Annotated in this window: 50 protein-coding genes (1 of these 50 cut by a window edge); 18 read left to right on the forward strand and 32 right to left on the reverse strand. The window is 72.7% G+C overall.

Going from position 1 to position 43,796, the window contains the following annotated elements:
* Nucleotides 1-644, reverse strand: the 5' portion of a protein-coding gene (locus tag B7P34_RS08575; protein ID WP_189382591.1) for an amidase. 988 nt of this gene lie to the left of the window's left edge; 644 of the gene's 1,632 nt are visible here — the first part of the coding sequence; the start codon lies at nt 642-644; its stop codon lies beyond the left edge, outside the window.
* A 251-nt stretch (nt 645-895) separates the two neighbouring features.
* Between B7P34_RS08575 and B7P34_RS08580 the strand changes: the two genes are divergently transcribed.
* A complete protein-coding gene (locus tag B7P34_RS08580; protein WP_106675206.1) occupies nt 896-1,219 on the forward strand; it encodes an antibiotic biosynthesis monooxygenase family protein in 324 nt (107 codons plus the stop codon).
* Nucleotides 1,220-1,355: 136 nt separating this feature from the next.
* Here the strand turns inward: B7P34_RS08580 and B7P34_RS08585 are convergent, their stop codons facing one another.
* The 11 genes from B7P34_RS08585 to B7P34_RS08635 form a co-directional block, all read right to left on the reverse strand.
* Nucleotides 1,356-2,222, reverse strand: a complete 867-nt coding sequence (locus B7P34_RS08585; RefSeq protein WP_106675207.1) for a hypothetical protein — start codon at nt 2,220-2,222, stop codon at nt 1,356-1,358.
* Complete coding sequence (locus B7P34_RS08590; protein WP_106675208.1) at nt 2,219-3,217, reverse strand: fatty acid desaturase family protein; 999 nt, start codon at nt 3,215-3,217, stop codon at nt 2,219-2,221. Before B7P34_RS08590 ends, B7P34_RS08585 begins: the two co-directional genes overlap by 4 nt.
* On the reverse strand, nt 3,217-4,335 hold the full coding sequence (locus B7P34_RS08595; protein ID WP_223267639.1) for a hypothetical protein: 1,119 nt from the start codon (nt 4,333-4,335) through the stop codon (nt 3,217-3,219). Before B7P34_RS08595 ends, B7P34_RS08590 begins: the two co-directional genes overlap by 1 nt.
* A gap of 198 nt (nt 4,336-4,533) precedes the next feature.
* Nucleotides 4,534-5,115 carry an HAD family acid phosphatase gene (locus B7P34_RS08600; protein ID WP_106675210.1) on the reverse strand — a complete coding sequence of 194 codons (582 nt, stop codon included), beginning with the start codon at nt 5,113-5,115 and terminating at the stop codon, nt 4,534-4,536.
* Nucleotides 5,116-5,229: 114 nt separating this feature from the next.
* Nucleotides 5,230-6,444 (reverse strand): serine hydrolase domain-containing protein, encoded by a 1,215-nt coding sequence (locus B7P34_RS08605; RefSeq protein ID WP_106675211.1) that lies wholly within the window; start codon nt 6,442-6,444, stop codon nt 5,230-5,232.
* Nucleotides 6,445-6,601: 157 nt separating this feature from the next.
* Nucleotides 6,602-7,087 carry a nuclear transport factor 2 family protein gene (locus B7P34_RS08610; RefSeq protein ID WP_106675212.1) on the reverse strand — a complete coding sequence of 162 codons (486 nt, stop codon included), beginning with the start codon at nt 7,085-7,087 and terminating at the stop codon, nt 6,602-6,604.
* 185 nt (nt 7,088-7,272) lie between these two features.
* Nucleotides 7,273-8,286: a DMT family transporter gene (locus B7P34_RS08615; protein ID WP_223267640.1), complete on the reverse strand. Its 1,014-nt coding sequence runs from the start codon at nt 8,284-8,286 to the stop codon at nt 7,273-7,275.
* A 243-nt stretch (nt 8,287-8,529) separates the two neighbouring features.
* Nucleotides 8,530-9,966 (reverse strand): sensor histidine kinase, encoded by a 1,437-nt coding sequence (locus B7P34_RS08620; protein WP_223267641.1) that lies wholly within the window; start codon nt 9,964-9,966, stop codon nt 8,530-8,532.
* Nucleotides 9,963-10,181 carry a hypothetical protein gene (locus B7P34_RS08625; protein ID WP_146166770.1) on the reverse strand — a complete coding sequence of 73 codons (219 nt, stop codon included), beginning with the start codon at nt 10,179-10,181 and terminating at the stop codon, nt 9,963-9,965. Before B7P34_RS08625 ends, B7P34_RS08620 begins: the two co-directional genes overlap by 4 nt.
* Nucleotides 10,182-10,305: 124 nt before the next feature.
* Nucleotides 10,306-11,283, reverse strand: coding sequence for an asparaginase (locus B7P34_RS08630; protein ID WP_106675214.1), 978 nt, complete (start codon nt 11,281-11,283; stop codon nt 10,306-10,308).
* 35 nt (nt 11,284-11,318) lie between these two features.
* The gene (locus B7P34_RS08635; RefSeq protein ID WP_106675215.1) at nt 11,319-12,893 is read right to left on the reverse strand and encodes a GMC family oxidoreductase; all 1,575 of its coding nucleotides are present in this window, start codon (nt 12,891-12,893) and stop codon (nt 11,319-11,321) included.
* 258 nt (nt 12,894-13,151) lie between these two features.
* Between B7P34_RS08635 and B7P34_RS08640 the strand changes: the two genes are divergently transcribed.
* The 3 genes from B7P34_RS08640 to B7P34_RS08650 all read left to right on the forward strand — a co-directional run bounded on the left by B7P34_RS08640 (nt 13,152) and on the right by B7P34_RS08650 (nt 15,986).
* The gene (locus B7P34_RS08640) at nt 13,152-13,880 is read left to right on the forward strand and encodes a DUF4097 family beta strand repeat-containing protein (RefSeq protein ID WP_106675255.1); all 729 of its coding nucleotides are present in this window, start codon (nt 13,152-13,154) and stop codon (nt 13,878-13,880) included.
* Between the two features lie 217 nt (nt 13,881-14,097).
* Complete coding sequence (locus B7P34_RS08645; RefSeq protein WP_106675216.1) at nt 14,098-15,060, forward strand: pseudouridine-5'-phosphate glycosidase; 963 nt, start codon at nt 14,098-14,100, stop codon at nt 15,058-15,060.
* Complete coding sequence (locus B7P34_RS08650; RefSeq protein ID WP_106675217.1) at nt 15,057-15,986, forward strand: carbohydrate kinase family protein; 930 nt, start codon at nt 15,057-15,059, stop codon at nt 15,984-15,986. The genes B7P34_RS08645 and B7P34_RS08650 overlap by 4 nt, the downstream gene beginning before the upstream one ends.
* Nucleotides 15,987-16,046: 60 nt before the next feature.
* Here the strand turns inward: B7P34_RS08650 and B7P34_RS08655 are convergent, their stop codons facing one another.
* From B7P34_RS08655 to B7P34_RS08665, 3 genes are all read right to left on the reverse strand, one after another.
* On the reverse strand, nt 16,047-16,571 hold the full coding sequence (locus tag B7P34_RS08655; RefSeq protein ID WP_223267642.1) for a hypothetical protein: 525 nt from the start codon (nt 16,569-16,571) through the stop codon (nt 16,047-16,049).
* Between the two features lie 66 nt (nt 16,572-16,637).
* A complete protein-coding gene (locus B7P34_RS08660) occupies nt 16,638-17,645 on the reverse strand; it encodes an aldo/keto reductase (protein ID WP_223267643.1) in 1,008 nt (335 codons plus the stop codon).
* Between the two features lie 13 nt (nt 17,646-17,658).
* Nucleotides 17,659-18,738 carry a mechanosensitive ion channel family protein gene (locus B7P34_RS08665; protein WP_106675219.1) on the reverse strand — a complete coding sequence of 360 codons (1,080 nt, stop codon included), beginning with the start codon at nt 18,736-18,738 and terminating at the stop codon, nt 17,659-17,661.
* 373 nt (nt 18,739-19,111) lie between these two features.
* Between B7P34_RS08665 and B7P34_RS08670 the strand changes: the two genes are divergently transcribed.
* Nucleotides 19,112-19,651, forward strand: a complete 540-nt coding sequence (locus B7P34_RS08670; protein ID WP_106675220.1) for a hypothetical protein — start codon at nt 19,112-19,114, stop codon at nt 19,649-19,651.
* Nucleotides 19,652-19,673: 22 nt separating this feature from the next.
* Here B7P34_RS08670 and B7P34_RS08675 read toward each other — a convergent pair whose 3' ends face one another.
* The 8 genes from B7P34_RS08675 to B7P34_RS08705 all read right to left on the reverse strand — a co-directional run bounded on the left by B7P34_RS08675 (nt 19,674) and on the right by B7P34_RS08705 (nt 25,644).
* Complete coding sequence (locus B7P34_RS08675) at nt 19,674-20,342, reverse strand: hypothetical protein (protein ID WP_146166771.1); 669 nt, start codon at nt 20,340-20,342, stop codon at nt 19,674-19,676.
* Nucleotides 20,343-20,480: 138 nt separating this feature from the next.
* Nucleotides 20,481-21,020 carry a flagellar hook-length control protein gene (locus tag B7P34_RS08680; RefSeq protein WP_106675222.1) on the reverse strand — a complete coding sequence of 180 codons (540 nt, stop codon included), beginning with the start codon at nt 21,018-21,020 and terminating at the stop codon, nt 20,481-20,483.
* A gap of 185 nt (nt 21,021-21,205) precedes the next feature.
* Nucleotides 21,206-22,192 carry a hypothetical protein gene (locus tag B7P34_RS08685; protein WP_223267644.1) on the reverse strand — a complete coding sequence of 329 codons (987 nt, stop codon included), beginning with the start codon at nt 22,190-22,192 and terminating at the stop codon, nt 21,206-21,208.
* A gap of 75 nt (nt 22,193-22,267) precedes the next feature.
* A complete protein-coding gene (locus tag B7P34_RS08690; RefSeq protein WP_106675224.1) occupies nt 22,268-22,840 on the reverse strand; it encodes a PadR family transcriptional regulator in 573 nt (190 codons plus the stop codon).
* Nucleotides 22,841-22,989: 149 nt separating this feature from the next.
* Nucleotides 22,990-23,709 carry a transglycosylase SLT domain-containing protein gene (locus tag B7P34_RS08695; protein ID WP_106675225.1) on the reverse strand — a complete coding sequence of 240 codons (720 nt, stop codon included), beginning with the start codon at nt 23,707-23,709 and terminating at the stop codon, nt 22,990-22,992.
* Nucleotides 23,710-23,998: 289 nt separating this feature from the next.
* A complete protein-coding gene (locus B7P34_RS38360) occupies nt 23,999-24,268 on the reverse strand; it encodes a hypothetical protein (protein ID WP_223267645.1) in 270 nt (89 codons plus the stop codon).
* On the reverse strand, nt 24,259-25,041 hold the full coding sequence (locus tag B7P34_RS08700) for an ABC transporter permease (protein WP_223267646.1): 783 nt from the start codon (nt 25,039-25,041) through the stop codon (nt 24,259-24,261). The genes B7P34_RS38360 and B7P34_RS08700 overlap by 10 nt, the downstream gene beginning before the upstream one ends.
* Before the next feature lie 123 nt (nt 25,042-25,164).
* Nucleotides 25,165-25,644: a MarR family winged helix-turn-helix transcriptional regulator gene (locus tag B7P34_RS08705; protein ID WP_106675226.1), complete on the reverse strand. Its 480-nt coding sequence runs from the start codon at nt 25,642-25,644 to the stop codon at nt 25,165-25,167.
* Nucleotides 25,645-25,771: 127 nt separating this feature from the next.
* On the opposite strand from B7P34_RS08705, the gene B7P34_RS08710 reads away from it, so the two are divergent.
* From B7P34_RS08710 to B7P34_RS38370, 3 genes are all read left to right on the forward strand, one after another.
* Nucleotides 25,772-26,182 (forward strand): organic hydroperoxide resistance protein, encoded by a 411-nt coding sequence (locus tag B7P34_RS08710; RefSeq protein WP_106675227.1) that lies wholly within the window; start codon nt 25,772-25,774, stop codon nt 26,180-26,182.
* A gap of 166 nt (nt 26,183-26,348) precedes the next feature.
* Nucleotides 26,349-26,774, forward strand: coding sequence for a hypothetical protein (locus B7P34_RS38365; protein ID WP_223267647.1), 426 nt, complete (start codon nt 26,349-26,351; stop codon nt 26,772-26,774).
* A gap of 14 nt (nt 26,775-26,788) precedes the next feature.
* Nucleotides 26,789-27,172 carry a hypothetical protein gene (locus B7P34_RS38370; RefSeq protein ID WP_223267648.1) on the forward strand — a complete coding sequence of 128 codons (384 nt, stop codon included), beginning with the start codon at nt 26,789-26,791 and terminating at the stop codon, nt 27,170-27,172.
* A gap of 95 nt (nt 27,173-27,267) precedes the next feature.
* Here the strand turns inward: B7P34_RS38370 and B7P34_RS08720 are convergent, their stop codons facing one another.
* The gene (locus B7P34_RS08720) at nt 27,268-28,806 is read right to left on the reverse strand and encodes an alpha/beta fold hydrolase (protein ID WP_106675228.1); all 1,539 of its coding nucleotides are present in this window, start codon (nt 28,804-28,806) and stop codon (nt 27,268-27,270) included.
* Nucleotides 28,807-28,987: 181 nt separating this feature from the next.
* Between B7P34_RS08720 and B7P34_RS08725 the strand changes: the two genes are divergently transcribed.
* Both B7P34_RS08725 and B7P34_RS08730 read left to right on the forward strand, forming a co-directional pair.
* Nucleotides 28,988-29,926 (forward strand): MerR family transcriptional regulator, encoded by a 939-nt coding sequence (locus B7P34_RS08725; protein ID WP_223267649.1) that lies wholly within the window; start codon nt 28,988-28,990, stop codon nt 29,924-29,926.
* A 149-nt stretch (nt 29,927-30,075) separates the two neighbouring features.
* The gene (locus B7P34_RS08730; RefSeq protein ID WP_106675230.1) at nt 30,076-30,309 is read left to right on the forward strand and encodes a hypothetical protein; all 234 of its coding nucleotides are present in this window, start codon (nt 30,076-30,078) and stop codon (nt 30,307-30,309) included.
* Nucleotides 30,310-30,354: 45 nt separating this feature from the next.
* Here B7P34_RS08730 and B7P34_RS08735 read toward each other — a convergent pair whose 3' ends face one another.
* Nucleotides 30,355-30,909, reverse strand: a complete 555-nt coding sequence (locus tag B7P34_RS08735) for an NADPH-dependent FMN reductase (RefSeq protein WP_106675231.1) — start codon at nt 30,907-30,909, stop codon at nt 30,355-30,357.
* A 117-nt stretch (nt 30,910-31,026) separates the two neighbouring features.
* Here B7P34_RS08735 and B7P34_RS08740 point away from each other — a divergent pair, with 117 nt between their 5' ends.
* Nucleotides 31,027-31,725, forward strand: coding sequence for a TetR/AcrR family transcriptional regulator (locus B7P34_RS08740; protein WP_106675232.1), 699 nt, complete (start codon nt 31,027-31,029; stop codon nt 31,723-31,725).
* Between the two features lie 68 nt (nt 31,726-31,793).
* Here the strand turns inward: B7P34_RS08740 and B7P34_RS08745 are convergent, their stop codons facing one another.
* The 3 genes from B7P34_RS08745 to B7P34_RS08755 all read right to left on the reverse strand — a co-directional run bounded on the left by B7P34_RS08745 (nt 31,794) and on the right by B7P34_RS08755 (nt 34,052).
* Complete coding sequence (locus tag B7P34_RS08745; protein ID WP_106675233.1) at nt 31,794-32,864, reverse strand: questin oxidase family protein; 1,071 nt, start codon at nt 32,862-32,864, stop codon at nt 31,794-31,796.
* Between the two features lie 190 nt (nt 32,865-33,054).
* On the reverse strand, nt 33,055-33,660 hold the full coding sequence (locus B7P34_RS08750; protein WP_106675234.1) for a GOLPH3/VPS74 family protein: 606 nt from the start codon (nt 33,658-33,660) through the stop codon (nt 33,055-33,057).
* Between the two features lie 155 nt (nt 33,661-33,815).
* Nucleotides 33,816-34,052: a hypothetical protein gene (locus B7P34_RS08755; RefSeq protein WP_106675235.1), complete on the reverse strand. Its 237-nt coding sequence runs from the start codon at nt 34,050-34,052 to the stop codon at nt 33,816-33,818.
* 201 nt (nt 34,053-34,253) lie between these two features.
* Between B7P34_RS08755 and B7P34_RS08760 the strand changes: the two genes are divergently transcribed.
* The 4 genes from B7P34_RS08760 (at nt 34,254) to B7P34_RS08775 (ending at nt 36,453) form a co-directional block, all read left to right on the forward strand.
* A complete protein-coding gene (locus B7P34_RS08760; protein WP_106675236.1) occupies nt 34,254-34,505 on the forward strand; it encodes a hypothetical protein in 252 nt (83 codons plus the stop codon).
* Nucleotides 34,506-34,561: 56 nt separating this feature from the next.
* Entirely contained in the window at nt 34,562-35,482 is a 921-nt protein-coding gene (locus tag B7P34_RS08765) for a DUF5995 family protein (RefSeq protein WP_146166772.1), read from the forward strand.
* Between the two features lie 62 nt (nt 35,483-35,544).
* Complete coding sequence (locus B7P34_RS08770) at nt 35,545-36,018, forward strand: hypothetical protein (protein WP_146166773.1); 474 nt, start codon at nt 35,545-35,547, stop codon at nt 36,016-36,018.
* Nucleotides 36,019-36,108: 90 nt separating this feature from the next.
* Nucleotides 36,109-36,453 carry a hypothetical protein gene (locus B7P34_RS08775; RefSeq protein ID WP_106675239.1) on the forward strand — a complete coding sequence of 115 codons (345 nt, stop codon included), beginning with the start codon at nt 36,109-36,111 and terminating at the stop codon, nt 36,451-36,453.
* 16 nt (nt 36,454-36,469) lie between these two features.
* Here the strand turns inward: B7P34_RS08775 and B7P34_RS08780 are convergent, their stop codons facing one another.
* From B7P34_RS08780 to B7P34_RS08790, 3 genes are all read right to left on the reverse strand, one after another.
* A complete protein-coding gene (locus B7P34_RS08780; protein WP_106675257.1) occupies nt 36,470-36,886 on the reverse strand; it encodes a VOC family protein in 417 nt (138 codons plus the stop codon).
* A 10-nt stretch (nt 36,887-36,896) separates the two neighbouring features.
* Nucleotides 36,897-37,307, reverse strand: a complete 411-nt coding sequence (locus B7P34_RS08785) for a helix-turn-helix transcriptional regulator (RefSeq protein WP_106675258.1) — start codon at nt 37,305-37,307, stop codon at nt 36,897-36,899.
* Between the two features lie 104 nt (nt 37,308-37,411).
* On the reverse strand, nt 37,412-37,918 hold the full coding sequence (locus B7P34_RS08790) for a hypothetical protein (protein ID WP_106675240.1): 507 nt from the start codon (nt 37,916-37,918) through the stop codon (nt 37,412-37,414).
* Nucleotides 37,919-38,096: 178 nt separating this feature from the next.
* Here B7P34_RS08790 and B7P34_RS08795 point away from each other — a divergent pair, with 178 nt between their 5' ends.
* The gene (locus tag B7P34_RS08795; RefSeq protein ID WP_106675241.1) at nt 38,097-39,533 is read left to right on the forward strand and encodes a Gfo/Idh/MocA family protein; all 1,437 of its coding nucleotides are present in this window, start codon (nt 38,097-38,099) and stop codon (nt 39,531-39,533) included.
* A gap of 122 nt (nt 39,534-39,655) precedes the next feature.
* Here the strand turns inward: B7P34_RS08795 and B7P34_RS08800 are convergent, their stop codons facing one another.
* Entirely contained in the window at nt 39,656-41,143 is a 1,488-nt protein-coding gene (locus B7P34_RS08800; RefSeq protein ID WP_106675242.1) for an amino acid permease, read from the reverse strand.
* An 844-nt stretch (nt 41,144-41,987) separates the two neighbouring features.
* On the opposite strand from B7P34_RS08800, the gene B7P34_RS08805 reads away from it, so the two are divergent.
* A complete protein-coding gene (locus B7P34_RS08805) occupies nt 41,988-42,236 on the forward strand; it encodes a dsRBD fold-containing protein (RefSeq protein WP_030365751.1) in 249 nt (82 codons plus the stop codon).
* 422 nt (nt 42,237-42,658) lie between these two features.
* Nucleotides 42,659-43,528 (forward strand): isocitrate lyase/PEP mutase family protein, encoded by an 870-nt coding sequence (locus tag B7P34_RS08810; protein WP_106675243.1) that lies wholly within the window; start codon nt 42,659-42,661, stop codon nt 43,526-43,528.
* The last annotated feature ends 268 nt before the right edge of the window (nt 43,529-43,796 follow it).

The following is a 43,796-nucleotide window of genomic DNA, read 5'->3' on the forward strand; positions in this document are numbered from 1 at the left end:
GATCCGCACGGGTTGCGGTCCAGCACGTAGGGGTTCCTGGTCTGCCCGCCCACCGCCGACCATCCCGACGTCGGCTTCGCCGCGCGGAAGTTGGCCCACTCGGACAGGTTGGTCTTGCCGAGGATCACCGCTCCCGCGTCCCGCAGCCGGGTGACGAGGGCCGCGTCGGTGCGCGGCGGGCTGCCGGCCAGCGCCAGCGATCCGGCCGTCGTGGGCATGCCGCGGGTGTCGATGTTGTCCTTGAGCAGGACGGGAATGCCGTCGAGCGGTCCGCGGGCGCTGCCGCGCCGGTGCCGGGCGTCGCTGGCGGCCGCCTGGCGCATGGCGGTGGGATCGGTGCGCAGCACCGCGTTGATCCTGGGATCGACGGTGGCGATCCGCCGCAGGTAGGCGGCGGTCAGCGCCGACGAGGTGAGCGATCCGTCCGCCATGCGGGCCTGCAGCTCCGGGATCGTCACCCTGTCGAGGTCGACGCCCGGCGCCGGCGGAGGACCGTCCGGCAGCGGCGGCGCGCCGCCGGCATCGCGTTCGGCGGCGTGCGCGCGACCGCCCGGCGCACCGGGCACACCCGGCACTCCTGTCACGAGAGACCCCAGCCCCACCGCCACTGCGGCCATCAGTACGAGAGCACTCTGCTTCCCCATGCGTGCCAGCGCACTACATCACCGCGCCCGGCACAAGGGGTGACGCCGGCCGTGGCCCGAAGAAGGCGGCCCGGCGCCCCGGCCTACGCTCTACCTGCCCCTGGTGACCTGAGCGGCCATGCCGCCACCGCCGTCGCACCACCACACCACCACGCCGTCACACCACCACGCCGTCACACCACCGCGCCGCCACGCCCGCGAACCGGCACCCCCGCCACACCCGCAACGGGGACATCGGGCACCATTGGGGCATGAGCGTAGTCAAGATCAACGTCCTGACCGTCCCCGCCGAGCAGCGCGCCGTCCTGGAGGAGCGCTTCTCCGCACGTGCCGGGCTCGTGGAGTCCAGCGACGGCTTCGAGTGGTTCGAGCTCCTGCGGCCCGTGGAGGGCACGGACGACTACTTCGTCTACACCCGCTGGCGCAGCGAGGAGGACTACCAGAACTGGCTGAACGGCCCGATGCGGCAGGGCCACCAGGGCGGCGGCGACGGCGCCCGCCCCAAGCCTGCGGCGACGGGCTCCAGCCTGCTGTCCTTCGAGGTCGTCCAGCAGGCGTCGGCCAAGAACGCCTGACGAGAACGCCTGGAACGGGCGCGGGGGCGCGGGGATGTTCCCCGCGCCCCCGGCCCTCACCGCTTCCGCGTGACCGGATCCACCGTCGGACCCGACGACGTCAGGCCCGGAATCAGGCCCGCCGCCGCGTCCGCCGTCACGTCCACCAGACGAGTTCGTTCTCGTCGTTCAGGGCCGTGAAGCAGGTCAGCAGCAGCCGCTTGGCGTCGCCGGCGGGCGTCTCCCCGCCCAGGACCGCGTGGGCGAGGTTGCCGTTGATCACGCACAGGTCCCCGCTCTCGACCGGAACGACCACGCTGGGGTGGCCCTCCAGCTGCTCCGGCGGGTAGGGGAAGCCGCTGTAGGTCAGGCCGAGCCGCTCCCGGGAGAAGTCGTCGGGCTCGACGTTCCACAGCTTGATCTGCCCCGTTCCCCCGGGCACCTGCGGGTAGACGTTGACCGCCATTACCCGCCGCAGCTCCTGGATCTCGAAGCCCGCCTGCAGCGGGTCGCGGAGCTGGGCGAGGTCGTCGTGCGGCATGAGCAGGAACGCGCCGGTGTTGTTCCAGAGCACGGCCTTCGAGTCGCCGGCGGCACGCCCTTCGTGCACCGCGGGGCGGACCCCCGCCAGGCTGCCGTGCCCGGCCAGCCGGTCGCGCAGTGCGGCCACCGGGTCGGTCGTGCCCTCGTACAGGGCGCGTACGGCGTCGGCGGAACGTTCCACCTCGGTCAGGTACGCGTCCGTCGTCTTCTCGATGTGCGAGGCGCCGACGATGTAGCCCTCGACGCCGTCCTCCCCCTCGCCGTAGCGGGGAGTGCGGTGCGTGGAGGCCCAGAAGTTCTCCACGATCCGCCGGCGGTCCGCCTCGGGGACGAAGCCGGTCACCCGGTAGGCGGCCAGTTCCCCGCGCAGCACCCGGAGGACGGCTTCGGTGTCGAGGCTGCCGTGCGTCTCGTGCACCCGGAACTGGTCCGGCGGCAGGGCGCTGCCGGTGATCCGCGGTGCCGTGGTGCCGGTGGTCATGCGCTCCTCCGACGGGTCTCGGTCACGGTGGACGGTGCGCCGCCGGTCGCGGTGCCGTGGTGGAGGAGGGGGCGCCTGCGGTCGAGGAAGCCGAGCATGGCCGGGACCGGGCTGATGATGCGCGGCCGGCTGTCCAGCTCGCCCCGGCGCCGCTCCCGGACGACCGGCATCTGTGACCAGTGCGTCGCCGGGCTGAGGTGGTGCTCCTGGTGGTAGCCGTCGTTGAAGGTGAGCGCGTTGTACAGGCGGCCGTAGTGGCTCACCGAGTCCGTCGCCCGGGAGGACGGGTCGGCCCCGTAGTGCCGGTAGTAGTTCTGCACGTTCACCATCGCCAGGGCGATGAAGAACGAGGGCAGGTAGCAGAACAGCGTCCACTGCCAGGAGATCGCCGCGAACAGCACGAGCGACAGGCAGTGCGCGGCACGGTCGGCCTGCACCTGGCGCAGTTCCTTGCTGCGGCGCGGTTCTCTGCGGGCGGCCAGCGACAGCAGGTTGGCGTCACCGGCCCCCACGCGCCACAGCCGCACCACGTAGAGGATCTCCCGGCCCCGGCCGATCAACGAGTCCAGCGCGCCCGTCACCACGTAGGGGAGCAGCGGCGCGTGCTCACCGTCCTTTCCGTCGCGGTAGGTGGACGAGGTGTCCCGCGTCGTGCCGTCCGTTCCCTTGAGGTCGTTGTTGAACCGGTGGTGGTTGCGTACGTGGGTGAGGTGGTACGCCTGCACCGACTGGCCGATGTTGACCGAGTTCAGGAGCGACACCAGTCCGTTGAGCCGGGACGAGGTGAACCACGGCACGTGCGTGAACAGGTGTGAGATGACGATGATGTTGTAGGCCATCATCACCGCCAGGAGGGCGTAGCCGCCGGCCCGCCAGGGGACCGAGGCCCCCTCCCAGGCGGTGGCGAGCCAGATCGTGACGGCGAACTGCGCCACGCTGAACACCAGCAGGAGCGCGTCCCGCGGCGTGTGTTTCCATATCCCCCCGGTCGTCATTAGAAGTACGACTCCAGGGTGCCGCGGCGGCGGACGTCGAGCGTGGCGCAGTGGAACGAGCCGCCGAAGCTGTTGAAGTTGCGGAAGTTGACCGGGATCGGCTTGAAGCCGAACTTCTTCATCGCGTCGATCATCGGCTGGTCCTGCCGCTCCACGATGACCCGCTCCTCGTCCAGCATGAGGATGTTCATGTTGATCCACTTGCTGGTCATGTACAGCGGGTGCGAGTCGGGGATGACCGGCGCGGGCGCGGTCATGACGTCCCAGCCCTTGAACAGGGCGGGCACCTCGGGGACGCGCTCGGGGTGGATGAGCAGCTTGCCCGGAGCCATCGGGACCAGCGTCGCGTCGATGTGCATCGGGTGCGAGTCGTTGAACTCGAAGACGTGGATGCGATATTCGTCGCCGAGGTGGCGGCGCAGCCACTCGATGCCGAAGTCGTTGGTGACGTTGCTCTTCTGGGCGATGATGTCGCGACCGCAGCGCGTGAAGTCGGCGGCGTCGAAGGTCGGCTCGAATTCGGTGACCACGAGCCGCTGCGGGCCGTCCTCGCCCGGGTCGGTCCAGCTCTGGTCGAACTGCTCGTCCGTCAGCTCGGGCTTGGGGCCGGAGCTCCACTTGGCGCCGCCGCGGAAGTACTCCTTGAGCAGCGGGCGGTAGGCGAGGGTCTCGTAGTAGCGCGAGCGCCAGGCCATCGGGCACTCGATGATGTCGTCGCCGACCACGAGGAGCGCGTCGCGGGGCATCGCCGCGTACATGCCCGTGCTCTTCCAGTCGAGCGTGCTGTATTCGGTGCGCTGGGGGATCGGCTCGGGGCGGCGGACCTTGACGCCCTCGCTCGTGAGGATGTGGGCGAACTCCTCCAGCTCCTTGTGCGCCGCGGCGACCTGCTCGGCGGGGAAGGGCTGTCCGGCGTTGCGGCGGAAGGTCTCGTGCTGGTTGCCGGGCAGGACAGGCGGCAGGGCCATGTGCCAGGTCGGGAAGCTCGCTTCGTCGACGATGCCGACGATGACTTCCTCCAGCGGGTCCCACTCGGTGTAGGAACACACGGGGCCTTGGGGCTGTTCTGCCTGAGCAGTGTGGTCGTTCGCGCTGGTGTCCACCGCGTCAAGTGTCACGGGTTGTGCTCCTCTTGCTGTGCGACGTGCGGAGCCGCCGCCGGGAGACACGGGTGGTGCTGCGTGAGCGTGTCCTCACCGGCGGTGGCCTTCGATCGAGTGATCGAATTCAACGCGCGCGCCCGCCGGACGGGCAAGACTCCCGGCAATGTTGTCGCAAAAGGCGTTCTTGACAGGAACGACCGACCGAATTGGCTGTCAGGAAAGCCGGCCGTCGTAGTCGGGCAGCTTGAAGCCCTTTTCGTAGTAGCCGCCAATAAAATCGGTCGACCGGTTTCCTATGTTGGCCGTGATGACATAGCCGTCCCGGGTCAGCTCTTTCCTGCAGCGCGCCTTGCCCTCCTCCTTGCTCTCGCCGTGTTCCCGCGTACATATGGCGTCTACCGGATATCCGGCGTCCTGGAGCTCCTGCCGCGCGGACGACGAGGAGGTGCGGGCGGTGACGAACAGCACGGCCATGTGGTGCCGGTGCGCCCATTCGGCCACCTCCAGCACCGGCTTGTCGGCCTGCCCCGGGTGGTAGTACGTCTCCAGCGCGGTGTTGTCGATGTCCAGGACGATGGCCTGTTTCCCACCACGCTCGGCGGAACGGCCGCGCAGCCACGGGATGGCGGGGGCGACGGCCTCCTTCACATCGGCCTGCCAGGTGCGGTAGTCCGGCGCTCCCCGCCCCGAGGAGGCGGCGGTCTCCGCCGGGGCGGCGACGGCCGGCGTCGCGACCGGCAGCACGACTGCCGTCAGCACGGCGAGGGCGGCGATACGGAACTTCCTGACGGACATCAACCCGTTCCTTCCGGTGGTCCACTGATCAACCTGTCGGTCAGAAAGATCAGCAGCACGGAAGGACGTGCGGGCGACGGCGAGATGTCACCGTCATGAACACGCTCGGACCGGCTACTTCACGCACAGCGCCGCGCTGAACGCCTTCGCCGCGGCGTCCTCGGCCTTCTCCGGGATCGTGAGGCTGGTGTTGACGGCGAGGGTGATCTGCCGGTCGCCGTCGGCCGACGTGAAGCTGAAGGTGGTGTAGCCCGGAACGCTGCCGGTGTGGCCCCACACCGGCTGCTCGCCGGGGCAGTAGGCGGACCTGCTCTCCAGGCCCAGGCCGTACGTCCGCGACGAACCGGGCTCCGTCTCCTGGAACGTCCGCATCTCCCGCAGGAGACGGTCCGGCAGCAGCCTGCCGCTGTCCAGGGCGCGGTAGAAGCGGTTGAGGTCGGCGGTGGTGGAGACGATGTTGCCGGGGCCCCAGAAGGCGGTGGGGCTGAAGTCGGTGAAGTCGGCCGGCGCGGTCTCTCCGGGCAGCCGCTCGTAACCGTTCATGTGCCGGCCGGGCAGTTGCCGGGTGGTGGGGATGGTGGTGCCGGTGAGGTGGAGCGGGCGCACGATGCGGCGGTCGATCTCCTGGGCGAGCCCATGGCCGGTGGACTTCTCGATGAGCATGGCGAGGATGACGTAGTTGGTGTTGGAGTACGCCCACTTCCTCGGCTGACCGGGGGCACGCGACTCCTTCGCCCCGGGTGTCCCCTGCGTCTTCGCCATCTCCTTTGTCGCGAGCTCGACCAGCTCCCGGGGCGTGTAGTGGGAGTTCTGGAGCTTGCGTATCGGGTCGTCGCCGTCTCGCCGGAGCACATCGGTGTAGTTGGGGATCCCGCTGGTGTGGCCGAGCAGCCGGCGTACGGTGACGGGCGCGCCGTCCACCTCGTCGGGCACGAGGCCGGGCAGGTGGTGCCCGATGGGGTCGTCCAGGCCGATCCGGCCCTCGGCGACGAGCTGCAGCACGACCGTGGCGACGAAGCTCTTGGTCACGCTCCCGGCCCGGAACCGGTCCCCAGGCTGCGCCGGGCGCCCGCTCTGCAGGTCGGCGACACCGCTGCTCGTGCGCCGGACACGGTCCCCCTCCCGCACCTCGGCGATCGCACCGGGCACGCCGGCGGCGACGATGCCGTCCAGGGCCCGCTGGAGCGCGGCGTCCCTGCCGGCCGGGCTCGCGGTCTCCCGGCCCGCGCCGTGGGCGCCGGCGGGTGCCGCGGCGGCCGGGACGGCCGCGGGGACGAGGGCGGCTGCGGCAGCAAGCAGGGCTGAGGCGGCGGCGGTTCGGTGACGCATGGTTCGGATTCCCTTCGCGGTGTGCTGATGTCATCACCGTACGAAGTCCGGACCCCGCTCGTGATCATGAAAAGGGATGATCGTGACGTCGCGATCCCCTACAGGTTCCCTGACCTCCGAATCCGGGTCCGTGTCCGGGTCGGCAGAGGCGGCGGCCTCAGGCAGCAGGAGGCGCGGGCGCCGTCCACTCCTCCGGCACCCGCGGCGGCGTGCCCTGCGTCCACGCCACGTGCAGCGCCGAGGCGCTGATCCGCCAGCCGTCGGCCGTCCTGACCAGCCCGGTGAGAGTGCGGCCGCCGGAGACGAAGGGGGCCTCCGAACCGCCGGCGAGGACGTGCGTGCTCAGCTGGGCGCCGCGGACCGTGGCGCGGTCGCCGTCGATCTCGATGAGGAGACCGGCGCCGAGGTGCACGGTGCGGTCGAAGAGCGCCATGCCGCGCCGGGTGTGGGCCAGCACCGCCTCGCGGCCGCGGACCGTGCCGATGGGCATCTCCGCGGTGACGTCCTCGGTGTGGAACGCGCGGGCCCATGCTTCGTCGAAGACGCGCTCGTCCAGCGAGCGCAGGTAGCGGTCCAGCAGGTCGGTGATGTCCGCGCGGTCGGCCAGGTCCTGCAGCTGACGGTTCATCTGTGCGATCTCCATGAGGAAACCCTGTCACCTCAAGCCCGCTTGAGGTCCAGTGCTGGAACGGCGCCGGAGGAGTGACCCGGGCCACAGGGGGCGAACAGGGAAAAGGACCCGGCCGGGAGCGGTCGCCGCCGCCTTCGGCAGCGCGTGGACGCGAAGGCGGCGGCTGAGCAGTGCAGTTGCCCCGGGCCGGGTTCCGGTCAGGCGGTCGCCGGCTCCGGGAGCCGGGATTCGGCCACGGCGAGGCCGGCGACGGCGGTGAGCAGGAGGAGCGTGCCGGCGATGGTGGCCGCGGTGAGGTGTTCGCCGAGGAGCGTCACGGCGAGGACGGCGGCGCTGACCGGCTCGATCAGCATCACCACCGCCGCTGTCGTGGCGCGGACGGCCGCGACGCCGGCGAAGTAGAGCGGGTAGGCGAGCGCGGTGGTGACGGCGGCGACGTAGGCCATGAGCAGCAGGACGCGCCCGAGGTGGTCGGTGTGCGGGAGGATGCCCTCGGCCCAGGCGAGGGGCAGCAGGACCGCGGCGCCGATGCCGAAGGACCACATCGTCAGGCTGTACGGGTCCTCTCCCCCGCCGCCGCGGCGGCCCGTCCAGCGGGCCAGGAGCGTGGCCACGGCGTATCCGGCGGCGGACAGCAGGGCCAGGCCCACGCCGAGGGGGTCGACGGTGCCCGCCCGGTCGCCCAGGACGAGCACGGCCAGGCCGGCCAGGGCCCCGCCCACGGCGAGGACCCCGCCCCTGCCTATCCGCTCGTTCAGCAGCAGCCGTCCGCCGATCGCGGTGAAGACGGGACCGGCGCCGAGCGTGACGATGGTGCCCACGGCCAGCCCGGTCTCCTGCACCGCCCCGAAATAGGCGGTCTGGAAGACGGCCAGGCCGATGCCCGTGCCGATCAGGAGCAGCAGCCGCTGCCCCCGCAGCCGTGGCTGAGGGACGCGGGGGACGGTGGAGGGGGCGGGGCGGCGGGGGAGGAAGGCGCGGGCGGCGAGCAGCAGCGCCAGGCCGCTGACGTACCGCCAGAAGGACACGGCCATGGGGCCCAGGTCGCTGGACCGGTAGATGATGTCCACGGCGGCGCCGGTGGTTCCCCAGGTGGTGCCGGCCACGGCCAGGTAGACGAGACCGCGCCCCACGGAGCGCGACGCCTTGGCGCCGGGGTCGCCGGTCGGCGACGACGGCTCCGACGACGGCTTCAGGGAAGTTTCGGACACGGATTCGGACACAGTGCGTTCTCCAGACGGAGCGGATGGTCAGGGGACTCCCGTGCGCGGGCACAACCGCATGGCGCGCCGGCCTCGAAGGGCCCGGCGCGCTGGTGAGAGGTGGCGGCCCGCGTCAGGCGGCGGGAGGCGCAAGCACTGTCGAACGCATGGCGACCACCCTACGCCCTCCCCCGGGTCAAATGATCATGCTCCTGCCGCCGTTGGCGGAAACTGGCCGGTACAGCAGCGAGTTCAGGCCGGGTTACGGGAGTGCCCTGTGGTCTCCTCCCCCGCCGCCGTGGGGAGCACGGCGGCGAACCGCGCGCCCCGCGGGCTGTCGGCGATCTCCAGCGTGCCGTGGTGGGCGGAGGCGATCCGGTGGGCGATGGCCAGGCCCAGGCCGGCACCGCCGGTGTCACGCGCGCGGGCGTCGTCGAGGCGGGTGAAGCGGTCGAAGACGCGCTGCCGGTCGGCCGGCGCGATCCCGGGGCCGTCGTCCTGGACGTGCAGGACGGCCCGGCGGACGGCCGGGTCGTGGACGAGGCCGATCTCGACCGTACGGACGGCGTAGCGCCGGGCGTTGTCCAGCAGGTTGCCCAGGAGCCGGGTGAGGAGGGCGTACTGGCCGTGGACGGGGACCGGTTCCCCGGCCGTCTCCACCCGGAGGACGAGGTGCTGCGGGGCGCGGAAGCGCGCGGCCTCGTCGCGGACGAGGGCGGCGAGGTCGACGGGGCCGCCGCCGGGCAGGCGCACCGCGCCGGACACGTCGAGGCGGGCGAGCAGCAGCAGGTCCGTGGTGAGGTGTTGCAACCGCCGGGTGTCGCCGAGGGCGGCCTCGACGACGTCGCGCAGGTCGGTGCCCTCGGGGTGGGCGAGGGCGATCTCCAGCTCCGCGCGCAGCGCCGTGAGCGGGCTGCGCAGTTCGTGGGAGGCGTCGGCGACGAAGCGGCGCTGCTGGTCGACGTTGGCTTCCAGGCGGTCGAGGGTCGTGTTCATCGTGCGTGCGAGCCGGGCGACTTCGTCGTCGGTGCGCGGGACCGGGACGCGGCGGTCCAGGTGGTGCGCGGTGAGGTCGGCGAAGCGGCTGCGGATGTCCTCCACCGGGCGCAGGACGCGGCCGGCCACGTACCAGGCGACGGCCGCCATCAGGGCGGTCACCGTCACCACCGATCCGGCCACCGACCACACCACGGCGTTGAGGCCGGCCTGTTCCGCGCGCAGGGGGCTGAAGACGACGAGCACCGGGTAGTCGTCGTCGGTGCTGAGCCTCAGGACGGCCTCGGGCACGGGGGTCCGGCCGGCGGGGTCGGTCCAGGGCCGCAGGGACAGCCAGGACGGCGCCTCCTGGTCACGTCCGAGGGATATCCGGGTCGTTCCCGGCCGCTCGCGCTCCAGGGAATCGACCTCGGACCACGTGTAGGTGTGCACTTCCAGCCGCGGGTCGGCGATGAGGCTGTCCGGAACGGGGTACGGGTCGGGGCCCGCCTTCCGGGCCTTCGCCTCGACGGCGTTCGCGGCCTTCTTGGCGTACTCGTGCGCCTCCTTGAAGAGGTGGTCGCGCGTGGCCAGCACGGAGATCACCGCCGCGACGCTCAGGGAGAGCAGGGCCGAGACCGCGGTGAGGAGCGTCAGCCGGCCGCGCATGGAAGCCGGGCGGCGCAGCAGCGCCGGACGCCGGCGACGCGTCACGGCCGGACCTCTTCGGTGGCCGGCCGGTGGACCGGGCCGCGCCCGCACCGCCGGCGGCGGCCGACGGCGACGTGCGAGTCGCCGGCCCGCACCGTCGCCCGGTGGAGCCCCTCGCGCCCGCCGTACGCGAGGTCCACCGCGAATCCCCGGACGACCGTGCCCCTGCGCAGCAGCCGGGTCAGTCGCCGTTCGTCGTCCACCACAAGTAAGCGCATGTGCTCAGCGTGACCCGGCCGGGCCGCGAGCTGAAGATCGTTTCCGGTTGTTTCCGCCTCCTCCCGGGGCACCGCCGTTACTTCCGGCACCGCTATGACGGCCGCTGTCACAGTCCGTGCCGTTCTAGCCGTGCTCGGCGAACGCCGCGGCGATCTCGTCGCGTCCCGCGCCCGCCGCGAGCAGCAGCCGCAGCAGCACCCGCGCCTTGTACGGGTCGAGCAGCCCGCCGTTGATCAGTCCGCGCCGCTGCAGGTCGGTCTCCGAGCCGGGCGCGCCGTAGGTGTGCCGGAGCACCGGGCCGCTGCCGGTGCGGGAGGTGAGGACGACCGGGATGCGGTCCGCGAGGGCGCCCAGCACGGGTGCGAGAGAGGCGGGCACGTGCCCGACCCCGAAGCCGGCGACCACCAGGCCCCTGTACGCCGCGGCGAGTCCTTCGAGCCCGCCGGGGTCGTCGTCGAGGGTGACGCAGTGGAGGGCCACGCGGGCGGCGTCGAGCCGCGCTCCGCCGATGCCGGCGGGCAGGACCGCGCGGCGCGGCGGCGGTGCCAGGACCCGCACCTCTCCTTCGACGACGCGGCCCACCGGGCCGGCGTTCGGCGACACGAAGGCCGCCGTGCTCGTGCTGTGGGACTTGCGCACCCACCGCGCCGCGTGCACCTCGTCGTTGAAGGCGACGAGCGCCCCGAGCCCGCGCGCCGCGGGCGAAGCGGCGACGCGGGCGGCCGCGAGCACGTTGGCCGGGCCGTCGGCGCCGGCCATGCCCGGCTGCCGCATCGCCCCGGTCAGGACGAACGGTGCGTCGTGCGGCCACACGAGGTCGGCGAGGAACGCGGTCTCCTCCAGCGTGTCGGTGCCCTGCGTGACGACGACGCCGGCGGCCCCGTCCGTCACGGCCCGCGAGGCGGTGCCGACGACGTCGAGCACCTGCGCGAAGGTCAGGCTTCCGCTGGGGACGGCGTGCACGTCCCGTACGTCCAGGGGCACGCCGAGCTCGTCCAGGCCGGGGACGGCCGCGGTGATCTCGGCCCCGGTCAGCCGCTTCCCCTCGGCGCGCCCGGACACCGATATCGTGCCCCCGAGCGCGAACAGCGCGATGCTCACGTTTCCTCCCGCCATGGCCGCCCGGCCGCGCCGGGCTACACGCCCCGGAGCAGGTCCGCGGCCTTCTCCGCAATCATGATGGTGGGTGCGTTGGTGTTGCCGCGCACCAGGGTCGGCATGACCGAGGCGTCGGCCACCCGCAGACCCCTCACGCCGTGCACCCTCAGCTCGTTGTCGACGACCGGCCCCATGGCGCAGGTGCCCGCGGGGTGGTAGAGCGTGTGCAGTTCCCGCCGGGCGAAGTCGAGGAGGTCCCGGTCGCTGTCCGAGCGCGGCGCGAGGAAGTCGGAGCGCCGGTGCGCCCGCAGGGCGGGCCGGTCCGCGATGTCGAGCAGGACCCGCAGGGCGCGCACCGCGGCCGCGCGGTCCTCCTCCGTGGACAGGTAGTTGTGCACGATGCGCGGCTTGGCGCTGGGCAGCGCCGAGCGGAGGGAGACCTTTCCCCGGGCGGTCGCGTCCAGCAGCACCGCACCGTGGTGGAAGGCGTGGGCGGCCGGAGCGCCGAGGCCCTCTTCGTGGAACATGACCGGAAGCGCGTGGATCTGCACGTCCGGTGCGTCCAGCCCGGCCAGCGTCCGGACGAATCCGCCCGCCTCCCCCGCGTTCGAGGTGAGCGGCCCGCGGCCCTCCGCCTCCAGGAGCGCGAGGTTCTCCGGGGTCATCGCCGTCATCAGCGACTCGGTGTCGGTGAGGTGGATGAGGGGCAGGTGCGGGTGGTCCTGGAGGTTCTCGCCCACGGGGAGGTCGGCGCGCGGGGCGATGTCGAGCGCTTCGAGCTCCGCGGCGATGCCGATCCCCGAGAGCATCAGCAGCTGCGGAGAGTTGTACGCGCCCGCCGAGAGAACGACCTCCCGTTCGGCGCGCAGCTCCACCAGCTCCCCGTGGTGCTCGGCCTCGACGCCGGCGGCCCGTTCGCCGGAGAACAGCAGCCGGGTGCACTGGGCTCCGGAGAGCACCGTCAGGTTCGGCCGCGCCAGGGCGGGGCGCAGGTACGCGTCGGCCGTGCTGCACCGGAGGCCGTTGCGCTGGGTGAGGTCGTAGTAGCCGAAGCCGTCCTGCTCGGGGCCGTTGAAGTCCGGGGTGAACGGGTGGCCCGCCTCCTGCGCGGCCTCCACGTACGCCGTCATGAGCGGGTGGCGGGAACGGCCCCGGCTGACGGTGAGCGGGCCGCCGGCGGCGTGCCAGTCGGAGGCGCCGCCGTGGTGGTCCTCGGCCCGCAGGAAGTACGGGAAGACCTCGTCCCAGCTCCACCCCTTGGCGCCGGCGGCCGACCAGGCGTCGTAGTCCCTGCGGTTGCCGCGGATGTAGATCATCGCGTTCATGGACGACGAGCCGCCGAAGGTCTTGCCGCGCGGCAGGAAACAGCGGCGGCCGCCCAGGCCCGGCTCGGGCTCCGACGTGTAGTCCCAGTCGTACTTGGTCCGGAACAGCTTCGCGAACGCCGCCGGGACGTGGATCTCCGCGGCGTCGTCGGGCGGGCCCGCCTCCACCAGCAGCACGCGGACGCCGGGATCCTCGCTCAGCCTCGCGGCCAGTACGCAACCGGCCGACCCCGCCCCCACCACGATGTAGTCGTGGCTCCGGTGCTGCGCGTCCCTCGCGTCCTGCATGGGCGTTCCCCTCCCGGTGACCGGTGCGACGGCGGGCTCCCATGATGGCCTCCGGCGGTGGGCGCGACCAGATGACCGCTCCGGAGCGCGCGGCAGGCCGTGCCGCCGGCCGCTTGCTCCCCGGCCCGGGGGTTTTCCCCATGGTGGCGGTCCGGCCGGGCGCATAGCCTCGCCTCAGCAGGCACTTCTCTACGCGTCTCTACGCAGGAGGAGTGCCCTGCCCTCCCTGACGTCTCATCAAGAATGGTGGATACCTTCATGCGTGCGCGCCTCCGTCTGCTCACTGCCGTCACGACGGCCGCCCTCGCCGCGAGCGGCGTCAGCGCGTGCGGCATGCTGCGGAAGAGCTTCGACGACGACACCACCGTCGCGCAGAAGATCACCTCCGTACGGCTGGACACCGGCTCCGGCGGCGTCACCCTGCGCGGCAAGGAGGGCGCCACCAAGGTGAGCCTGCACCGCTACGTGGAGTACGGCGGAGACCGCCCGGAGGGCCCCACGCACCGCGTCGAGAACGGCGTCCTGGTGCTCGGCGGCTGCGACGACGACTGCTCGGTGTCCTACACCGTCGACCTGCCGGCGGGCATACCGGTGACCGGCCGGACGGCGAGCGGCGCGGTCAGCGTGTCGGAGTCGGGCGCGGTGAAGGTGCGGACCGGTTCCGGCGCCATCGACCTGGACGACGTCGACGGCCCGGTCGAGGTGCAGGCCGGCAGCGGCGCGATCACCGGGCAGGGGCTCAAGAGCGGCCCCGTCTCCGCCAAGACCAACAGCGGGGCCATCGACCTGACCATGTCCACGGCGCAGGACGTCCGGGCCGAGGCCGGGAGCGGGGCCGTCACGCTGACCACGCCCGACGGGCGGTACCGGGTGACCGCCGAGAGCGGCAGCGGCGGCAAGGACATCGCCGTCCGCGACGACGCGTCCGGCACGCACCGGCTCGACCTGCACACGGGCAGCGGCGCCATCACCGTCAAGCGGTCCTGAGGACCGGAGGCCCGTAGGCCCGGAGGCCCGGAGGGCGATGGGACCCGGAGCCGGGCGCACTGCCCTGCCCGGGACCGGGTGACCGTGCCGTCGGCGGAGGCTTGCGCGGCCATGGGCCGGGGAACGGCTCTGTGCATCAGGGTGCGTGGGGGTGCATCAGGGTGCATCAGGGATCCGGTGAACAGCGCCGTGTTCGGCGCGACGGGAGGGGCCTGCGATGTCAGAGGTGTCGGGCGAACAGCCGGAGCGGCCGGCGGTGCCGGGCGAACAGCCGCGGTGGCCGGTCGTATCGGACGAGGTGCGGGAGGCGCTGGAGGACCGCCGGCCGGTGGTCGCCCTGGAGTCGACGATCATCGCTCACGGCCTGCCCCGCCCGCGGAACCTGCAGGTGGCGGAGGAGCTGGAAGCGCTCGTACGGGAAGGCGGCGCCGTCCCCGCGACCATCGCGGTGCTGGACGGACGGCCGTGCGTGGGGCTGGACAAGGAGCAACTGGCGCGGGTCGCGGGTGAGGACGGCATCCGCAAGCTGGGGCACCGGGACCTGGCGCCCGCGGTCGCGGCGGGGGCGAGCGGGGCGACGACCGTGTCCGCGACGGCCTTCCTGGCGGCACGGGCCGGGATCCGGGTCTTCGCGACGGGCGGCCTGGGCGGCGTCCACCGCGAGTGGGCGCAGACCCAGGACGAGTCGGCGGACCTGCGGCTGCTGGCGCGGGTGCGGATCGCGGTGGTCTGCGCGGGGGTGAAGTCCGTCCTGGACGTGCCGGCGACCCTGCAGCGCCTGGAGACGCTGGGCGTCGGTGTGGTGGGGTTCCGGACGGCGGAGTTCCCCGGCTTCTACCTCAGCGGTTCCGGCGAGCCGGTCGACTGGACGGCCGGGTCCGCGGCGGAGGTGGCCGGCGTGCTGCGCACCCAGGACGCCCTCGGCGGCCCGGAGTCGGCCCTGATCGTCGCGAACCCGGTTCCCGTGGCGCAGCAGCTCGACCCGGCCCTGCACGACCGGGTGCTCGCCGAGGCGCTGGCGGCGTGTGCGCGGGAGGGCGTCACCGGGCAGGCCGTCACCCCCTTCCTCCTCGACCACCTCGTCCGGCACACCGGCGGCGCGTCCCTGGAGGCCAACGTGGCCGCGGTGCGGGGCAACGTGCGGCTGGCGGCCGAGATCGCCGTGGCGTACGCCTCATGACGGGCGCCGCCCCCGGGACGGGCGTCCGGGCCGGGGCGCTGCTCGTCGTCGGTGACGTGGTGACCGACGTCGTCGCCCGTCACCGCACGCCCCTCGCCCCCGCGACCGACACGGCGGCCGCCATCGCCGTCCTCCCCGGCGGCGCGGGCGCCAACGTGGCCTGCTGGGCGGCCCGTTCCGGCACCCGGGACGTCCGTCTCCTGGCCCGGGTGGGCGCGGACGCGGCGGACGGGCACGAGCGCGCGCTGCGTGCCGCCGGCGTCCGGCCGCATCTGGTCGTCGATCCCGAGGTCCCCACCGGTACGGTCGTCTGCCTGGTCGGCGCGGACGGCGAGCGGACGTTCCTCACCGACAGCGGAGCCGTCGTACGGCTGTCGCCCGCTGACTGGAGTGACGGCCTTCTCGCCGGAGCGGGTCACCTGCACCTCTCCGGCTACCTCTTCTTCGCCGAGCCGAGCCGCAGCGCCGCCCGGACCGCGATGGACGCCGCCCGCGCCCGCTCCGTGCCCGTCAGCGTCGACCCGGCCTCGGCCGGCTTCATCGCCCAGATGGGAGTGAACCGCTTCCTGGAGGCCGTCGCGGGAGCGGACGTCCTGCTGCCCAACCACGATGAAGCAGCGCTCCTCACCGGCCTGCCCGACCCGGCCGACGCGACGGCCAAGCTGAGCCGGCAGTTCCCGCTCGTGGTCGCCACACAGGGCGCGCGGGGCGCGCTGGTCGCCGCCTCCGGCGTCATCACCGCCCGGGTGCCGGGAGAGCCGGCCGCCGCCGTGGACACCACGGGCGCGGGCGACGCCTTCACCGGAGCCTTCCTCGCCGCCCGGCTGGAGGGCCACGACCCGGCGGCGGCGGCGCTGCGAGGCTGCCGGGCGGGCGCGGAAGCGGTCACACGTCCGGGCGCCCGCCCGGCAGGCGAGGGCGGCTGATGGCGGCGGCTGGTCGTGACGGCTCGGGCGCGTCCGGCGCGTCCCTCTCGGTCCTCCGGCTCAGTCCTCCGGTGACACGCCGAGGTCGCGGCGCATGGCGATCCTCATGGCCCGGAGCGCCTCCCAGGTCTCGTGCTGGGCCCGGGAGGCGCTCTCCATCGTCTCGCCCGGCCCGGGTACGCCTCGTTCGAGACGTTTGACCTGGCCGTACACCCGGTTCAGGGCCTGGTTGACGGCGCTCGCCCGTTCGAGCACGGTGGAAGGTGCGATCATCTGCGCCTCGGAATACCGGTCACGGTGAGCGCTCTTCGCCGCGTCGAGCGCGACCCTGTCGGCGTCCTCCACTCCTCGTTCCCGCATGAGGCGCAGGTGGTGGTTGAGCGCCGTGGTGAACTGCCGGGCGTCCCGGTTGAGCTCCACGTAACACGTACGCCGGAGGGCGCGGTTCTCGCGCGCGTCCTCATGGGCGCGGACGAGGTCTATCTCGCGGCGCTTCGCGCGTTCGGAGCCGCGCTGGGTGAGCAGCGCGGCGCCCAGGGTTCCCGCGACACCGGTCACCGCGATGACCACCGCACTGGGATCCAACCGTCCGTCCCTTCTTCTTCCGGGCTGCCAAGCTCCCCGGACTGCCGTACCGGCCGTGGCTGAAAGTCAGTTGCCGTCCGGGAGAGGCGTTCCTGCGGGGAGGAGCCCTTCCGCCAGCAGGTCCTGCCACAGCGCGCCGGGGACCGGCCGGTGGGACTGGTCGACCGCGTCGGCGACCTCGCGGGCGTTCCGCAGGCCTATCAGTACCCCGGCGACCGCCGGGTGCCCCAGCGGGAACCGGGCGGCCGCCGCCCGCAGGGGCACGCCGTGGCGTTCGCAGGTTTCCTGCAGGCGCAGGGCCCGTGCGAGCAGGCCGGGTGGCGCGGCGGCGTAGTCGTAGGTCGCGCCGGGGCCGGGGGCGGCCAGCAGGCCCGAGTTGAAGACCCCGGCGGCCACGACCGGGACGCCGCGCCGCGCCGCCTCGGGCAGCAGGTCGGACAGGGCGCTCTGGTCGAGGAGGGTGTAGCGGCCGGCGAGCAGGACGACGTCCACGTCCGTGTCCCGTACGAAGCGGGCCGGCATCGCCGACTGGTTCATGCCGATCCCGATGGCCTTGACCACGCCCTCGGCCCGCAGGCGTTCGAGGGCGGGGTAGGCGTGGCGGAGGGCGTCGTTCTCGTGTTCGTCCGGGTCGTGGAGGTGGACGACGTCCACGTGGTCCAGGCCGAGCCGCTCCAGGCTGGCGTCCAGGCTGCGCCGTACGCCGTCGGCGCTGAAGTCCCAGAGCCTGCGGTGGGTGGCGGGCACCGCGAACTCGCCGGCGGGGTCCCCCGCGGACGCGGCAGGCACGGGCTCCAGGAGCCGCCCGACCTTGGTGGAGACGGTGAACTGCCCGCGCGGCCGCCCCCGCAGTGCCGCGCCCAGGCGGCGTTCGGACAGCCCGAGCCCGTAGTGCGGTGCGGTGTCGAAGGAGCGGATGCCCGCCTCCCACGCCGCGCCGACCGCCTCGGCGGCGTCCTCGTCGGACACGGCGGTGAAGAGGTTCCCTATCGCGGCGGCCCCGAAGGCGAGCCGGGTGGTCCATGCCCGGCTGCGGCCCAGCGGCACCCGCTCGCCCAGCGGCGCCCGTTCCACGGCGGCGGCCCGCTCAGCCCGCGGCGTCGAGGGATTCGCGGGGGTGGGGGATCACGGCTTCCGCGCCCGCCTGCTGCAGGGAGACGGTCCGTGCGGGGGCGGGGATCCGGATGCCCTCCTCGCGGTACCGCTGGTGCAGGCGCTTTATAAATTCGTGCTTGATGCGGTATTTGTCGCTGTATTCACCGACTCCGAGGATCACCGTGAAGCCGATGCGGGAGTCGCCGAAGGTGTGGAAGCGGACGGCGGGCTCGTGGTCGGGGACGGCGCCGGTGATGTCCTTCATCACGTGCTCGACGACCTCGTTGGTGACCCGCTCGACGTGTTCCAGGTCGCTGTCGTAGGCGACGCCCACCTGCACCGTGACGGACAGCTTCTGCTCGGGCCGGCTGAAGTTGGTCATGTTCGTGCCGGCGAGCTTGGCGTTCGGGATGATGACGAGGTTGTTGTTGAGCTGCTCCACCACGGTGATCCGCCAGTTGATGTCGCGGACGTAGCCCTCCTCGCCGCTGCTGAGCCGTATGTAGTCACCGGGCTGGACCGTCTTCGAGACGAGGATGTGGACGCCCGCGAAGAGGTTGGCCAGCGTGTCCTTCAGGGCGAGGGCGATCGCGAGACCGCCCACGCCGAGGGCGGTGAGCAGCGGGGCGATGGATATGCCGAGGGTTTCCAGGATGATGAGGAAGCCCATCGCCAGGATCGCGATGCGGGTGATGTTGACGAATATCGTGGCCGACGCGGCCACGCCGGACCGCGACTGCGCGACGGACCGCACGAGGCCGCTGATCACCCGGGCCGCGGTGAACGACGCGGTCAGCATGACGAAGGCGATGAGCGTCTGGTTGACGACGTGTCCGACCTGGCTGGTCAGCGGGAGAGCCGCCGCCGCGGACGCCACGCCGCCCGCCACCGCGGCCCAGGGGGCGACGGTGCGCAGGACGTCGACGATGATGTCGTCGCCCTCCCACGCGGTCCGGGCCGCCTGCTTGCCGAGCCAGCGCAGGAGCACGCGCAGCAGGAGGGCGACGGCCACGCCGGCGGCCACCGCGATGCCGGCGACGATGGCGTCGTGCAGGGTGAGGTCGCGGTTCATCGGTGTCCCCCTGCCGTTGCGGAGAACGGAGCGACGGCGTCGCAGGCTGCCGGCGGCCCGGCGTAGTGGTTCGTCACCTTGTACCTGTCTGTCCTGACGGATCGTGAGTGCGGGCGAGGGCCACGGAAGTGGATCATCGCGAGACGACATCCTGCACCACGTCCGTTTCAGCCCTGCACGCCCGGGTGGCGATCGACCGCCGCCGGCCGGACACGCGGTGACCACCTTGCCGGACGGCCGGCCTCTGTCAATGACACCTCATCATCCGGGGGCTCACGGGGGCCTTATAGTGACGCGCGACGGAATGACGTGATCATGATGCGTAACGGGGCACGATGACTTGGTCCGCGATCGGCCGCGACGGAGACGCCCGGTGAAGGGGTCGCGGCGGTGGGAGCGGTGCGCCGCTCTGGCCGGTGGCGCGGCCGTGCTGGCGGGGCTGGTGGCGGGGTGCGGCGGGGCGGGGGCGCAGGACGGCACGCGGGACGCGCCCAGGTCTCCGGGCCGGCAGATGCCGCCGTACTGGCTCGACGATGCCGCACCGCCGGCGGTCGCCCGGCAGTTGCATGTGACGGTTCCGGCCACGGCGACCGAGGTCAAGGCCGCGCACCAGAAGGGGTTCCAGGACGACGGGCTGCTCCTGGCCTTCGTCCTGCCCAGCAGTGAGGTCGCCGGCTTCGTCGCGCGGCTGGCCCCGGAACGGCCCCTGCGGACGCGACAGGAGCCGGTCGCCGGCGCGGTGAAGCCGGCGACGCCGTTCGCGCATCTGGGGCTGCCGGAGCCGGAGTCCCTGCCCGGCGTCCGCGAGGGCCAGGTGTGCGCCCCGTGCCGGGGCGACCTGAACTTCCTCCAGGTTGGGGTGGCGCGGGCCGGCGAGGGCACCGCACGCGTCTACCTCCGCGGCAGCGACTGAGGATCCGGCGAGGCGCCGCCCGTTACGTCGCCGGCGCGGCGCTCTCCATCACCTTGTCCAGTTCCCGGCTCTCCGCCGTACCGCCCGGCTGTGCCACGCCGAGGAGGAACGCCGAGCGGCTGTCGTCCACGGCGATCAGGGTCAGGCGGAGGTGTCCCGGGGTGCCCGTGCCGGGCTTGCCGGGGCTCACCTTCAGCGCCACCGTGTGCGCGGGGCGGCCGCCGACCGTCGTCGGCCGGGACTCCTCCGGTTCGGAACTCCCGTCCGGATAGAAGAACTCCGCGTTCGAGCGAGCCGCCCGCTCCGCCTGCCGTTGCAGGCCGGACTGCGGGACCGCGCCGGCGCGGCCGGCGAGGACGGTGCTGCCGCCGCCCTCGCCGTCGGCGTGCCGCTTGGTGACCGAAGAGGTGAAGGCGTTGATCAGCTTCAGCTGCGCATCGTGCTCCCATCCCTCGGGTATCGCGTAGGAGAGCCCGGCGGCGGTGTCCGTGACACGGGGCCGGCCGGCGAACGGCGCCGTGTCCTCGTCGCGCGTCAGCCACCACCCGGCGGCGACCCCGGCCACCGCCAGGACCAGGGCCGCCACGGCACCCACGAGCACCGTCCGGCGGCGCCCCGGCCGCCCGGACGGGGAAGAGGGCGGGACCGGGGGCACGGGCGGAACGGCGAGGGGAGGGTGAGGCGTCGTCATGGCCCCGAGTATCCGCGATGCGCGTGGGACCTGACTGAGCACACGTACTCAGTCACGTACTCACGTACGTACACGCGTTCGCGTACGTGTGGGCGTACGCGTGGCGTACGTGCAGGTGCACGTGACCGCCGGCCGGGGTCAGTTGTTCCAGGGGTTGGCCGGCTGGTCGTTGATGGCCGTCCAGAAGCGGGTGCCGGCGGGGACGTCGCCGTAGGCCCAGAAGCTCCAGCCTCCCGAGCTCTCCAGGTCGGGACCGTATCTGCCGTCGTGGAACTCGGCCATGCGCCAGCCCGTGCCGAAGGTGTTCGCGCAGACGCCGTCGGCGGCCGCGCGGCTGGTCAGGCGGGTGCCGCGGAGCGGGTTGGTGGCCGCGACCTCACCTCGGGCCCAGCCCGCGTAGAAGCCGGGGGTGATGCCGGCGGGGGCGAGCCTGCCGTCGATCCTGAGGCAGAGCACGGGCAGGGCCGTGGTCGTGGCGGTGTCGCCCTGGTACGGGTTGCTCAGGGGGCCGCCGCCGACCTGGACGGTTCCACTGGGGCCGTCCGCCATCAGGGTCCAGGTCATGGCCTTGCCGCCGGAGTCGGCGGCGGGCGCGGCGGCCGCGGCGGGAGTCACGAGGCCTCCCGCCGCGGCCAGCGCCGCAGCACCGAGAGCGAGGACCGTCTTCACCGAACGCATGGCTTCTCCTCACAGGTGTGACATGAGATGCAAGGCGTGACGGTGCGGATTCTCCACGCTCTTCACAGGACCTCCAAGGCGGAAAACCGGTCACCCAACACCGACTGCGGCCACCGCCACCGCCACCACCACCGGAATCGGGAACCGGCGTCCGCCCTCCGGCAGCGGCACGGTTCCGGCCCGTATCAGCCGAAGCGTTCGACGAGCTTCGCGAAGGAGTCGAGGGCGGGCTTGGGCGCGTAGTCGTCGGTCATGAGCCCGAACCGGTGGAACAGCCCGGGGTTCGCGCTGTCGGCGTCGCGCAGGGCGAAGTGCGTGTAGCCGCTCAGCCGGAGCGGGCCGGCGTGGGCAGCGACGGCACCGACCACGGTCTCCACGACCTCGGCCTGCCGGTCGACAGACCTGCCGGGGCCCGTGGGCCAGCCGTGCTCGGTGATGTGCAAGGGCAGGTGACCGAGTCCGGCGGGGTCCAGAACGGTGTGGCGGTGGTGGTGCAGCAGTCCCTCGACGGCGCCCGGCAGGTCGGGCGCGGCGACGGGCTGGAAGACGTCGGGGAAGAAGTCCAGGCCCACGTAGTCCAGGTCGGCGAGGAAGGCGTCCCCTGCCCGGCCGGTCAGGTCGGCGACGAAGGATGCGGCCGGACCGAAGAGCGGCGTGGTGTTGAAGCCGACCCGCAGATGGGTGTGCCCGAGTGCGCGTGCGTGCTCCTTGGCCGCGGTCACGCCCCGGACGATCGCCTCGCACACGTCCGGGTAGGCGCCGTCCAGGGTGGGCATCGACGTGACGTTCGGCTCCTCCGTCACTTGCAGCGTGCTCGTGACGTGCCCGTACTGCTCGACCAGTTCGCGGAGGAACGCGCAGTAGCCCTCGACGTCGCCGGAGGCGGACTGGTACTGGGCGACGAGATCCAGGCTGCGGCCCCGCACCGCGTACTGGGCAGCGGCGGCGGGCGTGGACGTGGCGTGGGGCAGGCCGCGCGCGGTGGTGTCGTCGAAGCCGGCGTAGGCGCGTACGAGGAAGGGGCGGCCGGGCCTCCCCTGGAGCACGTCGAGTGCGGCCGTGATGCGGGACGGGTCGTCGGGCGGGCCGGCGGCCAGGCCTCCGGCGTCGTCGCCGGCGACGCTTCCCGGGTATATCCCGAAGAGCATGGCGTCATGAGCTGTCGGCGTCATGGGGGCGGTTCCTCTCAGCTGTCAGGTCAGGCGGAGGGACGAATCGGGGGCGGGCGAGTCAGGGAGTGGGCCGGGTCAGGGAGTGGGCCAGGTGAGTGCGCCGGTACGGATGTCGTCGACGACCGAGTCGATCCATGCCGTTTCGGCGCGCGCGAGGCACAGCGCGTACTCGGCTTCGATGACGAACAGGCGGGGCGCACCGGCCGCCCGTGCGGAGGCCAGGCGCTCCTCGTCGGCCGCCGTGCGCTCCCGCAGCCGCTGCGCCCGCTCGGTGAGGGCTTCGACGGCGCCGTCCGGTCCGAGAGCGCCGAGGTAGGTGACGGCGCCGAAGAACCGGGTGAACTCCCGCTCGGGATTGCGGATCTCGGAGTCCAGCCGCCGTACGAGCTCTTCGCGTCCCGCGTCCGTGAGCGCGTAGACGGTCCTCTCGGGTCGGTTTCCCGCACGTTGCTGCCCCTGAACGGCGACCCAGCCCGCCTCGTTGAGTGCGGCGACGGTGTTGTAGAGCGTGCCCCGGGTGATGGCGGCCGCGTGGCTGTCGCTGCGTTGCCGCAGCTCGGCGAGCATCTGGTACGGGTGCGAGGCCTGTTCCAGCAGGAGGCCGAGCACCGCCGGCACGAGGGGGTTGTCCAGAGTGCGTCGTGGCATGGTCGAACCCTAACAGTCTAAATAGACTATATGGCGTACACGAAGGGCGGTGGCGCCCCGGAGGTCCGGGGTGCCACCGCCCTGGCGATGGTGGTGCGTGACGTCTATGCGTGACGTCTATCCGTGACGCCTGCCGCGGGTGCTGCGGATCAGTACGCGGAGTTGACGTTGTCCATCGAGCCGTACTTGTCGGCGGCGTAGTTGCAGGACGCGGTGATGTTGGCGACCGGGTCGTAGATGTCCCAGGACGTGCCCTCGACGTGATACGCCTTGAACGTCGGGTCGATGATCTGCAGCAGACCCTTCGACGGCACACCATTGACGGCGTTGACGTCCCAGTCGTTGATCGCACGCGGGTTGCCCGTCGACTCACGCATGATGTTGCGCTTGATGCCGTCGTAGGAGGCCGGGATGCCCTTGGCACGCAGGATGTCCAGGGACTCCTGGATCCAGCCGTCCAGATTGTCCGCGTAGGCCTTCTTCGCCGGGGCAGCCGGCTTGGCCGGGGCGGCGGGCTTGGCGGGGGCGGGCTTGGCCTCCAGGGCCTTGCGCTCGGTGGAACGGTTGGCGGCCTGCTTCTCCGCACGCTCCTTCTCCGCCTTCGCCTTCACCACGACGGCACCGGCATCAGCCTTGGCGGCCGTGACAGCGGCGGCACTCTGCTGCTCCAGCGCGTCCTGCTGCGTCTCACCGAAAGCCTCAGCACTCCACGCCACCGGCTTCACGGACGAAGCCGAAGCGGTGTCAGCGGCAAAAGCGTGCGGAGCGACAGCCACCGCAACCACAGCGGCACCGGTCGCGGCAATGCCGGCAACAGAGAACTTGTGAATCTTCGGAAGACGGGTATAGCCGGAGATGGTGGAGCGCATAAGAGAGCTGAACCTTCCCAATCGCGGATGTCGCCCGGCCCTGAATCGGCGCAATAACGAAGCGCCGTTCCTCGGTCGACGGCGCCCAGCGACCCCGTAATTGTTAGCGGCGGCGAAAACCCCTGACAAGGCCTGTGACCTACTACCCGCATTCATAGGCCCCGGAAATCCGCCCGCCTTTCCCCTCTATTCCGCCACCGCGCCCACTAACGCATTTCGTAAGTGACGCGCGCCTCATGGGCGGCCTCACACCGCAGGGCTCCTCGCGTCACTCCGTGCGAGCGGGCGTTCACCCGGAAACGGCGGCGTTCGCCTCGCGTCCGCCGGGGTGGCGGTGGCGCCAGATCCAGAAGACGGCGCAGGAGACGGCGGCCCAGGCGCCGAGGACGGCGAACGGGAAGAAGTGCTGGTTGTGCCGGAAGTAGACGGCCGTGTGCTGGGCGTTCACGGAGGCACCCGGCGGCAGCCAGCGGCCGATCTCGCCGAGGAGGGAGGGCAGCAGGGGCCAGGAGACGGCGCCGCCGGAGGAGGGGTTGCCCAGCAGGACCATCAATCGCACATCGAGAAGACCATTCCCGACGTGAACATGGTCAGCGCGAGAATGAGCCAGGATTCCGCGAACGGCAGCCGCAGGGCACCCAGCACCCAGTCCACGACGGCGGCGATGGCGAAGCCGCCCAGCAAGGAGTATCCGGCGGTGAAGGCGATGCGCTCGGCGGGATTGAGCGCGGAGGCGTGCACACCCAGCTGAATTGCGCCGACGAATCCGACGATGACCGCGGCGAGGGTGATGTAGAAGAGCGCGAGCCCGCGCGGGTCGCCTTTTTGCAGGGGATTGATGTCCTTGACGATGACAGGCACGCCGACGGTCCTGCCGACCTGCGGCGCGGTCTCGGCCAGGAGCTGGGCGACGGTGGCTCCGGAGGCTCCGGAGACGTCCAGCCCGGCGGCGCCGGGACGGTCCTGGAGGATGGCGTAGACCTGCTGGTCGTCGACGGCGTTCCGGGCGGCCTCGTAGGTGGCGAAGTGGCGCAGCCGGAGCTCGGCCCCGAGCGCCTTCTCCATGCCCTGGACGAACTCGGCCCGCTTGATCTCGGAGGCGGGGACGCCTGTCACCGCGGTGGGGATGTTGTGCGGGGTCGGATTGGCCATGGCGTACGTGTACGAGCCGGCGAAGAGCCCGGCGGCCGCGGCCACGATCAGCAGGAGCACGGTGGCGGGGAAGAACGGCGAGTGGCGGAACGCATGCCGGCGGGTGCGGGCGCGCCGCCGGGCGGGGACAGGGGCGCGGGGCGCGCCGGGGCCGCTCTCTTCACCCGTGGGATCACCCATGAGGTCACGATAAGCGGATGATCCTCACAATTCGGGTACGGCACGGTCGGGCGCCGCGCGTTGCGGGCGAGCGGACGAGCGGACGAGCGGACGAGCGGACGAGCGATCAGCACTCCCCTGCCGTCAGCGCTCCCCCGCCTGTGACGCGTCGAGGTTCTCGGTGAGGCGTTCCAGGAGCCCGCGCAGCGTGAGGGCGTCCTGCAGGGACAGGCCCGACGCGGCGACGATGCGCCGGGGCACCGGCAGGGCGCGCTCGCGCAGCTCCTCGCCGGCCTCCGTCACGCGGACGACGACCGAGCGCTCGTCCTCCGCACTGCGCTCGCGCACCACGAGGCCGGCCGCTTCGAGCCGCTTGAGCAGCGGGGAGAGGGTGCCGGAGTCGAGCCGCAACCGCTCGCCGATGGCCTTGACCGGCTGGGGGTCGGGCTCCTCCCACAGGACGAGCATGGCCAGGTACTGCGGGTAGGTGAGGCCGAGGTCCTTGAGGGCGTCGCGGTAGACGCCGCCGAAGGCGCGGGCCGCCGCGTGCAGCGAGAAGCAGATCTGGTGGTCGAGGCGGAGCAGCTCCGCGTCGTCCGGGAGGGGAGGGGGCGGAGCGGTCATGCCCCAAGGGTAACGCGCACCCCATTAAATTGTGCACAACTGAATTGTGTGCAATGCTCTTGGTTGTACGGAGGCGCCGCCTCCCTACAGGAACCGCACAGGAACCGCCGAACCGAAGGAGCCCCCCATGGATGCGCTGTACACCGCTGTCGCCACCGCCAACGGCCGCGAAGGCCGCACCGTGAGCTCGGACGGGCAGCTCGACCTCGCCCTGGCCATGCCTCCCGCGCTCGGCGGCAATGGCCGGGGCACCAACCCGGAGCAGCTCTTCGCCGCCGGTTACGCGGCCTGCTTCGCGAGCGCGCTGGGGCTGGTCGGCCGGGAGGCGAAGGTCGACACGAAGGACGTCTCCGTCGCCGCCGAGGTCTCCATCGGCAAGGACGACACCGGCTTCGGCCTCGCCGTCACCCTCCGCGTGGAACTCCCCGACACCCTCTCCGGCGAGACGGGCACCCGCCTCGTGGAGCAGGCCCACCAGGTCTGCCCGTACTCGAAGGCCACCCGGGGCAACATCGCCGTCGAGCTCGTCGTCGAGTAAACCGGCCGACGTCCGGCGATCCGGCAACCAATCCGGCAATCCGGCAATCCGGCAGGACGAACGGCGTGGCCCCCACCCCTTGCGGCGGGGGCCACGCCGTTCCCGCCCCGCCCGCCGACGTGGGCGGCGGGGACGGCGAAGACGGCAAAGGTGGGACGATGACCGCATGCCGCCTCACCCGTTACTGGGCATCTCCCGCACCTCGTCCGCATCCATCGAGGCTCATCTCGACCGGGTCGGAAGCGTCTTCGCGGCCTTCCGGGAACAGGACTCGGGCTGCGTGTCCTACGGCGTCCGTCTCGCCGGCGGAGAGCGGTGGTTCGTCAAGGAAGCCGTCACCAGCGACGCGCGGCGGTCCCTCGACCGGGCCTGGGCCTTCCACCGGGCCGTGCGGCATCCGGCGATCGTCCCGCAGGTGCACCGCATCGCCCTGCGGGGTGGCTGGGCGGTGGTCATGCCGTGGCACGACGGCGAGGTCCTCTACCACCCCGCCGTCCGCGAAACCGCGGACCGCATCGGCCCAGACAGCGCCATGGCGCGCTTCCGTGCGCGCCCCTCCCCCTCGTCCTGCGCGCCTACGAGCGGATCCTGAGCGCGCACCTCGCGGTGGAGGACGCGGGGCACGTCGCCGTGGACCTCTACGACGGCTCCCTGCTGTACGACTTCGCCGGCGGCACCATGCGCCTCGTCGACCTCGACGAATACCGTCCGGGGCCGTTCGTTCTGGAGGACGAACGCCTGCCGGGCTCCACGCGGTTCATGGCGCCCGAGGAGTTCGTGCGCGGGGCCGTCATCGACGTCCGCACCACCGTGTTCACCCTCGGGCGCACCGCCCGTCTGCTGCTCGACGCGGGTGACGGCGAGCGCGCCTGGCGGGGCGGGCCCGGCCGGCTCGCGGTCGTGGAGCGGGCCACCCGGGCCGGTCCCGGGCAGCGCTTCGCGTCGGTCCGTCAGCTCGCCCGCGCGTGGCGCGACGCCGACCGGTCGTGAGCCGCGCCGACACCGCGTTCCGGTCATGAACCACACCGACGCCCCGGTCCGGTCATGAGCCGAGCAGGCGCCACGCCCGGTCCGGTCCGTTCCCGTCACGGCTCGCGCAAGTGCCCCACTACGGACCGCATCGCGCGCTCTATGGCGTCGCGCGCGGGCTCGGTGCGGTCGATCGTCTCGAAGCCGTGCCGGGCGTCCGGCAGGTCGATGAGCTCGACCGCGGCCTCGCAGTCCTCGGCGGCGGCGAGGAACTCCCGGGCCGTCGCCGCGATCTCCGCGAACTCCCGGCCCACCCGCGTCAGTACGACCGGCAGGGAACCGGCTGCGCGCACCGTGGCCGCGGGCCGGAAGCGGGAGCCGGCGAGCCCCCAGTTCGGCAGCGGCGCGAGGATGGGATAGGTCGCCGCCACGCACCGCAGCCACGGCGGGGGCGCGGCGAGCCAGTCCGCCGACAACAGCCCGCCCGCCGAGAAGAACCACAGTGCGACCCGGTCCCCGTCGACGCGCGGGTCGGCCCGTACGAGCTCGACCGCCGCGGCGACGTCCTCGGCGGCGCGCTCGTAGTCGGTGACGTCGTGCAGCCCGTGGTCGAACATCGCACCGACCGCCCCCAGGCTCGCCGCGTACTGCGCGTAGCCGGTGTAGAGCGGCCAGTCGCGCGGCGTCGGCCGCATGCCGGCGGGCACGGGCCCGCCGTGGACGAAGAGCACCGCCGGGCGGGGGCCGTCGGCGTCGGGCAGGTGGAGATCGACCCGCTCCGCGCGCTCGCGGCGCTGCTCCGGCACGTCCAGGGGGAAGGGCCGCAGATGGGGCGGCGTCTCGCTCGCGGCCGCGGACAGCCGATGGCCCTCCCCCGCGGCGGCGCGGAGCAGGATCGCGGCCAGTTCGCCGGGGGCGGAGAGCATCGGCCAGTGTCCGGTGGCGATTTCGAAGAAGCCGGTCCGGGGGTGGGCGAGCGCCTGGAGGCGCGGCTCCCCCAGCGCCAGGAGTGACTCGACCATGGCGATGCCGGGTCCGTTGGCGGTGCAGAGGACGCCGGTCGTCGGCAGCTCGGAGACCGCCCCGCCCGGCACGGGGAGCGGCCGGGTAAGCGTGGCCAGGGGCTGCGGTGCGGCGAGGCCGGTCAGCCGGTCCAGCGCGTTCTCGGGAATGCCTGCGACGCTGCCCCACCGCTGCCACTCGGCCGGCGGGGGGAGCAGGCCGTCGGCCCCGGTCTCCTCCGCCTGCTTCCGCAGTGCGTCGCGGAGGGCCTGATCCGGTATCAGTTCGAGGGCGGGGGCGCCGTCCTGGGGCACGGTCGTGTCCACGTAGACGATCCGGGCGACCCGCTCGGGGCGCCGCCCGGCGGCGCCGAGCGCCGGGTGAACGCCGTAGCAGTGGCCGACCAGCACCACCTCCGGCGCGTCGATCTCGTCGATCAGCCGCACCAGGTCATCGATGTGCGTCTCCAGGCCGGTGCCGGCAGGTGTGCCCGTGCCCGCCTCGCCGTGACCGTCGTGCTCGTCGTGGCCGCCGCCCATGCCGGTCAGCGTCACGGGATGGGCTTCGGCGCCCGCCTCCCGCAGCCGGCCGGCCACGTCCTCCCAGATCCAGCCGCCGGTGTGGGCGCCCGGCACCAGGACGAATGCCGTCATGATCTGCTCCTCACTTGCCTACGCGGGTCGTCATGGTCCGCCATGGTCCGTCGCGCATGGTCCGTCGCCGACTCCCGCAAACCCTCGCAGGCCCTCGCATGTCTCGGTTCGCGGGCCCGGCCCGACGGGCCGTCCGCGTTCGCCGGTACGGTAAAAGCTCCTGCTGGGGGAGGTTCAAGCCGTGTCACCTGACGGCATGTGGAGCATCGGGGAGCTCGCCGAGCGCGCGGGCGTCACCGTCAAGACCGTCCGCTTCTACTCGGACCGCGGCCTGCTGCCCGAGGCGGGCCGCAGCGCCGGCGGCCACCGGCGGTACGGCCCCGAGGCCCTCGACCGGCTGGGCCTGATCCGGTCCCTGCGCGCCCTCGACCTGCCGGTCCCGGACGTGGGCCGGGTCCTCGACCGCGAGGACGCGATGGAGGGCGCTCTGGAGGACGCCGTCGCGGGGCAGTTGCGGGAGCTCGGCTCACAACTGGCCGCGCTGCGCTGGCGGGAGGCGGCCCTCCGGCTCGTCCGGGACTGCCCGGCCGGGGAGCGCGCCGACCGGCTGCGCCTGATCGGTGCCGTGTCCGCCCCGCCGAGCACGGCCGTGCTGGCCCGGTTCTGGCGCCGCTGGCTGCCCCCGCGGCTTCCGGCGCGCGTGCTGTCCGAGGTCGTCGACCAGGCGGTTCCACAGCCGCCCGCGGATCCGACCCCGGCGCAGGTCCTGGCCTTCGCCCGGCTGCACGCCCTCGTCTCGGAGCCGTGCCCCGGGACGGCCGTCGCCGGCGACTGGCAGCCCGCGGCGCACCGGACCGGGGGCGGCTACCGCCCGGCGGTGCTCTACGAGGGTCTCGGCGAGGCGTACGCGCTGGCGTCGTCCGCGCTGCGGGCGCGGCGGGCGCCGTACGACGGCGAGGCGCTCGACTGCTTCGTCGCGGCTTACGCGTGCTCGCGCGGCACGCGTGACACTCCGGCCTTCCGCCGCGAGCTCAGCAGTCAGCTCGCCTCGGATCCCCGCATCGACCTCTACTGGCAGTTCGCCGCCGAACTGTGGGGCCCGGCGCGGCCGACTCCCGGGGCCTCCCACGACTGGCTCTGCGCCGCCCTGGACGCCCAGATCGCCCGTACGGCGGTGTGAACATCGTCCGACGGCGGTGTGAAGCCCTCCCGGGACCGTTTCCCGTAGCACTCCGGCTCGTTGGCCCATGTACGCGAAAAACGCCATGACCCGTACGAACCGGCACAGGCCGGCAGGAAAGCGAGAAGGCGGAGAGAACTGTGCGTCGAATGAGAATCGTGCTGGCCGCGGCCGTCGTGGCCGGCGCCCTGGCCGCGCCTGCGGCGGCCGCCCGGACCGCGCCCGCGGCACCGCCCGCCGTCCACATGCCCGCCGACAAGCCGCCCTTTCCCTACGCGGACTGCATCAAGGCCACGAAGAAGCGCGGGGAGAGCAAGCGCTACGGCAAGTGGCACTGCGACCAGCTGGTCAAGAAGGGATGGGTCAAGCCCCCGAAGCGCTGACGGCGCGACGGGGGCCCGTGGGCCCGGGGTGTGCGGGCCGGAAGGTCACGCGGCGGAGCCGGCCTCGGCCAGGCGCTCGATGACCGCGGTCAGGGCGGTGGTGACCTCGGCGTCCTCGACGGGGTGCAGCTCGGCGAAGCGCGTCACGGAGCCGGGGATCGCGAGCTTGACGTCCTCCAGGACCGCGGCACCGGCGACGCCGGCGGCCTTGCGGGCCTCGTCCTGCGCCCAGACCCCGCCGTACTGGCCGAAGGCGGTGCCGACGACGGCGACCGGCTTGCCGGCGATCGCACCGGCGCCGAAGGGGCGCGACACCCAGTCGATGGCGTTCTTCAGCACGGCCGGCATGGTGCCGTTGTACTCGGGAGTGACCAGCAGGAGGGCGTCGGCGCGGGCCACGGCCTCGCGCAGCTCGGCGGCGGCCGCCGGGACGCTCCCCTCGACGTCGATGTCCTCGTTGTAGAAGGGCACGTCGACGATGCCGTCGAAGAGCTGGACGTCGGTGCCCGCGGGGGCGATCTTGACGGCCGCCTCGGCGAGCTGACGGTTGTGGGACCCGGCGCGGAGGCTGCCGACGAGCGCGAGGATGCGGACAGACATGGGAACTCCAGAGGGGGGTGATCAACAAGAGTAAAACCGGACCGAGGTCCTGTTTAAAGTTGTAGCACTTATCCGGACCGCGGTCCAGTTATTGCCCCGACGCGCTACGCTGGCTCCATGACCGGCCTCACCCCGCCCCCTCCCAGCCCGGACCAGGGCACCCCCGACGGGACCCACGGCCGCACTCCTGACGGCACTCGGGGCGAGCATCCGGGCCTCGCGCTCATCCCGGTCGGCGAGCCCCCGCAGCTGCGGGCCGACGCGGCGCGCAACCGCACGCGCCTGCTGGAGGCCGCGTCGCAGCTGACGGCCCGGTGCGGGGCCGCGAACCTGACCATGGAGGCGGTCGCCGCGGCCGCGGGGGTCGGGAAGGGCACGGTCTTCCGGCGCTTCGGCGACCGCACCGGTCTCCTGCTGGCCCTCCTGGACCACCGCGAGCAGCAGCTCCAAGCGGCCTTCATCTCGGGCCCGCCGCCCCTGGGCCCCGGCGCCCCCGCGGCGCAGCGCCTGCACGCCTTCGGGCCCGCCGTCATCCGCCACGAGCGCGACCACCACGACCTGATCCTGGCCACCCGCACGGACCCGCTGCGCGCCTACAGCGTCCCCGCCCGCCACCTGCGCCTCACGCACCTCGGCATGCTGCTGCGCGAGGCGGGCGTGGACGGTGACGCCGAGCTCCTCGCGCACACGCTGCTGGGCTACCTCGACACCACGCTCGTCCACCACCTGGCCGTCGAGCGCGGCATGTCCCTCGACCGCCTGGAGGCGACCTGGCACGACCTGGTCACGCGACTGGGAGCCGGCCCGGCCGAATAGCCGAATAGCCGCCGCCGGGCGCCGTCACAGCCCCTCAGACCCGCCGGACCCCACCCCCTCCACGGGCCTCAGGCGAGCGGCTCGCTGAGTTCGATCGCCCGCAGCACGGCGGCGTACGCCCGCGCGCCGCCTTCCGCCTCATCCGCCTCGTAGGCTTCGTCCGCCTCGCCGGCTTCGTCCGCGACATCGAGCGCCGTGTCGGCGAATTTGATGACGTGTTCGTCGCCGTGCTCCACCGCACGCTCGATCACGTCTCCGGCGGCGACACGGCCCGGGGGAACGTACGGAACGGCTTCCGCCGGGGCGTACATCGCCGTCACCGCGGCCGTCGCAGCCCACGCGGCGTGCAGGCCCGGCACCCACAGGTCCCGCGGCAGTGCGGGAAGGACGCGCAGGACGGCGCTGGGAGCCGTGGCCGCGTGCACGAGCATGGTCGCGTCTCCGTGGCCGTGGGTGGCGTAGCGGTGGGTCGCGGCGCGCACGAGCTCGGTGAGCCGGTCCCGGGCCGCGGCCGGGTCGGTCACGTCGCCGGGCCAGACGGGCAGCCGTTCGACACGGGCCAGCCGCGCGGGGAAACCGCCCTCAAGGGCCCGGATCGGGGGTACGGCCTGCAGGCTCGCGGCGGCCTGCGGGGCGCCCGGGAACCAGGTGATGCCGGTGACCGGCCGGTGACGGGCCGCCCAGTAGCCCAGCCCGTGGGCGAGTTCGGTCAGCCGGGGCCCGCTCGCCTCGCTGCGGAGGAGGGCGCGTACGGCGTGGCCGACGCGGATCACGGGGTGGGTCGCTCCTCCGTACATTCCCGGCAGCAGGCGGGGCCACCACGTCGCGAGCACGCTCCTCCAGCCGTGTTCGGGGAGCGCGCGCCCGAAGTACGCGATCCAGTCGGCGGCCCGGCGCGGGTCGCCGAGCGCTCCGGCCCAGTCGGCGTCGGTGACGGGCGCCACGGCGGCCGGGAACTCCTCCAGCCGCTCCTCGTAGAGGTCGAGCCAGCGGTGCACCGCGTCCGGGCGGCCGCGGGCGACGAGCGCCTCGGCCACCATGGGGGCGTGGTTGGTGAGCCGTCCGAGCCGCTCGGGGCCCGCGGCGTGGAGCCGCTGGAACGCTTCGTCGAGTACGCCGCTCGTGTCCGTGATGTCCATACGGAGCACGCTAGGCGCGGCCGCCCGCCGCCGCATCGGGCCGGGGGACCAGCTCCGGCCGCGCGCCGGCCTAGGCCTGGTGACGACAGCCCCCGGTCGGCCGCCTCAGACCCGCGGTCCGCCACGTGCCGTCAGTCGCCTCGCCCACGCGTGCCGTCAGCCGCCGCGCCGGACGCTCGTCAGGTGTTCGTCACTCGCCTCGCCAGACGTTGTCGAAGGCCGCCTGTTCGACGGCCCGCCGCTGCCGTACGGCCTCCAGGTCGAGCAGCGCGTCGTTGACCGCGGCGAGCACGCTCTCGACCGCGTCACCGGACTCCGCCGGCACGTCCTCACCACTCTTGTCGCGGATCCCGGCGGCCGCCGCCAGGGCGGCGAGGACGGGTTCGTCCGCCGCCAGGCGTGCCTCGGCACGGCGGTGGTCGGCCGAGTCGGCCGGGACCGTCCGGCCCGCCCGGAAGGGCATCCAGCGGCTGCCTTGCCGCGTGAGCCGGCCTTCCGCGTCCAGGGCTGCCAGGTAGGTTGACGCCAGGCCGCGGCCCCTGCGCCACAGCCAGTCGCCGACCGGCTCGTACGGTGCTTCCCGGACGAGCGCCGCCGCGGCCTCGTCCAGCACGCGGTCGGCCGGGGCCGGCCGGTCGCCCGGCACGATCCGGTCGCCGTCCAGGGTGACGGCCCCCGCGGCCAGCAGGTCGATCACTTCCGCTCCCGCCAGCGCGAGCGACAGGTCGCCCGGCTCCACAGGGCGCGTGGTCGCCGCGTCCATGGCGGTCATCATCAGATCCCGTGCTGTGGTCATAGAAGGCTCCGCGGTCGGAGGAAGGGCGCCGGGGGCACTGCGCTCCGGTTCAGGCCACCGGCCGAGGGGGCCGGGCCGCTGCTGAACGTCGCCACGGCCCCTGCCCGTACCGTTGTGCCTCCCGCCCCGGGCCCTCAGGCGCGCTCCACGGCCCGTCAGACGTGGTCCACGATCCCCACCTTCCCCTCGGAGCGCGCACAGTGCGCTCCGCAGTACCAGTGGCCGTCCGCCTCGACCCCCTGGCCGATGATCTTGACCTGGCAGTGTTCGCAGACGGGGGCCATCTTGTGGATGGCACAGGTGAAGGAGTCGAAGACGTGACGCGAACCGTCCTGGGTCTCCACGGAGAACGCCAGGTCGTAGTCGTTACCGCAGACTTCGCAATTTGCCATGCGCCGCATGCTCCGCAGGGAGCGCGGGCGAGGCAAGGGTATGGCGGGCGGGTCGGCGAGGCTGCACCCGCCCGGCGGAACCGGCCGGTCCCGCGCCACCGGTCCCGCCGCCGCCCCGGGCGAAGCCAACACCCCGGTGTCCTTAATGCGTTTCATGTGTTTTCCCGGGGCCGATGATCCCATCCGTGTCGGTTCGCCCCCATGGTCGTTCTGCAGGGCATGAAGAACCGCATCGTGACGCGCATTGCTGTGGGATCGGCCCTCCTGGTGTGCGGTGCCGTCTCCGCATCCGGCACCGCCCAGGCAGCCGGCGGGGGCGGGCTCAGCCCGCGGCCGCTGATGAACCGGCTCGCACACCTCACCGACGTCGAGGACAGCCCCGTGGGCGACACCGTCTCCTTCGTCAACGACAAGCTCCCCAAGGAGGCCTCCAGCCGCATCTCCCTCCGGTGACCACCGCCGAGCCTGCGACCGCGGTGCCGGGCCTCCCGGCACCGCACCGGCCGCATGTGGCCCTGCAAGCCGCCGTCGCGGCAGTGACCGCGGCGGCCCTGCTGTTCACCGCCGGGCCCGCACCGGCACAGGCCCGGATATCCGTGCCCGCACAGCCCCGGTCCTGTCAGGCGCCGGTGCGAGCCTGCGTGGCGCGGCTGGAGCGGACGCTCGCCTCCCTGCGCGACCGGCTGGGCTGTGCTCATCACGCGCCCTTCCCCGCCCTGTACGCCCAGTTGCAGCGCGCGCTGGGCGACCTGCTGCTCCGTCACCCCGGTCTCTTCGCCGAACCCGGCTGGCCGGCCCGCGACCTCAACACCGCCTTCGTCCACCGCTACCTGCAGGCCTACGCGGCCGACCGCGCCGGGCAGCCGGTGCCCGAGGCCTGGCGCATCGCCTTCACCGCGGCGCGCGGCGGCGGGACCAACGCCGGGCAGGACGCCCTGCTGGCCGCCAACGCCCACATCCAGCGCGACATGCCGTACGTCCTGGCCGAGTCCGGCCTCCTCCGCCCCGACGGCACCTCGCGCGAAGCCGATTTCAACCGCTTCCAGATCGTGCTGGACCAGGCGTACGAACCCGCCGTACGGGACATCGCCGCCCGCTACGACCCGCTCATCGCCGTGGCCGACGACCGCTGGAACCCCGTTGCGGGCGTCACGGCCCACGAGCTGTTCACCCTCTGGCGCCGCACCGCCTGGGCACAGGCCCGGCGCCTCGCCGCGGCCCGGAGCGCGGAGGAGCTCCGCAGCGCCTCCCGGGCCGTCGAGTCCAACGCCGCCGCCTGGGGCACGCTCCTGGCCGCCGTGCGCGTGCCCGGCTACGACGCCGTGCGCGACGCCTACTGCCACGGCATCAGGCCCCCGGTGGCGCACCCGCCCCGCACCGCGTGGACGGCCCTGCCGCTGCCGCTCCCCGCCGAGCTGCGCACGCCCTGACCTGCCGGGTCAGCCGGGGGCGGCGGTCCCGTGGTGCCGGGCCGTGTGCGCATAATCCCCGGGTGACTTCCCTTGACGAGCAGGTGACCGGTCAGTGGTGCAGCGCGCCCTTCGACGCGGGTGCGATGGAGACGAGCGAGATCGTCCTCCTGGCCGGCGGGCGCGGATGGAGCCGCTTCGAGAGCTTCAGCGGCGAGCTGAGCATCGGCCGGTTCGTCTGGTGCCTGCCCTCCCCCGGCCTGCTGGAGCTGCGGTACACGTGGCGGGTCAGCGGTCAGTGGGGGCCGTCCGGGGACGGGTTCGAGAGCGTGGACGGCAGTGGTCCGGACGACGAGCTGATCCGCACCGCGTACCGCATCGGCACGGAGCGGCCGCCGCTCTCCGGGGAGCCGGTGACCGCGCTTCAGCTCGACGTCCCGGTCGAATGCGCCAGTGCCTTCGCCCTCGGCCGCCGGAACATGACCCCCGCCGACGACCCCTCGTCAGCGGTGGCCCCGTACGCACCGCCCGTCCACCGCACCTCACCCGTACGCTGACCATCGCACCAAACCCTCCCCCGAGCACCCGCCGCGGCCCTACGGTAGGCGGTCGCCACCGCCGAACGAGGGGAACGAGGGGGAAGGTCCGTGGACAAGGAGCAGCGCGCCCGCATCGTCGCCAGGGTCACGGAGGAGCGCGAACGGCTGCGCCCGCTGCAGCCGGAGATGACGCGCACCGTCATCGAACTCCTGCGCCGCACCGTGGCGGAGAAGGAGCCCGGCGTCGTGCCGTGGGTGAACCTGGCCACCATCAAGGCCATACAGGCCAAGCACGGCACGGACGGCGTCCTGGCGCTGGCCCTGTCGCTGGGGAACTGGGCCGCCGCGGTCGCCCAGGACTTCGCCCGCACGACCGGGCACACGGCGGAACAGCTCATGGACTTCTACGAGACGCAGTTCTTCGAGGACGAGGACGAGGACGACGCCTCGTAGGCCGCCGGCCGGCGGCTCACCCGGCGCGGCGCTGGGTGAAGCGCAGCATGTTGCCCGCGGGGTCGCGGAAGGCGCAGTCGCGGACCCCGTACGGCTGGTCGATCGGCTCCTGCAGCACCTCGGCGCCCGCGGCCCGGATCCGTTCGAAGGCGGCGTCGCAGTCGTCGGTCGAGAAGATCACGCCGCGCAGCATGCCCTTGGCGAGCAGTTCCGCCATGGCCTGCTTGTCGGCCGGCGAGGCGTTGGGGTTGGCGGCGGGCGGTTCCAGCACGATCTCCACGTCGGGCTGCGAGGGGGCGCCGACCGTCACCCAGCGCATCCCCTCGAAGCCGACGTCGTTGCGCACCTCGAACCCGAGCACGTCGCGGTAGAAGGCGAGGGCCTTGTCGTGGTCGTCGACGGCGATGAAGCACTGTGAAAGCTTGATGTCCATGCAGCTCACGCTACGGGCGGGCCGCGTGCCGCGCTTCTCCGATCCTGACCGGTTCCGCGCCCCCGGCCGGTCCCGCGTTCCTGGCCGGCCGCGTGAAGATCTTGGCGACGCAGGCCGGAACGGCCGCGCCCTGCTCGTGCGGGCGCGCCCGGTACGCGCTCGGGCTCTCGCCCACCAGCTCGGTGAACCGCGAGCTGAACGACCCCAGCGAGGTGCACCCGACCGCGAAGCAGACCTCCGTCACCGACAGGTCGCCGCGCCGCAGCAGGGCCTTGGCCCGCTCGATCCTGCGCGTCATGAGATAGCTGTACGGGGTCTCGCCGAACGCGGCGCGGAAGCTGCGGGCGAAGTGGCCGGTCGACATGTGGGCCGCGCGGGCCAGGGCGGGGACGTCGAGGGGCTCCGCGTAGTCGCGGTCCATCGTGTCGCGCGCCCGGCGGAGCCGGACCAGGTCGGTCAGCAGCACCCGACCAGCATCGCACGGCCGCGGTGCCGGGAACCCGGCCACGGAGCCGCGGGGCCCGGTCACCGCATCGTCCCCCCGGTGCAGAAGACGCAGCCCTCCCAGTACGGCAGGGCGTCCAGCACGCGGTGGCGGACGCACGAGGCCGTGGCCGCCGAGTCCGGGCCCGGGAAGACGTCCTCGTCGGCGGGGCGCGGGGGCGGGGTGAAGGCCTCGGCCATGGCGCGGTACCGCTGCAGGTAGCCGGGCACGTACGGCGGCTCGTAGGTCAGCTCGTCCCAGCGGTGCCGGTCCAGCGCGAGGTCGATCACGCTCAGCACGAAGTCCTTGGCCCGCGCCCGCTCGTCCGGGGTGTCGCCCCAGTCGATGTCCGCCAGGTCGAACCCGACGACCCCGCGCCCCATGACGTTCTGGTCCTGCAGCGCGAGGAGCGCGGCGAACCGGAAGTCCCAGGGGCGGCGCGCCAGCTCCGACACGGCCAGCCACAGCGCGTCGAGGAAGGCGGCCGTGCCGCCGTTGGACAGGTACAGGTCGTCGCCCGTGCCGCCACTGCCGAACACGTTTCCCATCGCGCCAGCCTAGGGAGCGCCGCGCGGGGGTCGTGATCCGCCCCGGCGAACGGCGGAATCTCGCCGCGCGAGCCCTCTTGCGTTGCCTGCGTCACACCCGTCAGGGTCACTTACCGAAGTCAGCGAGGTTCATGCACGCGCCGCAACTCACATCAGCCCCTTGTGTCCAGGAGGACCGATGCACGAGTCAGCTCCGCAGAACCCCGGGCAGCCCGGCCCGCCGGCCCGCCCCCAGGACTCCGACGTCAGCCGCCGCTTCCTCCTGAAGTCCGCGGGCGCCGCGGGCGCGGGCGTGGGCCTCGGGGCGGTCCCTGCCGGGGCCGCCGCCGCTGCGCCTGCCGCCTCCGCGGTGCCGCGGCGGCAGGGCGCGACCATGATCGGGGTGCCGTTCGAGCGGCGCGGCACCGTGCGGGTCGGGATCGTCGGGCTGGGCAACCGCGGCGCCTCGATGGCGGAGCTCTTCCTGGCGGTGCCCGGCGTACGGGTGGTGGCGCTGTGCGACAAGGTGCGGGCGAAGGCCGAGAAGGTCGCGGCGAAGGTCAGGGCGGCGGGTCAGCCGGCGCCGGCGCTCTACACCAAGGGCGAGGACGACTACGCGCAGCTGTGCGGGCGCGGCGACGTGGACCTCGTGTACGTGGCCACGCCCTGGGAGTGGCACTTCCCGATGGCCGAGGCGGCCCTGACCGCCGGCAAGCACGTGGGGGTGGAGTGCCCGGCGGCCATGGAGCTGGACCAGCTGTGGCGCCTGGTGGACCTGTCCGAGCGCACGCGGCGGCACTGCATGCAGCTGGAGAACTGCTGCTACGGCAAGAACGAGATGCGCGTGCTGCGGATGGCGCACGCGGGCGTCTTCGGCGAGCTGCTGCACGGGGCGGGGGCGTACCTGCACGATCTGCGGGAGCTGATGTTCTCGCCGACGTACTACGAGGGCCCGTGGCGGCGGCAGTGGCACACCCGGCTGCGGGGCGACCTCTATCCGACGCACGGTTTCGCGCCGGTGGCGAACTACATGGACGTCAACCGCGGGGACCGCGCGGTGCGGATCACGACGGTCGGCTCTCCCGCCGCCGGGCTGGCCGCCTACCGCGCGCAGCACATGCCGCCGGGCGACCCGAGCTGGAAGGAGACGTACGTCGGCAGCGACCTGTCGGTGAGCCTCGTGCAGACGGCGAAGGGGCGGGTGATCCGCCTGGAGCACGGGGTCTCCAACCCTCATCCGTACAGCCGGGTGAACACGCTGGGCGGCACGAAGGGCGTGTTCGAGGACTACCCGCCGCGGATCTACCTGGAGCCGGAGATGTCCGGGGACGAGTGGGGTGACTTCGGGGCGTACGCGCAGTGGGACCACTGGCTGTGGAAGGAGCACGCGAACCCGCCCGGCGGGCACGGCGGCATGGACTACATCATGGTCTTCCGGCTGATGCAGTGCATGCAGCAGGGCCTGGTGCCCGACTTCGACGTGTACGACGCGGCCACGTGGAGCGCGCCCATACCGCTCAGCCACGCCTCCATCAGAGCGAAGGGGGCGCCGCAGGAGATCCCGGACTTCACGCGGGGGCTGTGGCGCGCCGGGCGGCCGGGAGTGGATTCGGCCGGGCCGCAGGCACAGCCGTAGGCACGACCGTAGGCGTACGCGAAGGCGCCCACCCCGGTGTTCCGGGGTGGGCGCCTCTCGTGTCTCAACCGGTCAGGTGACCGGCCGGGTCACCGGTCAGGACTGACCGGCCGGGTCACCGGTCAGGACTGACCGGCCTCCGCACGGGCGAGCTCGTTCTCGCGCTGGGCCTTGGCGACCTTGCCGCGGACGAGGTACCAGCCGCCGACGAGCGCCGCCACGATGATCGGCAGGCACAGGACGGTGGTGCGGGACGCGCCCGGCTCCGACGCCATGAGACCCAGCACGCCGGCGAGGAAGACCAGCGTGACGATCTGGGTGTACGGGGCCCAGGGGAGCTTGTAGCCGGGGCGGGTGACCCGGCCGTCCTTGGAGCGGCGGTAGAAGAGCAGGGAGCAGACCATGATCATGCCCCAGGTGCCGATGATGCCGATGGCGGCGAAGTTCAGCACGATCTCGAAGGCGTCCGCCGGGACGACGAAGTTCAGGCCGACGCCCAGCACGCAGAAGAACGCGGTGAGCAGGATGCCGCCGTAGGGGACCTGGCCCTTGTTCATCAGGCCGGTGAACTTCGGCGCCGAGCCCGACATGGCCATCGAGCGCAGGATGCGGCCGGTGGAGTAAAGGCCGGAGTTCAGGCTGGAGAGCGCCGCGGTGAGGACGACGAGGTTCATCACGCCGGCCGCGTACGGGATGCCGATCTTCGACAGGACGGTGACGAAGGGGCTCTCGCCGCCGTGGTAGGCGGTGTAGGGCAGCAGCACCGCGAGCAGGATGACGGAGCCGACGTAGAAGAGGCCGACGCGCCACATGATCGAGTTGATCGCCTTCGGCATGATCTTCTCGGGGTTCTTGGTCTCACCGGCGGCGACGCCGCACAGCTCGACGGAGGCGTAGGCGAAGACGACGCCCTGGATGACCATCAGCATGGGCATCACGCCGGTCGGGAAGATGCCGCCGTGGTCGAGGATGTTGGACAGACCCGGGGTGCCGTCGCCGACCTTGTGCTGGCTGGCCAGCAGGAAGATGCCGACGACCATGAAGACGGAGATCGCGGCGACCTTGATGATCGCGAACCAGAACTCCATCTCGCCGAAGTACTTCACCGAGATGAGGTTCACGGTCAGCACGACCGCGAGGGCGATCAGCGCGAGCACCCACTGGGGGATGTCGCTGAACATGCTCCAGTAGTGCGTGTACGTGGCGACCGCCGTGATGTCGGCGATGCCGGTGGTGGCCCAGTTCAGGAAGTAGAGCCAGCCCGCCGTGAAGGCGCCCTTCTCGCCCATGAACTCACGGGCGTAGGAGACGAAGGCGCCGGAGGACGGGCGGTAGAGGACGAGCTCGCCCAGTGCCCGGACGACGAAGAAGGCGAAGAGGCCGCAGACGGCGTACGCGATGAAGAGGGAGGGTCCCGCGCTCGCGAGGCGGCCGCCGGCACCGAGGAAGAGTCCGGTGCCGATCGCTCCACCAATGGCGATCATGTTGACGTGGCGGGACTTGAGGTCCTTGCTGTACCCGGCATCGCCGGCATCCACGTGCGTGGAGGCCGCCGGCGCCGCCGTGGCGGCGGGCTGGGTTTCGGCCGCAGTGAGGGTGCGGTCACTCATGTGGTACTTCGCCTTCTTTGGAGGGGGCAGGACCGGGCCGTGGTGCTGCTTCGAGGGGGTGGGCCCGGTTACCCGGAGGACCGGCTGGCGACGCCGTTTCTCCGAGGGGTGATGCGATGCCCGCCGGCAGTGAGCCGGGCATGTCCTCCGGCCGGACGCGGGCGGCCCCGGGTGGGGGCGCCTGCGGTCAGGCAGGGGGGAGCGGGCACGAGGGTGCGTGGCCCGGGACCGGCGGTGCTGTTGCTGCCGTCCTGGGCGCCGCTGGGTGGCGCGGGGAGGTCAGCCCCTTAAGGGCCGCCGCCGGCCGGGTGTCGCCCGACGGGCCGGCCTGCCGTGGGGCGCTTGCGCCCGGTGGCACGGCATGGCGCCGGGACGCTGCTGCGCCTCGGTGCTCGGCCGGCTGTCGGTGGACTCCATGCCGTGAATGGTGTGAGGCGCGTAAGGGCGGCGTCAAGACTTCACGGGGAATTGGTATTTCCGCCGGTAAGTGATCGATCAGTGCTGGTCAGAGCGGGGTGGGAGGCGCATTTCCCGGACGCACAAAGGGATTCGCGCGACGGGAAAGGCGTGCTCGTACATGACCGTTTTCGCGCATTGCCCCTGTCTCGTGTGATCAAGGCCACAGGTCCGTGATCTTGCTTTGTGTGCCCCGGGCGATACATGTCGCCTGCATTCATGCATCCCGCATTCATGTCCACTGCATTCATTTCCCCCGCATGCGGGTGGGCGGGCAGCCGGACGGGTGGACCTGGGCCCGGCCGGGCGCGCGGGCCACGGGCGGCGGAGGGGGGCGACTTACAGTGGCCGCCACGGAAAGCAGCAACACGGCGGAGGTGTTTTGCCCATGCAGGTCGCCGGCTGGCACGTAGAAATCGAATTCGACGAGGACGAATCCCGCACCCGGGCCGCCGCCCTCCTGCGACTGCGCGACGGCACCGAGCTCCGTGCCCGGACCAGCTCCACCCGGGACGCCCGCGACCCGAACGAGCCGCGGGTCGGAGAGGAGATCGCCGGCGCCCGCGCCCTGCGCGACCTCGCCGAGCAGCTGGAGCTCAAGGGCCGCGCCGAGGCCCGGAACCTCTCCAAGCACTAGGCGCCGACGCGTGCCTGACCCTCCGTGAGGTGATCGGACCCACGAGATCCGGCCGATTCGCGGGCATATGCACGGAAGGCGGGCGGAAGCGCGGAAGGGGCCTCTCAACTGCGGAGCGAGCACGGGCGGGTGTGCGCCGCACGGCGCTCCGGAGGTGCGGGTGGTCGGCGCGATTACATCGCCGGCCACCCGCTTTTACCTTGCCTATATTGCTGCATGACTATCTCTTGACTAATCTCCCGAAGGCACCGACCGGCACCACCAGCAGCAGAGCGCAGCAAAAATCCCTGGGGCATGCCTTCGCGCGGCGCGCCCCAGGGACCTCCGGTCGGTCATCGTCTCCCGCACCGGCTGCGGGCTTCCGTCAAAGACAGCAGCCGAAGCGGGCCCAACCGACGCCAAACCAGTCTTCGGAGGGTACCGTGAACCATCCCGCCCGGCTACGTGACGCCATCGCCGCGGACGGCACCACCCCCCTCATCGGCATCTTCGACATGTTCTCCGCCTCCGTCGCGGCCCAGCACTACGACGGCATGTTCGTCTCCGGCTTCGGCTTCGCGGCCTCCCACTACGGCCTTCCCGACATAGGCTTCATCGCCTGGCCCGACATCGTGGCCTTCGTGCAGCGGCTGCGCCTGGCCTTCCCCGCGCAGCACCTGCTCGTCGACATCGACGACGGCTACGTCGACCCCGAGACCGCCTGCCACGCCGTGCAGCAGCTGGAGGCCGCAGGCGCCTCCGGGGTGATCCTGGAGGACCAGCAGCGGCCCCGCCGCTGCGGGCACGTCGACGGCAAGCAGATCCTTCCCCTGCAGGAATACCTGGACAAGCTGGACATGGTCCTGGACTCCCGCCGCGACCTCGTGGTCGTCGCCCGCACCGACGCCACGGAGGAGCACGAGATCCTGCGGCGCGCCAAGGCCCTTGCGGCCACCGACGCCGATGTCCTGCTCGTCGACGGCGTCCGCAGCATCGAGTGGATCCGCAAGGTCCGGGACGTCATCGGCGACAAGCCCCTCCTCTTCAACCAGATAGCCGGCGGCAAGTCGCCCCGGCTGTCGCTGCCGGAGCTGGCCGAGCTCGGCGTGGACGTGGCGATCTACAGCACCCCCTGCCTCTTCGCCGCGCAGTCGGCCATGGATCGTGCGCTGGCGGGGCTGAAGGCCCGGGACGGGCGGCTGCCCGAGCACGTCTCCGGCAGCATCGGCGTCGCCGAGTGCCTGTCGCTGCTGGAGAAGAACATCAGCCGTCACCACGGCCGGCCCCGGGCCGCGGCGGCCGGCGCCCGCTGACCCCGTCCCTTCCCCTCCGGCCCTCCGGGGCCGCCCGTGGCCGCGCCCTCATCCCCTCCGGCGCGGCCACGGGCCCGTTCACCCTTCCGGTCCGGTGAACCCGCGGGGACGCCCGGTGAACCGGCAGGGTGCGCCGCGGCGTCTGAAGGACTGCCCCCGTCGCCGACGCGGCGGGCGCGGACAGCAGCCAAGGGCAGGGGACACCAGACCGTGAGCCGGACCGGCACGACAGACAGCAGCACCCCGGCGGGCATACCCGCCGGCACAC

Origin of the sequence: Streptosporangium nondiastaticum, from assembly GCF_003011965.1 — a bacterium.
In the GTDB taxonomy this organism is placed as follows: domain Bacteria; phylum Actinomycetota; class Actinomycetes; order Streptomycetales; family Streptomycetaceae; genus Streptomyces; species Streptomyces nondiastaticus.

Coding starts and splice junctions, on each gene's coding strand:
- B7P34_RS08610 (WP_106675212.1), bottom strand. CDS start 7,087: ATGGAGATCGCACAGATGAACCGTCAGCTGCAGGACCTGGCCGACCGC.
- B7P34_RS08720 (WP_106675228.1), bottom strand. CDS start 28,806: ATGACGGCATTCGTCCTGGTGCCGGGCGCCCACACCGGCGGCTGGATC.
- B7P34_RS08730 (WP_106675230.1), top strand. CDS start 30,076: ATGAGAATCGTGCTGGCCGCGGCCGTCGTGGCCGGCGCCCTGGCCGCG.
- B7P34_RS08675 (WP_146166771.1), bottom strand. CDS start 20,342: ATGACGACGCCTCACCCTCCCCTCGCCGTTCCGCCCGTGCCCCCGGTC.
- B7P34_RS08710 (WP_106675227.1), top strand. CDS start 25,772: ATGGATGCGCTGTACACCGCTGTCGCCACCGCCAACGGCCGCGAAGGC.
- B7P34_RS08700 (WP_223267646.1), bottom strand. CDS start 25,041: ATGGGTGATCCCACGGGTGAAGAGAGCGGCCCCGGCGCGCCCCGCGCC.
- B7P34_RS08705 (WP_106675226.1), bottom strand. CDS start 25,644: ATGACCGCTCCGCCCCCTCCCCTCCCGGACGACGCGGAGCTGCTCCGC.
- B7P34_RS08585 (WP_106675207.1), bottom strand. CDS start 2,222: ATGACCACCGGCACCACGGCACCGCGGATCACCGGCAGCGCCCTGCCG.
- B7P34_RS08590 (WP_106675208.1), bottom strand. CDS start 3,217: ATGACGACCGGGGGGATATGGAAACACACGCCGCGGGACGCGCTCCTG.
- B7P34_RS08790 (WP_106675240.1), bottom strand. CDS start 37,918: ATGGGAAACGTGTTCGGCAGTGGCGGCACGGGCGACGACCTGTACCTG.
- B7P34_RS08785 (WP_106675258.1), bottom strand. CDS start 37,307: ATGGACCGCGACTACGCGGAGCCCCTCGACGTCCCCGCCCTGGCCCGC.
- B7P34_RS08685 (WP_223267644.1), bottom strand. CDS start 22,192: ATGACGCCGACAGCTCATGACGCCATGCTCTTCGGGATATACCCGGGA.
- B7P34_RS08600 (WP_106675210.1), bottom strand. CDS start 5,115: ATGTCCGTCAGGAAGTTCCGTATCGCCGCCCTCGCCGTGCTGACGGCA.
- B7P34_RS08800 (WP_106675242.1), bottom strand. CDS start 41,143: ATGAGTGACCGCACCCTCACTGCGGCCGAAACCCAGCCCGCCGCCACG.
- B7P34_RS08690 (WP_106675224.1), bottom strand. CDS start 22,840: ATGCCACGACGCACTCTGGACAACCCCCTCGTGCCGGCGGTGCTCGGC.
- B7P34_RS08745 (WP_106675233.1), bottom strand. CDS start 32,864: ATGGACATCACGGACACGAGCGGCGTACTCGACGAAGCGTTCCAGCGG.
- B7P34_RS08635 (WP_106675215.1), bottom strand. CDS start 12,893: ATGCAGGACGCGAGGGACGCGCAGCACCGGAGCCACGACTACATCGTG.
- B7P34_RS08605 (WP_106675211.1), bottom strand. CDS start 6,444: ATGCGTCACCGAACCGCCGCCGCCTCAGCCCTGCTTGCTGCCGCAGCC.
- B7P34_RS08645 (WP_106675216.1), top strand. CDS start 14,098: ATGTCAGAGGTGTCGGGCGAACAGCCGGAGCGGCCGGCGGTGCCGGGC.
- B7P34_RS08680 (WP_106675222.1), bottom strand. CDS start 21,020: ATGCGTTCGGTGAAGACGGTCCTCGCTCTCGGTGCTGCGGCGCTGGCC.
- B7P34_RS08695 (WP_106675225.1), bottom strand. CDS start 23,709: ATGCGCTCCACCATCTCCGGCTATACCCGTCTTCCGAAGATTCACAAG.
- B7P34_RS08650 (WP_106675217.1), top strand. CDS start 15,057: ATGACGGGCGCCGCCCCCGGGACGGGCGTCCGGGCCGGGGCGCTGCTC.
- B7P34_RS08805 (WP_030365751.1), top strand. CDS start 41,988: ATGCAGGTCGCCGGCTGGCACGTAGAAATCGAATTCGACGAGGACGAA.
- B7P34_RS08640 (WP_106675255.1), top strand. CDS start 13,152: ATGCGTGCGCGCCTCCGTCTGCTCACTGCCGTCACGACGGCCGCCCTC.
- B7P34_RS08735 (WP_106675231.1), bottom strand. CDS start 30,909: ATGTCTGTCCGCATCCTCGCGCTCGTCGGCAGCCTCCGCGCCGGGTCC.
- B7P34_RS08795 (WP_106675241.1), top strand. CDS start 38,097: ATGCACGAGTCAGCTCCGCAGAACCCCGGGCAGCCCGGCCCGCCGGCC.
- B7P34_RS08755 (WP_106675235.1), bottom strand. CDS start 34,052: ATGGCAAATTGCGAAGTCTGCGGTAACGACTACGACCTGGCGTTCTCC.
- B7P34_RS38365 (WP_223267647.1), top strand. CDS start 26,349: ATGCCGCCTCACCCGTTACTGGGCATCTCCCGCACCTCGTCCGCATCC.
- B7P34_RS08580 (WP_106675206.1), top strand. CDS start 896: ATGAGCGTAGTCAAGATCAACGTCCTGACCGTCCCCGCCGAGCAGCGC.
- B7P34_RS08665 (WP_106675219.1), bottom strand. CDS start 18,738: ATGAACCGCGACCTCACCCTGCACGACGCCATCGTCGCCGGCATCGCG.
- B7P34_RS08780 (WP_106675257.1), bottom strand. CDS start 36,886: ATGGACATCAAGCTTTCACAGTGCTTCATCGCCGTCGACGACCACGAC.
- B7P34_RS08625 (WP_146166770.1), bottom strand. CDS start 10,181: ATGCGCTTACTTGTGGTGGACGACGAACGGCGACTGACCCGGCTGCTG.
- B7P34_RS08740 (WP_106675232.1), top strand. CDS start 31,027: ATGACCGGCCTCACCCCGCCCCCTCCCAGCCCGGACCAGGGCACCCCC.
- B7P34_RS08760 (WP_106675236.1), top strand. CDS start 34,254: ATGGTCGTTCTGCAGGGCATGAAGAACCGCATCGTGACGCGCATTGCT.
- B7P34_RS08750 (WP_106675234.1), bottom strand. CDS start 33,660: ATGACCACAGCACGGGATCTGATGATGACCGCCATGGACGCGGCGACC.